The organism is Rhizobium sp. NZLR1, from assembly GCF_017357385.1.
Lineage (GTDB): Bacteria > Pseudomonadota > Alphaproteobacteria > Rhizobiales > Rhizobiaceae > Rhizobium.
The window spans coordinates 629337-685888 of sequence record NZ_CP071632.1 but is presented as its reverse complement, the minus strand read 5'-3'; the positions used below and the strand labels follow the sequence as shown (position 1 = coordinate 685888).

At 60.5% G+C, this 56552-nt stretch carries 55 protein-coding genes and 2 tRNA genes (2 of these 57 cut by a window edge); 17 read left to right on the top strand and 40 right to left on the bottom strand.

The genetic code is table 11. The features are described from left to right. The 12 genes from J3O30_RS03440 to J3O30_RS03385 all read right to left on the bottom strand — a co-directional run. Window positions 1–904: the 5' portion of a zinc-dependent alcohol dehydrogenase family protein gene (locus J3O30_RS03440; RefSeq protein ID WP_207582891.1), read on the bottom strand. Its footprint begins 107 nt before the window's first position; only the first 904 of its 1011 coding nucleotides appear in the window; it begins with the start codon at window positions 902–904; the stop codon falls past the left edge of the window. Between the two features lie 69 nt (window positions 905–973). Then, window positions 974–1762 carry an L-iditol 2-dehydrogenase gene (locus tag J3O30_RS03435; RefSeq protein ID WP_207584252.1) on the bottom strand — a complete coding sequence of 263 codons (789 nt, stop codon included), beginning with the start codon at window positions 1760–1762 and terminating at the stop codon, window positions 974–976. Between the two features lie 137 nt (window positions 1763–1899). After that, window positions 1900–2952, bottom strand: coding sequence for a carbohydrate kinase family protein (locus J3O30_RS03430; RefSeq protein WP_207582890.1), 1053 nt, complete (start codon window positions 2950–2952; stop codon window positions 1900–1902). After that, window positions 2952–3623 carry a D-lyxose/D-mannose family sugar isomerase gene (locus J3O30_RS03425; protein ID WP_207582889.1) on the bottom strand — a complete coding sequence of 224 codons (672 nt, stop codon included), beginning with the start codon at window positions 3621–3623 and terminating at the stop codon, window positions 2952–2954. Before J3O30_RS03425 ends, J3O30_RS03430 begins: the two co-directional genes overlap by 1 nt. Next, window positions 3623–4777, bottom strand: coding sequence for a Gfo/Idh/MocA family oxidoreductase (locus J3O30_RS03420; RefSeq protein WP_207582888.1), 1155 nt, complete (start codon window positions 4775–4777; stop codon window positions 3623–3625). Before J3O30_RS03420 ends, J3O30_RS03425 begins: the two co-directional genes overlap by 1 nt. Before the next feature lie 20 nt (window positions 4778–4797). Next, window positions 4798–5622, bottom strand: a complete 825-nt coding sequence (locus J3O30_RS03415) for an aldolase (RefSeq protein WP_207582887.1) — start codon at window positions 5620–5622, stop codon at window positions 4798–4800. A 157-nt stretch (window positions 5623–5779) separates the two neighbouring features. Then, on the bottom strand, window positions 5780–6553 hold the full coding sequence (locus J3O30_RS03410; RefSeq protein ID WP_207582886.1) for an SDR family oxidoreductase: 774 nt from the start codon (window positions 6551–6553) through the stop codon (window positions 5780–5782). An 11-nt stretch (window positions 6554–6564) separates the two neighbouring features. After that, window positions 6565–7290, bottom strand: coding sequence for an SDR family oxidoreductase (locus J3O30_RS03405; protein ID WP_207582885.1), 726 nt, complete (start codon window positions 7288–7290; stop codon window positions 6565–6567). Between the two features lie 29 nt (window positions 7291–7319). Continuing rightward, window positions 7320–8597: a D-tagatose-bisphosphate aldolase, class II, non-catalytic subunit gene (locus tag J3O30_RS03400; protein WP_207582884.1), complete on the bottom strand. Its 1278-nt coding sequence runs from the start codon at window positions 8595–8597 to the stop codon at window positions 7320–7322. Beyond that, the gene (locus J3O30_RS03395; RefSeq protein WP_207582883.1) at window positions 8597–9574 is read right to left on the bottom strand and encodes a sugar kinase; all 978 of its coding nucleotides are present in this window, start codon (window positions 9572–9574) and stop codon (window positions 8597–8599) included. Before J3O30_RS03395 ends, J3O30_RS03400 begins: the two co-directional genes overlap by 1 nt. Window positions 9575–9604: 30 nt before the next feature. Further along, window positions 9605–10819 (bottom strand): ROK family transcriptional regulator, encoded by a 1215-nt coding sequence (locus J3O30_RS03390; RefSeq protein ID WP_207582882.1) that lies wholly within the window; start codon window positions 10817–10819, stop codon window positions 9605–9607. 62 nt (window positions 10820–10881) lie between these two features. Further along, window positions 10882–11766 carry a sugar phosphate isomerase/epimerase gene (locus J3O30_RS03385; RefSeq protein ID WP_207582881.1) on the bottom strand — a complete coding sequence of 295 codons (885 nt, stop codon included), beginning with the start codon at window positions 11764–11766 and terminating at the stop codon, window positions 10882–10884. A 296-nt stretch (window positions 11767–12062) separates the two neighbouring features. On the opposite strand from J3O30_RS03385, the gene J3O30_RS03380 reads away from it, so the two are divergent. The 6 genes from J3O30_RS03380 to J3O30_RS03355 all read left to right on the top strand — a co-directional run bounded on the left by J3O30_RS03380 (window position 12063) and on the right by J3O30_RS03355 (window position 17373). Then, window positions 12063–13496: an extracellular solute-binding protein gene (locus tag J3O30_RS03380; RefSeq protein WP_207582880.1), complete on the top strand. Its 1434-nt coding sequence runs from the start codon at window positions 12063–12065 to the stop codon at window positions 13494–13496. A 95-nt stretch (window positions 13497–13591) separates the two neighbouring features. Next, window positions 13592–14467 (top strand): sugar ABC transporter permease, encoded by an 876-nt coding sequence (locus J3O30_RS03375; protein ID WP_007633420.1) that lies wholly within the window; start codon window positions 13592–13594, stop codon window positions 14465–14467. A gap of 4 nt (window positions 14468–14471) precedes the next feature. After that, window positions 14472–15308, top strand: a complete 837-nt coding sequence (locus J3O30_RS03370; protein ID WP_207582879.1) for a carbohydrate ABC transporter permease — start codon at window positions 14472–14474, stop codon at window positions 15306–15308. Between the two features lie 4 nt (window positions 15309–15312). After that, window positions 15313–15519: a DUF2160 family membrane protein gene (locus J3O30_RS03365; RefSeq protein WP_207582878.1), complete on the top strand. Its 207-nt coding sequence runs from the start codon at window positions 15313–15315 to the stop codon at window positions 15517–15519. A 55-nt stretch (window positions 15520–15574) separates the two neighbouring features. Next, window positions 15575–16636 carry a sn-glycerol-3-phosphate ABC transporter ATP-binding protein UgpC gene (gene ugpC / locus J3O30_RS03360; protein ID WP_207582877.1) on the top strand — a complete coding sequence of 354 codons (1062 nt, stop codon included), beginning with the start codon at window positions 15575–15577 and terminating at the stop codon, window positions 16634–16636. Between the two features lie 11 nt (window positions 16637–16647). Further along, window positions 16648–17373: an SDR family oxidoreductase gene (locus J3O30_RS03355; RefSeq protein ID WP_207582876.1), complete on the top strand. Its 726-nt coding sequence runs from the start codon at window positions 16648–16650 to the stop codon at window positions 17371–17373. Window positions 17374–17404: 31 nt separating this feature from the next. Here J3O30_RS03355 and J3O30_RS03350 read toward each other — a convergent pair whose 3' ends face one another. From J3O30_RS03350 to J3O30_RS03340, 3 genes are all read right to left on the bottom strand, one after another. After that, window positions 17405–17605: a hypothetical protein gene (locus tag J3O30_RS03350; protein ID WP_207582875.1), complete on the bottom strand. Its 201-nt coding sequence runs from the start codon at window positions 17603–17605 to the stop codon at window positions 17405–17407. Window positions 17606–17780: 175 nt separating this feature from the next. Further along, entirely contained in the window at window positions 17781–18488 is a 708-nt protein-coding gene (locus J3O30_RS03345; protein WP_207584251.1) for a response regulator transcription factor, read from the bottom strand. Between the two features lie 798 nt (window positions 18489–19286). Then, window positions 19287–20375: a hypothetical protein gene (locus tag J3O30_RS03340; RefSeq protein ID WP_207582874.1), complete on the bottom strand. Its 1089-nt coding sequence runs from the start codon at window positions 20373–20375 to the stop codon at window positions 19287–19289. A gap of 605 nt (window positions 20376–20980) precedes the next feature. Between J3O30_RS03340 and J3O30_RS03335 the strand changes: the two genes are divergently transcribed. The 4 genes from J3O30_RS03335 to J3O30_RS03320 all read left to right on the top strand — a co-directional run bounded on the left by J3O30_RS03335 (window position 20981) and on the right by J3O30_RS03320 (window position 25134). Beyond that, complete coding sequence (locus tag J3O30_RS03335) at window positions 20981–21556, top strand: PE-PGRS family protein (RefSeq protein WP_207582873.1); 576 nt, start codon at window positions 20981–20983, stop codon at window positions 21554–21556. A gap of 104 nt (window positions 21557–21660) precedes the next feature. Further along, on the top strand, window positions 21661–23388 hold the full coding sequence (locus J3O30_RS03330; protein ID WP_207584250.1) for a type I secretion system permease/ATPase: 1728 nt from the start codon (window positions 21661–21663) through the stop codon (window positions 23386–23388). A 14-nt stretch (window positions 23389–23402) separates the two neighbouring features. Next, entirely contained in the window at window positions 23403–24848 is a 1446-nt protein-coding gene (locus J3O30_RS03325) for an HlyD family type I secretion periplasmic adaptor subunit (RefSeq protein WP_207582872.1), read from the top strand. A 7-nt stretch (window positions 24849–24855) separates the two neighbouring features. Next, window positions 24856–25134 (top strand): transposase, encoded by a 279-nt coding sequence (locus J3O30_RS03320; protein WP_207582871.1) that lies wholly within the window; start codon window positions 24856–24858, stop codon window positions 25132–25134. A 76-nt stretch (window positions 25135–25210) separates the two neighbouring features. Here the strand turns inward: J3O30_RS03320 and J3O30_RS03315 are convergent. The 10 genes from J3O30_RS03315 to J3O30_RS03270 all read right to left on the bottom strand — a co-directional run bounded on the left by J3O30_RS03315 (window position 25211) and on the right by J3O30_RS03270 (window position 31230). Beyond that, a tRNA-Phe gene (locus J3O30_RS03315) sits at window positions 25211–25286 on the bottom strand. Between the two features lie 239 nt (window positions 25287–25525). Next, the gene (gene yacG, locus J3O30_RS03310; protein WP_049732883.1) at window positions 25526–25738 is read right to left on the bottom strand and encodes a DNA gyrase inhibitor YacG; all 213 of its coding nucleotides are present in this window, start codon (window positions 25736–25738) and stop codon (window positions 25526–25528) included. A 37-nt stretch (window positions 25739–25775) separates the two neighbouring features. Continuing rightward, window positions 25776–26396 (bottom strand): Maf-like protein, encoded by a 621-nt coding sequence (locus J3O30_RS03305; protein ID WP_007633452.1) that lies wholly within the window; start codon window positions 26394–26396, stop codon window positions 25776–25778. Between the two features lie 55 nt (window positions 26397–26451). Further along, on the bottom strand, window positions 26452–26670 hold the full coding sequence (gene infA, locus J3O30_RS03300) for a translation initiation factor IF-1 (protein WP_003545338.1): 219 nt from the start codon (window positions 26668–26670) through the stop codon (window positions 26452–26454). A gap of 123 nt (window positions 26671–26793) precedes the next feature. Beyond that, window positions 26794–27279 carry a low molecular weight phosphatase family protein gene (locus J3O30_RS03295; protein ID WP_207582870.1) on the bottom strand — a complete coding sequence of 162 codons (486 nt, stop codon included), beginning with the start codon at window positions 27277–27279 and terminating at the stop codon, window positions 26794–26796. Beyond that, entirely contained in the window at window positions 27276–27749 is a 474-nt protein-coding gene (locus J3O30_RS03290; RefSeq protein WP_207582869.1) for a UPF0262 family protein, read from the bottom strand. The genes J3O30_RS03295 and J3O30_RS03290 overlap by 4 nt, the downstream gene beginning before the upstream one ends. A 4-nt stretch (window positions 27750–27753) precedes the next feature. Beyond that, window positions 27754–29052, bottom strand: a complete 1299-nt coding sequence (hisD, locus tag J3O30_RS03285; protein ID WP_207582868.1) for a histidinol dehydrogenase — start codon at window positions 29050–29052, stop codon at window positions 27754–27756. Between the two features lie 58 nt (window positions 29053–29110). Beyond that, window positions 29111–29542 carry a DUF2948 family protein gene (locus J3O30_RS03280; protein WP_207582867.1) on the bottom strand — a complete coding sequence of 144 codons (432 nt, stop codon included), beginning with the start codon at window positions 29540–29542 and terminating at the stop codon, window positions 29111–29113. 94 nt (window positions 29543–29636) lie between these two features. Beyond that, a complete protein-coding gene (gene murA, locus J3O30_RS03275; RefSeq protein WP_207582866.1) occupies window positions 29637–30929 on the bottom strand; it encodes a UDP-N-acetylglucosamine 1-carboxyvinyltransferase in 1293 nt (430 codons plus the stop codon). A 106-nt stretch (window positions 30930–31035) separates the two neighbouring features. Further along, window positions 31036–31230: a hypothetical protein gene (locus J3O30_RS03270; protein ID WP_207582865.1), complete on the bottom strand. Its 195-nt coding sequence runs from the start codon at window positions 31228–31230 to the stop codon at window positions 31036–31038. A gap of 155 nt (window positions 31231–31385) precedes the next feature. Here J3O30_RS03270 and J3O30_RS03265 point away from each other — a divergent pair. Beyond that, window positions 31386–31460, top strand: a tRNA-Thr gene (locus J3O30_RS03265). A gap of 498 nt (window positions 31461–31958) precedes the next feature. On the opposite strand, the gene J3O30_RS03260 is transcribed toward J3O30_RS03265, so the two are convergent. Together J3O30_RS03260 and J3O30_RS03255 are read right to left on the bottom strand one after the other, a co-directional pair. Then, complete coding sequence (locus tag J3O30_RS03260) at window positions 31959–32918, bottom strand: DUF2971 domain-containing protein (RefSeq protein ID WP_207582864.1); 960 nt, start codon at window positions 32916–32918, stop codon at window positions 31959–31961. A 181-nt stretch (window positions 32919–33099) separates the two neighbouring features. Continuing rightward, window positions 33100–33291, bottom strand: coding sequence for a hypothetical protein (locus J3O30_RS03255; RefSeq protein WP_207582863.1), 192 nt, complete (start codon window positions 33289–33291; stop codon window positions 33100–33102). Window positions 33292–34274: 983 nt separating this feature from the next. On the opposite strand from J3O30_RS03255, the gene J3O30_RS03250 reads away from it, so the two are divergent. Beyond that, window positions 34275–34517: a DUF982 domain-containing protein gene (locus J3O30_RS03250; RefSeq protein WP_164006462.1), complete on the top strand. Its 243-nt coding sequence runs from the start codon at window positions 34275–34277 to the stop codon at window positions 34515–34517. A 283-nt stretch (window positions 34518–34800) separates the two neighbouring features. Here the strand turns inward: J3O30_RS03250 and J3O30_RS03245 are convergent, their stop codons facing one another. Further along, window positions 34801–35061: a hypothetical protein gene (locus tag J3O30_RS03245; RefSeq protein ID WP_207582862.1), complete on the bottom strand. Its 261-nt coding sequence runs from the start codon at window positions 35059–35061 to the stop codon at window positions 34801–34803. Between the two features lie 117 nt (window positions 35062–35178). Then, window positions 35179–35439 carry a BON domain-containing protein gene (locus J3O30_RS03240; RefSeq protein WP_207582861.1) on the bottom strand — a complete coding sequence of 87 codons (261 nt, stop codon included), beginning with the start codon at window positions 35437–35439 and terminating at the stop codon, window positions 35179–35181. 167 nt (window positions 35440–35606) lie between these two features. Between J3O30_RS03240 and J3O30_RS03235 the strand changes: the two genes are divergently transcribed. After that, window positions 35607–35888, top strand: a complete 282-nt coding sequence (locus J3O30_RS03235; protein ID WP_207584249.1) for a hypothetical protein — start codon at window positions 35607–35609, stop codon at window positions 35886–35888. Window positions 35889–35991: 103 nt separating this feature from the next. After that, complete coding sequence (locus J3O30_RS03230; RefSeq protein ID WP_207582860.1) at window positions 35992–38052, top strand: ATP-dependent helicase; 2061 nt, start codon at window positions 35992–35994, stop codon at window positions 38050–38052. 12 nt (window positions 38053–38064) lie between these two features. Here the strand turns inward: J3O30_RS03230 and J3O30_RS03225 are convergent, their stop codons facing one another. The 5 genes from J3O30_RS03225 to mscL all read right to left on the bottom strand — a co-directional run bounded on the left by J3O30_RS03225 (window position 38065) and on the right by mscL (window position 44394). Continuing rightward, window positions 38065–39117: an enoyl-CoA hydratase/isomerase family protein gene (locus J3O30_RS03225; RefSeq protein ID WP_207582859.1), complete on the bottom strand. Its 1053-nt coding sequence runs from the start codon at window positions 39115–39117 to the stop codon at window positions 38065–38067. Between the two features lie 130 nt (window positions 39118–39247). After that, window positions 39248–41209, bottom strand: a complete 1962-nt coding sequence (locus tag J3O30_RS03220) for an EAL domain-containing protein (protein ID WP_207582858.1) — start codon at window positions 41207–41209, stop codon at window positions 39248–39250. A 21-nt stretch (window positions 41210–41230) separates the two neighbouring features. After that, the gene (gene galE / locus J3O30_RS03215) at window positions 41231–42265 is read right to left on the bottom strand and encodes a UDP-glucose 4-epimerase GalE (protein ID WP_207582857.1); all 1035 of its coding nucleotides are present in this window, start codon (window positions 42263–42265) and stop codon (window positions 41231–41233) included. Window positions 42266–42460: 195 nt separating this feature from the next. After that, a complete protein-coding gene (locus J3O30_RS03210) occupies window positions 42461–43627 on the bottom strand; it encodes a pyridoxal phosphate-dependent aminotransferase (RefSeq protein ID WP_207582856.1) in 1167 nt (388 codons plus the stop codon). Between the two features lie 329 nt (window positions 43628–43956). Continuing rightward, window positions 43957–44394 (bottom strand): large conductance mechanosensitive channel protein MscL, encoded by a 438-nt coding sequence (gene mscL / locus J3O30_RS03205; protein WP_207582855.1) that lies wholly within the window; start codon window positions 44392–44394, stop codon window positions 43957–43959. A 222-nt stretch (window positions 44395–44616) separates the two neighbouring features. Here mscL and J3O30_RS03200 point away from each other — a divergent pair, with 222 nt between their 5' ends. Beyond that, window positions 44617–48120, top strand: a complete 3504-nt coding sequence (locus J3O30_RS03200) for a hybrid sensor histidine kinase/response regulator (protein WP_207582854.1) — start codon at window positions 44617–44619, stop codon at window positions 48118–48120. A 3-nt stretch (window positions 48121–48123) separates the two neighbouring features. Here J3O30_RS03200 and J3O30_RS03195 read toward each other — a convergent pair whose 3' ends face one another. Next, entirely contained in the window at window positions 48124–48681 is a 558-nt protein-coding gene (locus J3O30_RS03195) for a TetR/AcrR family transcriptional regulator (protein WP_207582853.1), read from the bottom strand. A 190-nt stretch (window positions 48682–48871) separates the two neighbouring features. Here J3O30_RS03195 and J3O30_RS03190 point away from each other — a divergent pair, with 190 nt between their 5' ends. Continuing rightward, window positions 48872–50065, top strand: coding sequence for an MFS transporter (locus J3O30_RS03190; protein ID WP_207582852.1), 1194 nt, complete (start codon window positions 48872–48874; stop codon window positions 50063–50065). A 60-nt stretch (window positions 50066–50125) separates the two neighbouring features. Here the strand turns inward: J3O30_RS03190 and J3O30_RS03185 are convergent, their stop codons facing one another. The 3 genes from J3O30_RS03185 to J3O30_RS03175 all read right to left on the bottom strand — a co-directional run bounded on the left by J3O30_RS03185 (window position 50126) and on the right by J3O30_RS03175 (window position 53737). Then, window positions 50126–52483 (bottom strand): methyl-accepting chemotaxis protein, encoded by a 2358-nt coding sequence (locus J3O30_RS03185; RefSeq protein ID WP_207582851.1) that lies wholly within the window; start codon window positions 52481–52483, stop codon window positions 50126–50128. A gap of 263 nt (window positions 52484–52746) precedes the next feature. Continuing rightward, window positions 52747–53211, bottom strand: a complete 465-nt coding sequence (locus J3O30_RS03180) for a nuclear transport factor 2 family protein (protein WP_207582850.1) — start codon at window positions 53209–53211, stop codon at window positions 52747–52749. Between the two features lie 121 nt (window positions 53212–53332). Continuing rightward, the gene (locus J3O30_RS03175) at window positions 53333–53737 is read right to left on the bottom strand and encodes a GFA family protein (protein WP_207582849.1); all 405 of its coding nucleotides are present in this window, start codon (window positions 53735–53737) and stop codon (window positions 53333–53335) included. Window positions 53738–53795: 58 nt separating this feature from the next. Here J3O30_RS03175 and J3O30_RS03170 point away from each other — a divergent pair, with 58 nt between their 5' ends. Next, the gene (locus J3O30_RS03170; protein ID WP_207582848.1) at window positions 53796–54296 is read left to right on the top strand and encodes a MarR family winged helix-turn-helix transcriptional regulator; all 501 of its coding nucleotides are present in this window, start codon (window positions 53796–53798) and stop codon (window positions 54294–54296) included. A gap of 156 nt (window positions 54297–54452) precedes the next feature. Here the strand turns inward: J3O30_RS03170 and J3O30_RS03165 are convergent, their stop codons facing one another. Together J3O30_RS03165 and J3O30_RS03160 are read right to left on the bottom strand one after the other, a co-directional pair. Continuing rightward, window positions 54453–54662: a cold-shock protein gene (locus J3O30_RS03165; RefSeq protein WP_003545273.1), complete on the bottom strand. Its 210-nt coding sequence runs from the start codon at window positions 54660–54662 to the stop codon at window positions 54453–54455. A 461-nt stretch (window positions 54663–55123) separates the two neighbouring features. Beyond that, window positions 55124–56552, bottom strand: partial view of a 3-hydroxyacyl-CoA dehydrogenase NAD-binding domain-containing protein gene (locus J3O30_RS03160; protein WP_207582847.1) — the 3' portion only. It continues 785 nt past the right edge of the window; the window shows 1429 of its 2214 coding nt (coding positions 786–2214); its start codon lies off the right edge, out of view; its stop codon occupies window positions 55124–55126.

Sequence of the window (56552 nt, the reverse complement as noted above, 5' to 3'; positions counted from 1 at the left end):
ATGCCCCGCTTGCCACCAGTGCCGCGGCGCGCGAATGGGTGAAGGGGTTGAGGTAGGCCGGCCTTATGTCGACTTCATTGATCAGAAGATCGAAGGGCAGAACCGGCACCTCGACACCTGTCGGCGTCACCCCGAAAAGCACAAAGGTACCACCGCGCCGCGCCATCCTCAGGCCGCTTTGCAGAGTTTCGCTCACGCCGGCGCACTCGATGACCACGTCTGCGCCGACTTTGGTGATCTCCCGAACACAAGCGATTGTGTCCGAAGAGGTCGGGTCGAAGGCGTGGGTGGCCCCCAGGCGCAGAGCGGTTTGGCGTCTCGTTTGTTGGCGCGTGATCAAAATGACCTTGCCTGACCCAGCCATGCGAGCCAGTTGCACCATCAAGAGGCCAATCACGCCCCCGCCGAGGATAGCGACGCTGTCGCCCGGACGAATCCTTGCCTTGTCGATGGCGTGGATACAGCAGGCCAGCGGTTCGCAGAAGGCGCCGTGAACGGGATCGAGGCCGGCCGGCAACAGGAATGCCTGCGCGTGCGGCACCGCCACGTATTCCGCAAAGCCGCCATCCCGTGTCACGCCGATGGCGGTCAAGCTCTCGCACAGGTTCGGCCGCGCTTGCGCACAAGCCGGACAGGTGCCGCAGGCGATATTCGGGTCGACCGTCACCAACTCGCCGCCAGTAAACCGGGCGACTTCATTGCCAATCTCTTCGACTATGCCGCAAAATTCGTGGCCCATGGTGACGGGGATAGAAGTCGGGTATTCGCCCTTGTACATGTGTCGGTCGGAACCGCATATGCCTGCCGCCGCGACCCGGACCAGCAGCTCGCCAGGTCCGGCAACCGGTTTGTCAACGCTGCGCATGGTCAAAGACCCGATCGACTCCAAGCGTACAGCCCTCATTCCACTCCTCCAGACCTCAACTTCGATTGCTTCGCAGTGACCAAGCCATCCCCGGCACGGCTCAAGCGCTCAGCTCATGACGTTGCCGCCATCGACATTGTAGCATTGCGCCACGATATATGCTGCATCAGGCCCGGCCAGGAAGGCTGCCATGGCAGCCTGTTCCGCAGCGGCGCCAAATCGTCCGGCGGGGACGGCGGCGGCCACGCGAGCCTTCACCTCGCCGGGTTTCAAACCTTCCCGGCTGCCGAGTTTTGCATCGACGACGTCCCACATCGGCGTATCGACGACGCCGGGAGCGATGGCGTTGACGTTGATCCCGTAACGGATCAGCTCCAGAGCGCAGCTTTGCGTGATGCTGATGACGGCCGCCTTGGAAGCGCAGTAAGCCACCGCCGGTCCTTCGCCCCGACGTCCAGCCTGAGACGAGAAGTTGATGATGCGCCCACCTTCTCCTCTCTCCACCATGTGCCGGGCAACGGCCTGTGTCATGAAAATCAGGCCTTCGATATTGACCTGAAACACCTTCGCGGTTCGCTCCCGGGTTATTTCCAGAATAGACTCGACGTCGTAAATGCCTGCGGCGTTGACCAGGATGTCGATCTTGCCGGCGGCGGCGATGGAAAAGCGCAGGGCTTCTTCGATGCTGTCCTGGCTGGTCACATCAAGTGCTAAACCCCAGGCATCAGCGCCGATCGTCTCGGCCACCCGCGCGCAGCGTCCACCGTCGAGATCCGCGACGACAACCTTGGCGCCGTCAGCGGCGAAGCGTTCGCATACCGCTTTGCCAATACCGCTGGCGCCTCCGGTGACCAATGCCACCTTGCCGGAGAGCCGCGCGTTTTCTGTATATGTCATCGCGCTGCCTCCCCGATCGTCGCTAAACCGGCAAAGTCGCCATGCACGGCGGCCATTATGCATCGCTTCATGTTTGCTCCTCCCTTTTTGACTGGACGCTCGTCGGAGCCGCCCTCTGCCGGGGCGACGCCTATCGGCTAGGCCGGGTTAGGCTCCTTCGCCTCCCGCAGCAGAACAGACATGTCGGGGATACCGTCGGTGGCCGTCGCACCCGTCAGGCAACGCGCAGCAGCAGCATGGGCGACGGCGCAGATATGCTCGACAGGCCAGTTCTCATGCAGGCCGTAGAGCACGGCGGCACAGAAGGCGTCTCCCGCGCCGACAGTACTGACGATGTCATTGGGATCGACGGGTCGTGAACGCGTCATGATCGGGGAGGCGCCGGGCGCGAACCAGAGACAGATTTCCGGCGCGTGGATGATCGCTCCCTTCGTGACGCCCGCGGCAAGCAGGCGCTCGCCCGCCTTCAAAAGCCCCGCCTCGATCAAATCTCCGTTCGCATCGCGAACGATAGTGCCGGTTGCCCGACCCGCCTCCATCTCGTTGATGATCAGGAAGTCGCAGAAGGGCAGAGCGACGCCGACCTTGGCTGCAAATTCCGGGTCTTCACTCGAGACGAAATCGACGCAAGTCGTAAGCCCAGCGCGGCGTGCGGCTTCGAGCAGGCGCGAGGCGCCCGAAAGACCGTCGGCCCCTATTCGGTCGAGACCCGGCAACAGCATGAGATAACCGAGGTAGAACAGCCGATAGCCGGCTTCGGCGAAGGTCGCGGGTGAGATGCGCTTGTCCGTGACGGCATCGTTGGCGCCGCCATGATAAAAGAAGGTCCGGTTCTGACCGGGCACATTCATCACATGCGTATGCGCCGTCACCCGGTCGGCAAGCGCTGTGAGACCATCGACATCGACGCCGGCCACTGCAAGCCTGGATTTGACGATCTCTCCGTCCGGATCGGCGCCGATGCATCCCGCCGCCGCCAGTCTTCCGGGAAATCCAAGCGAGGCAAGATCGGTGACGACATTGGCAGCCCCGCCCCCAACGCCCAGATCCTGGTGCAGGATATGCGCAAGATTGCCCTGTTCTGGCCAATAGGACAGGGTGTGGACGCGATCGACAATGAAATTTCCGGCGCAAACGATGCCGCCCTGCTTGCGACTGTCGCGCTGGTGAACCTCCTCCCCGGTTCGCATCAGCAGACCCCTTCGTTCCACAAGGGCCTGAGCGGCGGCTCGTCTTCCTCGATCGCGGCAAAGCGCCCGATCGGCTCCAAAAAGAAATTATCGCTGTTGTCGTCGTTGACCTGGCTGACCTCGCCGACAAGGACAGGTCCGCCGCCTTTCCTGCCGTAAAAGCGGTGGTAAAGCCCGGTGCGGATGGTCACGCTCTGGCCAGGTCGAAGAACCAGCGGCTCCCATGCAGCGAGCCGGCGCGGCAGCCCGTCGACCGGAACCGTCACATCATCCTTCAGCAGATGGCCATCGGTATCGGTGGCGGCGAATTCGATGACGAGATCGCCGCCGGCGCGATTGATGATGTCTTCCATCTTGGCTGCATGACGGTGTGTCGGCGTGAGCTGCCCTTCCTCGACGAAGAGCAGCTTTTCGGCATAGGTCCGTTCACCCTCGACATCAACGATGCCATTGCGCAGGCAAAACAGCACGAGGCCGCATTCGGCAAATCGGTTCGAGCCGAAATCGGTGACATCCCACCCGAGTTGATGGGCGCGCAAATAGGCCGATGCCTCGGGATGAAGGGCAAAATCCGCCGCTGTCCAATAGCCCCATGCCGGCAAGGACCAGTGCCAACGTTTAAGGGTCGCGATTGCTCGCTGCAACGCGGCATTGATCTCGGAGCGCTGCATCAGAGGGACGCCCCCTCATACTCGACCGGCACGACGACGTCCTCACGGCCGGATTTCAGAGCTGCCGTCAGGACCGCATGATGCGCCTGCGCCTCCGCCGGCGTCGCACAGCCGAACCCGTTCGCATTGCCTCCGGCAAGCTCGTCGAGGAAGGCCGCCCACATCTGCTGGATGGCGTCGGCAAAACCGAATTCGAAGATCTTGCCGGTTATGGCTGGAAACAGCGAGCCGTATCCGAGATCCTCGGTGCTCCAAGCCTGCGCGCCGCCGTTGTAATCCATCCACTGCCACTGACGCGGCGACTTGGTGCTGAAGAATGCGCTTTTCTTCATGCCGAGAACGCGGATGTACCAGGTGTTGGATTCGCCGGGCGCGATGCGCCAGGTTTTCAGCACCATCGGGAAATCCTGATTCCCGGCGCTCACGCGGCTGCTGATCGTCGCATTGTCCCAGGTGGTGCAGGGCAGCATGCCGCCCTTGCCGTCCGGACGTTCGGTGACCTTTTTGACCAATTGCGCATGCAGGGTCGTCGGTCGCCAGCCGAGACGCAGCGGCACGTGCAGCACATGCATGCCGAGATCACCCATGCAACCATAGTCGCCGTTGATCTCGGCCATGCGCTTCCAGTTGATCGGCTTTTGCCGGTCGATATCCGAAGAGTGCAGGAAACCTGCCTCGACTTCGATTATGTCCCCCATCTCGCCGCTCTTTGCGAGGGCGATGACCTTCTGTGCGCCGGGAAAGAACGGCATTTCCGACGAACAGCGGACCAGGAGTTCGGGGTGCTCGGCGAGAACCGCCATGATCTCCCGGTTCTGAGCCGCGTCCATGCCGAAGGGCTTTTCGCCGAGAAGATGCTTTCCGGCCTTCAGCACGTCGACATAGAATTGCTGGTGCAGCACATGCGGCAGAGCACAATAGACTGCATCGACCTCGGGATTGGCCAGAAGCTCCTTATAGTCGGCGGTGACCTGGCGAACGGTCGGCACATGATCCCTGAACCAGTCGAGCAGCGTCGCATTGGTATCGCAGACGGCGACAATTTCCGGTCGCGCCTTCACATCGGCCAGATGCAGCCAGCGCGCCGCGGCACTCGCGAACTCGCGCCCCATCAGACCGCAGCCGATGACGCCGAAGCGGAATATTTTCGTCATGACATGTCCTCCCAGACGCGTCAGCCAAGATGCAGCGAGGCTTGCTCGAAGGAAGCCTTGTCATGGACGATCGCCATCAAGGCCTGCGTCATGCCGCCGGGATTCTTGTGTTGAATGACGTTGCGGCCATAGACGATGCCACGGGCGCCCTGCTCCATCAACTGCTTGGTGCGGGTCAGGATTTCCTGATCCGTAACGCGGCCGCCGCCGCGCACCAGCACCGGCAGGCCCTGGGCGATCTCGACCACACGGTGATATTCCTCGACATTGTCGCATGGGTCGGCCTTGATGATATCAGCGCCGAGTTCGGCCGCCTGGCGCACAAGCGGCAGGATCTTGTCGATCGCACCATCGACCATATAGGCGCCCTTGGAATTGTCCTGCATGACGAGCGGCTCGACCATCAGCGGCATGCCGTAGATCTCACATTGGCGCTTCAAGCTGTTCACATTGCGCACACAGGCACGATAGACTTCCGGCTGGTCCGGCAGCATCAAAAGATTGACGACGACACAGGCAGCATCCAAGGCAACGCCCTGTTCCACCGGCCTGTCGATCATTTCGGAAAACAATTGAGATGGCAGGGGATTGCCATAGATATTTGCGATGTCGGTGCGCAGCACCAGCGCCGGGCGATGCTTGCCGGGAATGGCCTGCAGAATGGGTGCGGTCCCCGGCGGAAGCTGAATGGCATCCGGCGCCGCCTGCGCGATCACCTCGATGGCTGTCTTCATATTCTCGATGCCGGCAAGGAATGTTCGTTCATTGAACATGCCGTGATCGATAGCGACGTCAAAACAATTTCCGGACACGCCGAAAAGTCGGTTCAACCGTGCGGACTTCATCAAGCTCCTCCCTGATATGGCAACGTTTCCACATTCAAATAAATCGGGCAGGAATGCGAGTCAACAAGATGTGGTAACGTTTCCATACCCGCTGATTATCGCGCCAGGCAGTTTTCCAATTCGGACGAGGCGCTGCTCGCGCCTCGTCCCGAAAGCGCTACCAGCAGGTGAACCCAGCATCGACGTTGACGATGGCGCCGGTCATCAGGCTGGCAGCGCCTGAGGCGAGGAAGAGGACCGCGCTTGCGACCTCCTCCGGCGTTCCCATCCTGCCCATCGGCGTGTCGGCGAGCCAGATTGGAATCCGCTCGCGATTGGCTTCGACGGCCACCACCATCGGTGTCTCGATGTAGGTGGGCGCGACGGCGTTTACCCTGATGCCATGCTGCGCCCATTCGGCGGCCAACGAGCGCGTGAGGTGATGGACTGCCGCCTTGGAGACGTTGTAGGCCGTCTGCGGCTGCGGCCGGTTGCAGATGTGCCCCGACATCGAGCCGAGGTTGACGATGGCGCCCCGCTTCATCGAGATCATGTGACGACCGAAGGCGCGCGAGCACCAGAAGACGCCGTTCAGATTGACGTCCATCATGCGCAGCCAATCGGCATCGGTGAGATCCTCCGCCGCGATGCCGTTCTGACCGATCCCGGCATTGTTGACGAGGATCGTCGCCGGCCGGGCTCCGCCGGCAAGCTCATTGGCGATTACATCCATTCGGCCGGCGTCGGTGACGTCGCCCACCCGGACTTCGATATCGTACCCCTTATCGCGCAACGCAAGCGCTTGCTGGGCGTCGGCCTCGCTGCGTTCGATGACGACGACAGCGGCGCCTGCCTCCGCCAGCGCCTCGGTGCAGCACAGCCCGATCGCACGCCCTCCCCCCGTGACCACCGCACGTTCACCGTCGAGGCGAAATTTCTCCTGGTAGCTCATATCAGGCTCCTTCAGATGTCGAATGCGCTTGGAAGTACCACGATATCGCGGATGGTGACGTTGCGCGGCCGGGTCAGCATGAAGATGATCGCGTCGGCGACCTCCTTGGGTTCGATCAAAGCTCCGGCCTCCTTGGCCTTGCGAAGATTTTCCTCCGGCCAATCCGCGAGCAAAGCGCTGATCACCGGCCCGGGAGACACCGACCCCACGCGAATGCCATTTTTCAGAAGCTGGCGTCGCATCGTCTGGACGAAGCAGGTCATCGCCCACTTCGATGACGAATATACCGGTTCCCATGGGATAGCCGAATGTCCAGCGACGGAGCTGGTGATGACAATGTCGCCAGTGCCCCGTTCGATCATGTGAGGAATGACATTGTGAACGTTCTTGATGACGACATTCACATTGAGATTGAGCATCCGATCTATGGTGTCGAGGTCAGTTTCGGTCAGGTCTCCGCCGATATAGGTCCCTGCATTGGCATGCAGAATATCGAGTTTGCCCGTCTTCGACAGGACACCCTCGAGCAGTCCCGCACACTCGTTCGGATTCAGCAGATTGATCACGAGCGGAATAGCGCGCTCGCCAAGCCGGCTGCAAACCGTCTCAAGGGCCTTCTCATCCCGGTCCACCAACACGACCGTCGCGCCTGCGGCGAGCATCGCCTCCGTCGAGGCCAATCCTATGCCGGACGCTGCGCCCGTGACCGCCGCGATCTTCCCGTTCAATTCCTGCATCGATTTCTCCTCCTGCTTGATCCTGATTGCTAATTCTTCCCGACGCCGCAGGCGGCGTGATAGTCGGCGAGACTGTTCATCACTCTCCAGATCAGAACCTCATCCGGATCGAGCGGCGCGTCTGCAAAATCCTGCGCGGCCGGCATATACTGCCAAAACAATGGCAGCGGGACGGATTGCCCTCGAAGGGCCCTGCACAGGCGCCGGACGGCATCTTGCGCTTCAGCCGACGCCCAATAATAGCGGATGCGGTCAGACAGCGAGTAATGCCGCAACCAACACATCTCGGCTTTTGTCCCGTGGTAATGGCGGCTCCAATTGCCCGGCTGATCGAGCATCAGCGCTTCCATCGCCGCATAGAGCGGACGCTGGCCGTAGTCGGGCAAGAGGTCCGAAGCGATCGCGTCGAGCGCGTAGAGCGCTTCACGCAGGACGAAGGTCAACTCGGGACCGACCTTCAGAATGGGGAACCCGTCCTTCACCAGCGCGGTCAACGGCCTAGTCCGCTGATAATCCGTCGAGTGGGCCTCGAACACAAATTGCGGCTCGTCGATGAGCACCGATTTCAGGCCGTCTATCTTGCTGCGGTCGTAGAAGATGACATTCTGATTGCCGAACTCGACGCCCGGCTGAACGACCAGCCCGATCGCCCGTCCAAACGCTTGCCCGAGGCCAGCCTCGGCAAAGATCCGGCGGTGGACTTCGATCGTCTTCAGCGCCGCCGCGGCGGCCGTCGGCTCGATCGTCGTCAGGGCATGGTCGGCCCCGCCTGGCGGCGGCACTTCGGTGCCGATGACGTAAACCGGCATTGCGCCGCCGGTGTTTTTGGCCGAAGCCTCGGCGACCGCGGCAAGCCGGGCGGCGCGATGGGCGGTGGTTTCGTCGTCAAGCGCCGTCGGCTCGCCCTTGCAGCCCATCGAGGCGTCGAGGTGAATTTTGCGGAATCCGGCGTCGACATAGGCGGCAACCATCTTCTCCGCCTCGGCCATGGCCTCTTCCGCCGGGCGGTCGCGCCAGGGATTGGGGCCGAGGTGATCGCCACCGAGAACGATCAGTTTTTCGGGGCAACCCTCCTCCGCCGCGATCGTCATGACGAGGGACGCGAAGTCGCTTGGCGTCATCCCGGTATAGCCGCCGAGATGATTGACCTGGTTGCAGGTCGCTTCGATCAGCACGGTGCTCTCCTGTTGCCGCCCGTGTCGGAGCGCAGCTCGAAGCACGATCGGATGGGCGGAGCACACGGAGGTCACGCCTCTCGGGTGGCCTTCGATCCTCTGCCTGGCCAGTTCGTTGAGATGCACCTGCATTACCGCCGCCTTTCCGTTGAAGCGATAAACGCATCGAGTTCTGAGCGGCTGCCGGCGCCTTCCATCGGACCCAGCACCATGACGTTGCGGGCGCCGGCGGCCGAGGCATAGGTCAGAGCCTGCTGCGGAGACATTCCGAGCCGCCGGCAGGTGAGATAGGCACCGCCGAAGCAGTCGCCGGCGCCCGTAGGGTCGACCTCCCGAACGACAAAGGCCGGAGCATCGACGCGGTCTCCCTGGCTGCCGAAGTAGGTCGCGCCGTCGGCTCCGCGCTTCAGCACGATCTCCTTGACGCCAATCTCGAACAGGCGCCCGATCGCTTCTGCCTCGCCTTCGACACCTGCGGCACGCTCGAGCTCCTCTCCGGAAGGCAGAAGCAGATCGGCGGCGGCGACAAGCTTGGAAAACCGGCGCTCGGTGTCCTCGTCCAGCTTCAGCTCTTTGCGAAGGTTCGGATCCACCGACAGCGTTCCCCCGCGCGCCTTGACGATGTCGACCGCCTTGTCGATCACCGCGCGCGCACTCGGAACCGACAGGGCGGAGCCCATCACGTGAAGATGTCCGCTCCGGTCAATGAGATTGCCGACCAATTCAGACCAGCCGAAGCGCGCGGCGGCCGAGGTGGCGATGTTGTAGACGAAATCTCTGGAGCCATCCTTCCGGTAACGAACGAAGGCGCTTCCCGTCGGATAGTCCGGATCAATCGAGATCGCCGAAACATCGACGCCGTCGCGTTTGAGGCGATCGGTATTGACGCAGCCGAAATCGTCATCGCCGACGGCGCCCACCATTGCCGCCTTACCGCCGAGGCGGCCGCACTGCGAAATGAAGATCGCCGGCGCTCCGCTCGCAAACGGACCGACGAGCGGCTGGGCTTCGAGGAACCCGTCTCCAACCGTCGTGGCGACGATCTCCACGAGGATCTCCCCCACGCAAACCGTGGGACCAAGCGCGTCCGGAGCCAGTATTGAAGCCATTTGCAATCCTGCTTTCGATCCCTGTTGTCGTTAACTCATCGCCGATGGGACCGGCACACCGTCCTCGCTGCCGAACTCCTCGCTTTCCAGCGACAGAAAGCGCCGGTGCAACATGCATGCCGCCCCGAAGGCCGAACGAAACTCCGCATCATCGTCCACGACGATCTCCGGCGTGGGGAAAGCGATGTTCTGGCCTTCCGACATATGGACCGCTACGCGGGCAGCCACCATCGGGTAGAGGGATGCAACGGAGCCGCCGAGTACGATCCTGTCCGGGTCGAGCAGACGACAGGCCTGCAGCAATGCATATGCGAGATGGCGCGACCAGGTTTCGGCGATATTGACCGCGGCCGGGACGCGATCACGAACGCCGCCAAGGAAATCCTGCAGATCCGCGTCGTCGCGTCCAATAGCCTCGCGATACTGCTTGATGAGCACCTCGCGACCGATCAGTTGTTCAAGCTTCTGACCGCCGCTTCCCGGCACCAGGGTGTGGCCGATTTCTCCCGCCAGACCGTGGCCGCCACGAAACAGCTTGCCATCGATCATGATGCCGCCGCCGACGCCCGTTTCCATCAGCAGAAACAGGGTCACCCCTGCGACGCCGTGACGATAGCTGTCGCCGATCGCAAACGCATTGGCATCGTTTTCGACCGCGATCGGCACGGCGGCCGGGAAGGCTGACCGGGCAATCTCTTTCAACGGCACGTCTCGCCAGCCGATGATCGGCGCCAGCGTGACAAACCCATCCGGACGGACGTGGGACGGCGTCGATAGGCCCAAGCCTTTGCACCTGTCGATCATCCTCTTAGCCATTGCGCCGATAATCAGTTCGATACCCTGCGCCACGGCCTCCTCCACCGTCGAAGACGGTGTGTCGAACGCCATTTTCCGACATGCCCGAACCTCGGCGGAGAGGTCGACAACCACAGCCGATATATGTTCGACGCCGATCTCGATCCCGACGAAGAATGCAGCATCCGGAACCAGTTCGAGCATGATACCGGGACGACCGGCACGGGAATGCTCCAGGCGCTGCTTGCCGCTCTCCTCCGACTCCTGAACGAATCCGCCCTCCGTCAGTTCGGCGACGATCTCTCCCGAGGATGAGCGGTTCATGCCGAGCTTGCGGGCGAGGTCGGCCCGGCTGAGGCTTCGGTGGGCGTAAATCGTCTGCAAGGCGGCGACGATATTGTTCTGCCGGATCCTGCGCGGCGAACTTCCGATGGAGACGGTGTCGTTCATATTTCAGTTCCCTCCAAGTCGCCCAACCCTTACACGACTGGAACAGGCTGTCAGAAGGATATTCAGGGCCGCGCGCTTGTGGCGCGGCGACGCTTGGCCTCGTCATATTTCAGCTCGATGTAGCGCTTCGCGTGCGCCGCAAGCAAATCATTATCCTCCCAGGTATCGCGCCAGATCGCGCAGGCGAGCGACAGGCCTTCATCGACAACCGTCGTCGAGAAGCTCTCGAACACGACGTCGCCGTTGTAACCGATGTCGAGCAGCGCGTCGAAGATCAGATCGAAGTTGATGACGCCGTCTCCGAGATAGCCGCGATTGCTTTCGCCGATGTGGAAGTAACCGATCTTATCGCCGGCAAGACGGATCGCGGCGGCCGGATTGGCTTCTTCGATGTTCATGTGGAACGTGTCGAGATGGAGACGGACATGCTGCGATCCTGTCTCGGAGATGAACTTGAGCCCTTGCGCCGTGGTATTCAGCAGGTTCGTCTCGAACCGGTTGACTACCTCCAGCACCAGGTCGACGTTCGCCTGCCTGGCGACTTCGCCGGTCGCGGCGATCGCGGCGACGCTGTTGTCCCAGCCCTTCTTCGTCGGCTGGCGATTGTACTTGGTGTGCGCGGAATAAAGAATCCCGCCGAGCTTGTTGCCGCCGATATCGCGGACCGCACGAACGGCGTCGGCCAGCGTCTGCTTGCCGGCGGACACCGCAGAAGCATCCTCGCTCGATACGTCTTTGTCGAGCGGCAGGCCCATGGTCACGCCAATCTCCAGATCGAGAGATTGTGCAAGCTTTGCCAGTCGATCGAGATTGAATTTCTCGGGGCGCAGATAGGCAAGTTCGATGGTGCGATATCCGTGTTCCGCCGTCTTGTTGAGGGCCATTTCCAGGCCTTCCTGCGTTTGGCCGCCTGTCCATACAAATGAATGGATACCCAATCGACGCATAGGTTTTTCCTCCACGATATGCCAGTGATTTCGCCCAGTGCTATGCCATTTAGTTTGGCAAGACAACAAATAAATTTCGACACGCTCCTTTTATTGCCTCGCAAAATTACTTTGCAATGCAGCATTTTATGCCCATTGCCATCGCCTCACATTCGCTGGGGAAATTTGTTCCTGCGAAAATCAATGGGATAGACCATCTATTTGCATGGTTAGACAACAAATGTTGCGCTGTCAGTTTTTTTGGCCTACACAAAGCACCGGCGAAATGATCTCGCTGCTATCTGGGAGGATTGGAAATGCACTATGCTTTGAAGGCTAGCGCGCTTGCGCTGACGCTCGGCCTCGCGACGACCGCTTCGCCGGCCTGGGCTGACTTCTGGTCCGACGCCGGCGCAAAATTCAAGGGTGTGACACTGCACGGCGTCACCGAAAGCACCCCGCCATCGAACTACATCAAGAACGTGCTCGCTCCGGAATTCGAAAAGAAGACCGGCATCAAGGTCGAAATCGAGACGACGTCCTGGGATCAGATGTACGACAAGGCCATCAAGGACATGGAAGCCAAGACCGGCATCTATGACATGGTCTATATCGAGCAGGACATCATCTACTCCTATCTGGCCAGGAATTTCCTCGTCGACATCACCAAGACGCTGAAGGATCAGCCGGATCTGAAGGCGCCGACCTACGACGACTCGAATTTCACCAGCTTCTCCGACTACTTCAAGGATGCGAGTGGCGATCTCTTCGGCACTCCGATGGAAGCTTTTCTGAAGACATATCTCTATCGCAAGGACCTTTTCGACGATCCGAAGATCAAGGAGGCCTTCAAGAAGGAAACCGGCAAGGACCTGAAGCCGGCGACCACACACGAGGAATACACTCAGATCGCCGAATTCTTCACGAAGTACGGCAAGGACAATGGCATGGAGCTCTGGGGCACGACCGCTCAAGCCCATACGGGCCATCCGGCGTCGTGGTATGAATTCTTCGAGTCCATCGTACCGACGTTCGGCGTCTACAATTGGGGCATCGACGCCAAGAACAACTATGCGGCGACGGTCGAACACGGCGGCACGATGAACGGCGACAAGGCGAAGGCCGCGTTGAAGTATTGGCTGCACCTGCGCGACATCGCTCCGCCTGAATCGACGCAGTCGACCTGGACGGAAACCGCAACGACCTTCGCCGCCGGCCGTGTCGCCCAGGGGCTCATCTACGGTGAGAATGCTGCGTGGATTGCAAGCGATCCCGCGCAGTCGAAGGTTGTGGGACAGGTCGGATTCGCTCTGCCGCCGCTCGAGCCAGGCGTGTTGGACGATGCGAAAGCCGGAAAGGGCTACATCGGCTACTACGATGGCGGCGCCTTCGGCGTGCCGATCACGTCGAAGAACAAGGAAGCATCGCTGCTGTTCCTCGAATTCATCGGCCAGAACGAAGTGCAGCCCGACTGGGCCATCGCCGCACCACGCATCACCAACAAGGCGACGTTCGACGATCCGAAGGTGAAGGAGATGGATATCAAGCTCGGCGGCTTCTACACGATGCTGAAGGACGAGGGCAAACTCTTCGCCGGCGCTCCTCCCTACCCCTTCCATGCGCAGGTGCGTGAAGCGACCGCTCCGATCTTCTACGACATCCTGACCGGCAAGATCGCTCCCGATGAAGGCCTCGACCAGATGGCGGCCAAGGCCGAAGAGGAACTGACATCGCTCGGCTATCGCAAATAAACATCCTCCCCAACTGACGGGTCGTGTCCTACGACCCGTCATCTTTCGCTCCGGGATGGGGCGGACGTCGACACAACGTTCATGGGGGATAGGCGATGCATTCACAGAAGCTCGGGTGGCTGTTGCTGTCACCGACCATCGTGATCCTGGGGCTGTTCGGGATCTTTCCGTTCATCTACGTCCTCTGGGTCTCGTTCCATGCATGGAACCCGTTCGCAGCCAACCCGGGCATGGTCTTCAACTGGGCTGACAACTATCGGCGGCTCGTCTTCGATCCCCAATTCCTGGCCTCGCTCGGCATCACCCTCACATTCGTCTTCTTCGCGGTCGTGTCGGAGCTGGTCCTTGGCTACATCCTCGCCCAGGCGCTGCTGAAGGACTTTCCCGGGAAAGCGGTGTTTCGCACGATCCACACCCTGCCGCTGATCATGGCGCCGATCATCGTCGGTTCCGTCTGGAAGCTGATGACCACACCGTCCATCGGCATCATTCCCTATCTTCTCAGGAGTTGGTTCGGCTACGATCTGAACATCGGCCAGAGTGCTGCCGCGGCCTTCACCGTCACGGTGATCATGGACATCTGGCACTGGACGCCGCTCGTCACCCTCTCGCTGATCGCCGCACTGGTCTCGCTTCCGTCAGACCCGTTCGAGCAGGCGCAGATTGACGGCGCGGGCAAGAGCCAGATCTTCTGGCACATAACGCTCCCCTTGATCCGCCCGGCCCTGCTCGCCACGGTGTTCATCAGGCTGATGGACGCGCTACGCACCGTCGACGAAGTGCTGATGCTGACCGGAGGCGGCCCGGGTTCATCGACACGCTACATCGGTGTCCATATCTTCAAGGAAGTCTTCCCCAAGACGAATTACGGCTACGGTTCGGCGATCTCCGTCATCGTCCTATACCTGACGATCGTCGTCTGCTGGCTGCTCTACGTCGGCTTGATTGCGCCCCGCGTGAAGAGAGGTTGACGCGATGAAGACCCAGAACCCCTGGCTTCCGGTCGTACTTTGGACCTTGATAAGCCTAGCGACCCTTTTCCCGATCTACTGGCTGTTCGTGATATCGGTGAAACAGCCCTTCGATCTGTTCTCGACGCCCGATGTTATTCTCCGCAGCTTCTTCTGGAAGAACTACCAGGACGTGCTCACAAATCCGACCTTGCGCGGATACATGCTGAACTCGATGATCATTTCGTCAGGCAACGCGCTGCTCGTCACGACGCTCGGCTTTTTTGCCTGCTACGCGCTGACACGCTTCGACCTCGCCGGCAAGGAGAGCATCTTCTTCTGGACGATCACCAATCGCATGGCGCCTCCGGCGGTCTTCCTCCTGCCACTTTTCCTGCTGTTGACGCAGGTCTACAGGATCGGCGACTTCTCGCTCGCCGATTCCCGGCTGGGCATGATCCTGGTCTACTGCTCCTTCAACCTTCCCTTCGCCATCTGGACGCTACGCCCGACCGTAGAGGGAATTCCGAAGGAGTTGGACGAGGCGGCCTATATGGATGGCGCCAGCCCATGGACCGTCCTCTACGACATCGTCTTTCCTTTGGCGCGGCCCGGACTTGCAGTGACGCTGATCCTGACCTGGGTATTTGCGTGGAACGAATACCTGCTCGCCGCGACGCTCACCAACTTCAATGCGCGGACACTGACCACCGGCCTGTCGGAATACGTGACGACCACGGGGACGGCCTGGGGCATCATGGCCGCGATCTCAATGCTGACACTGGTTCCGGCGCTCATCGTCTTTTCGGTGGTGCAACGTCACATCGTTGCCGGCCTGACCTTCGGCGCAGTGAAAGGATGAAGCAATGACGTCTCAATCAGGAAATAACGAACGCAAGCCGGGATTTCTGCCGATCGAAACGAACTGGTTCGACCGGCTCTTCATCTCGGTGGTGATCTGGGTCGCGCTCTCGCTGTTCTGGATGAGGTTCATCGAGCCGTTCGGGCCTTCGGTATGGTTCGCGGCGGCAATCTCGGCAGTCCTCGGCATTTACGTCGTCTGGAAGGGATGAGCCGATGAGTAACACCACAGAGACACAAGCCGCGCTGCTTTAGGGAGGAATGACATTGGCAAACGTACAGGTTAGCGACGTCACCAAAAAGTATGGCGCGCTTCAGGTCATGCACGGCGTCAGCGTCGACATCGAGGACGGCGAATTCGTCGTGCTGGTCGGGCCCTCCGGATGCGGCAAGTCTACCCTGCTGCGGATGATCGCCGGTCTCGAGACCGTCAGCAGCGGCGACATCCGGATCGGCGGCCGTGTCGTCACCAACGCTCCTCCGAAGGAGCGCGACATCGCGATGGTCTTCCAGAGCTACGCGCTCTATCCCCACAAGACGGTCGCCGAGAACATGGGTTTTCCGCTGAAGATGGCCAAGCGCCCCAAGGCGGAGATCGACGAGAAGGTCGGCAGGGCGGCCGAGATTCTCGACCTGACGCGCTATCTCGACCGCTATCCGAAGCAATTGTCGGGTGGGCAGCGTCAACGCGTGGCGATGGGCCGTGCTATCGTCCGCGATCCGAAGGTCTTCCTGTTCGACGAGCCGTTGTCGAACCTCGACGCCAAACTTCGCGTCACCATGCGCGTCGAGATCAAGGAGCTTCACCAGCGGCTGAAGACCACCACCGTCTACGTCACCCACGATCAGATCGAGGCGATGACGATGGCCAACAAGATCGTCGTGATGCGCGACGGCAGGGTCGAGCAGATCGGCAAGCCGCTCGATCTTTACGACTTCCCGGTCAACCTCTTCGTCGCCGGCTTCATCGGCAGCCCATCGATGAATCTTCTTCAGGGCCGCGTCGCCACCCGCGACGGCAGGAAGTTTGTCGTCACCGACCAAGGTGTCGCCCTTCCCATGGAAAACACCAAGGTGGATGAAGGAAGGGCCGTGACCTACGGCATCCGACCGGAGCATATCACCATCGGCGACGACGGCGTTCCGGTAGAGGTATCGGTGTTCGAGCCCACGGGTTCGGAGACATTGATCTTCGGCCGCGTCGGAGGCGTGCCCATCGACGCGTTGATCCGCGAGCGCATCGAGGTAGATCCCGGACGGACGATGTACTTCCACATCGATCCCCGACGTGCACATATCTTCGATCGGGAAACGGGCCAGAGACTGTGAGGGAGACCACCATGGACTTCAAAGGAAAAACCGTCATCGTTACCGGTGCCGGAAAAGGCATCGGACGCGAAATTGCGAGGATGCTCATCGAGCGTGGTGCTGAGGTCGTCGCTCTGACCCGCAGTGCGAGCGACGTCGACCTGCTGCGAGAGGAACCCGGCTGCCGCGCCATACAGGTCGATCTCGCGGACGCCGATGCGACCAGGGAGGCGGCGATCGCGGCCCTTCCGGCAGATTTCCTCGTCAACTGCGCCGGCACAACCGAACTGCAGCCTTTCCTGGATACGACAGTCGAAGCATTCGACCGTCTTGTTGCGGTCAACACGCGTGCTCCGATGATCGTGGCGCAGGAATATGCTCGTTCGCTGATTAAGGAGGGCCGCAAGGGCGCCATCGTCAATGTCTCATCGGTCGCGTCGTTTATCGGCATCCCCGACCACGCTGCATATTGTGCGTCGAAGGGTGGATTGGACGGCTTGACGCGTGTCATGGCAAAGGAACTTGGGCCGCACGGCATACGCGCGAACGGCGTCCACCCAACGGTGACGCTGACGCCAATGGCGGTGAAGGCATGGAGCGATCCCGACAAGGCCGCCGGGATGAAGCAGCGAATTCCCGTCGGCCGCTTCGCCGAGCCGAGCGATATTGCCGACGTCGTTCTTTTCCTGCTCTCAGATCAGGCTGCGATGGTGAACGGGATATCGATGCCGGTGGACGGCGGCTTCATGATTGCGTGACGTCGACGGCGCCGCTCGTCTTTTCAGGGATCTACTGCACCAATCGGCGCAACTGGTCCTGATCAACAAAATGATCCGTCACGCCGGCCTCTTTATCCGGATGACTGAAAACAAGACCGTCGGAATCCTCAAGCTCCAGGGCTTGCTCCGTATTCATAATCCCGAGCGGCTGGCGCTCATACTCGGACTCGAGCGCCGCCTCGACGATGGCTTTCTTCTTGCGCATATTCATGTCCTCCGTTGCTCAATGGATAACGGATGGCCGGACTCGCAGTTCCCATTAGGGATTCACGATATAAGACCGGGTGAAACGAACGCTCGCATACACCACGGCCGCCGCGCGGGCGGTGGTGTTTCCCTGGTGTAGACGCTTTCGTTGAGACAGCTCCCGGTACTGGCGACACTGCCTAATTCGGCAAGGCGTCACGCCCGTCGGCGGCTCTTTGAACCAAACGGGCAACCACTTCAGTGCGGTTCTGCGCCTGCAGCTTGCGCATGATGTGTTGCACATGCATCTTTACCGTATGCCCCGACAAATTGAGTTTTCCTGCAATTACCTTATTTGAGCATCCGCATTGCAACTCTGCGAGGACATCCGCTTCGCGAGGAGTGAAATCGGCAATCGCCAAGTACTGCGTCCGATCATCCAATCTTTTTTCAGCCTCGTTTCTGGCCGGACTATGCTCGTTTGAGCCGTTTGTGACCGCTCCCAAAAGCTGCGGGAAAAAGGTTCCTCCTGCCAGAACGAGACCAAGACCGGCAAGGGCAATGTCAACGGGAAGTGAAGTCGAGAAAAAGCCGCGGATGCCCACCTTGAGCGCTTGACGCGCTATGATGGCGTCATCCGTACCTGAGAGCAACGTGATAGGAGCCTCAGGAAAACGTGCCGTAATCGCCGCGAGGTCATCACGCAGGCTGGAGCTCTCAACACCTCTGCCGGCCAGATCCAATGCAATCAAACGCACCTCGGCTCCAAGTGCTCGATCGAGACTCTCGGTCGAGATCAAATCGATAAAGTTCCAGCCGGCGAATTCACGCTCAAGAAGCTTCACTACGGTCGTGCGCGCCAGTGTAGAATGCCCAACGATGATCACAGTTGGTGCATTGCGCCCCATACGGCGCTTAATTCCAGCACTGTCGGACACTTGCGTGCTCCCCAGAATATTTGCAACCAACAGGCATTCATACTATGCCTGTTCTCACTACATGTCATGATAAAAAGAGAGTCTATTGTCGATATCGACAGTCAGATCTCTCATGATAATTCTTATAGCTAAGATTTCATCGAGAGATGACTGGGGCCTGCAGAGCACATTGAAGAGCTTGTTCATGATGACATGCAGGTTCGACTTGTCGCTTCAGACTTACCAGTCTTCTCCGAGTTCACGTACGGCAAGCAGGTCAACAGAGCTTTCAAAGGCGCTGAAAAGGCAACGTATCTAATGAAGATCCATTCAGAAAAGATCTACTTGATATAACTAGATTCCGATCAGCTTGGCTTTGTTACCATATCTCAATTCAAAATTGTCGCAGACCCGAAAGCAAAACAGCAAACGCGAAAAGCAACAGACGGCCAAGATCACCGACTACCCATTATGATTACTAAATGATTCGGCTCTATCGATGCATTATTACCCAGTTGGGCATCGTTTTCACTTAGGCAGCATCGCGCCGGCACCGGCCAGATGCCGGACAGAGGTCACGGCCTCTGACGGCCGAATCGGCGACAATGCGGATGCGATCATGGTGGATTGTTCGGCATCCCAGTGAGCCGGCCGTTCGGGGGTCATGTCGGATGCAGGTGGGGAGCTATCCGCTAGCGAGCATGTCGCGCAAAAAGTTTTGCGATAACGACATGCGTAAAACCAACGACCTCAAGCGCGAGGAGCGAAACTGAAAGATCGCGGCGCGCTCTAGCTATGCATGAAGCTCAGAATGTCGTCCACGAGAGCGGAATGGGCGTCGGTGAGGTTACCGTCTCCGCCGTGGCCTGCGATGCCGGCCAATTGAAGCGCATGCTGATCATAGAGAACATGATCGATCTGTTGGGCGTCCGCCGTCCCACCGGCGGGAACGGCAATGTTGATGGGATGGAAATAGCCGACATTGACGTCGACCATGCTGCCGGTTGACGATCCGTCGCCGCCACCGCCACCCGCATGGTTGCCGGTGAAGATCGTGTCCGACGACAGGTTGAAGCCACCGCCGTTGCCGCCGATGCCGGCGATCTGCACAGTGCCCTGATCGAAAATGACATTGTTTGTCTGATGAGCCTCCGCCGAGCCGCCTGCGGCGCCGATGGCGATGTTGATCGGCGAGAAGATGGCTATACTTATGTCGACCATGCTGCCGACGAAATATCCATCGCCGCCGTGGCCCGCATAAAAGTCGCCGGTCAATGTCAGCGCCGTTCCCGGGCTCATCGACGAGCCATGGCTCGCGACGTTATGGTCTCCGCCCGAGCCGCCCATGCCGCCGATCTGGGTTGCGCCCTGCAGAAACAAAGCATTGTTCGATTGCTCGGCGTGCGCCTCCGCGCCAGGGCCCGCAGCCACAGCGGTATTCACGGGGGCAAACAGCGCGACTTCGGTGCTTACGAGTCCACCGTAGAAGACGCCATCTCCCCCAGTGCCGGCATGATTGGCGCCATCGCCGCTGCCCACGGCAACATTGCCGCTTCCGCCATTCCCGCCTATCCCGGCCATTTCGGTGGGATGCTGATTGATGAGCGCATCGTTGCCCTGGAAAGCGTCGGCGCTCGAATGAGGTCCCGCAATAGCGGCATTGGACGGCATGAAGACGGCCAACGCGTTGCTGCTGATCACGCCTTCGCTTATCCCGTCACCGCCGCTGCCGGCTGAATTGGAGCTCGAACCGGAAGCAACATCCAATGGAAGCCAGGTCGGCACCAGCGCCAGATGCCCCGCGGCCAGACTGGAGGCGAGGTTTTGATCGGTGCCCGCTTTGGGCGAATCTTCCAAGAAGGGACGAATTTCCGTCATTGCCGTCTCCATCCGCGGTCAACCGCACGTCCGCCAAGCGTGTCGCGCATGTAGCCTGAATTATTCAGCCATTGTGCCTCTGAAGTTAAGAAAAGCAGAGCCTGCAATTCGTCTACATCCCGTCGGCTAGGTCTATAGCCATTTGGCTATCATGGCCGTAACGCCCCGTTGTGCAGGTTTGACAGCACTCAACCCGCCTTCGGGCTAGAGTCCTGCATTGGCCTCCGTTTTCGTGGCGGGTTGATTTTTCTCGCCCCAAACAGAATCTCCTCCGCCAAGCGCAGCCTGGTCAGGACCTCGGAATACGGCCGGTTCGCTTCGGCGGCCGTTTGGGAAAAACGACGTCGCTTCGACGAGGCCGCAGACATGATCATGCTCATCCCATCCGGCGCAAGATCACCAAATACCAATCCAAAATAACGCTCCGCCACCTCCAAGCATACGCCCGAAGGAATGTCGCCGAATATCTAGATAGTACGCAGATTGAATCGCGGGCAATATTCGCCTGCGGCTGTATTGTCTGGCGGTGACATACTAATACCCACGCCGTAGGGGGAACGCCGTAGAATTAAAACGGACGAACCAAAGTAGAAGGAGTGACTGAAATGCCTATCCCACAAATATCTGACACGATTCACCTTAATCACCCAGATGCAGGTGACGCGAATGCCGGCAACGGCGGTGATGGCCACAATAATGGGAATATTGACTACAACCCGGTTGCATATGTAGACCCCGTGCAAACGGTCGACGGGGCATCTACCCATCTGCACAACGGCGATCACGTTTGGCAGACGGCAGATTGGGACGCCGGCAATGGCGGACCCGGTGGCTTTACCCAGGCCCAGAACGGCTTCCTGGCGGCAATCTCAAACAGCGGCGCCGGCGGCGCGGGGGGAGATTCCGACTCCAACGGCAGTCAAGGAAACTCAAGCGGCCACGACACGGCTGCGGTGGCTGCGGCTACGACCGCGACACAATATACGCAGCTCGTGGCCGATCAGCATGCCACCATTCTCGCAGGCGTCGGCGGTAACGGCGGCAACGGGAACTACGCTCTGGGCGGCGACATCTCGTCAGCATTGGTTCACACCAATCCAGAAACGACGACGGTGCACAATGATCTCGATCATTTCATAAACGCCTTCGGCCATATCGATGTCAGCCATCTTGGCTCATGAACTCATCTCCCTTGAGGGTCGCTCGTTTCGACTGGCGACCCTCAGGCTTACTGAACCAGCCCGCAGCCTCTTCTTGTCAGTATCCAGTGCAGCGAGATCTGACGATGACAACGATTTCGATAAAGCCATCGATAAAGCCATCGCGGCCGCAGACACACCTCGTTGCGGCGCTCCGGGCTTGTGCCGGAGCCTTCGGGTTGGTCTTCCTCTATAGCTGCGGCTATAACCTCTTTCTTCTGACGCCTTCCATCTATCTCCTGCAGATCTATGACAGGGTCCTGTCGAGCCGAAGTGCCGACACGCTGCTGATGCTGACGATGATCATCGCCATCGCCGTGTTGGTCGGGTCCATGCTGGACATCGTGCGCAGGGCAGCTCTTTCGCGCATCGGTAGCTGGCTGGACCACAGGCTCCGGCCCATGGTGCTGACCGCATCATTCGAATATGCCGCGCTCGCCGATGCGGGAGCCGCCACGGAGTGTTACAGGGACCTGGCCGCACTACGCCAATTCCTCGATTCACCGGCTAGCGCCCTTTTTTTTGACGTTCCCTGGGCGCCAGTATTCCTGCTCCTGCTGTTTCTTGTTCACCCGCTGCTTGGGACCATCGGTCTTCTATGCGCATTTGCACTTCTGCTGTTCGCGTTCCTGACGGAACTGGCGACGCGAGAGCCGCTTGCCCACGCCAACCTTGCCCTTTCGAGGAGCTATTTCCGATTTGCGACCGCCCTCAAAAACATCGAGGTGATCCGGGCAATGGGCATGCAGGATGGCGCAGCGATGATGGTCTATCGCGAGGCGGAAATGGCGAGAAGAACGCAGGACATCGCGATGCATCGCACGGAGATCATTCTTGGATTCTCCAAATCGATCCGCACACTCGCGCAGATCCTCATGATGGGATCTGCTACATGGCTGGTGCTCGTAAACAACGGCAGTCCCGGAATCATCTTCGTTGCGAGCTTGCTGCTCGGGCGCGGGCTTGCACCGATCGAGGGCGCAATAGGTGCATGGCGCTCCTTTACCTTTGCACGCAATGCTTTCAATCGCTTGAACAGAATGCTGATCGCCGTTGCATCGAACCAGGATGCCCGAATGGTGCCGGTACCGGAACGTAACGGCCTCGTTCTCGATGACGTCAGCTACATCCAGCCATTCGCCGATCGGCCGATATTGACAGGCGTCACGTTGCGCCTCGCGCCCGGCGACTGCATAGCGCTCATCGGTCCGTCGGGATCGGGGAAATCGACTCTCGGTCGCGTCATGGCAGGCGTTGTGCAAGCAACGAGCGGCTGTGCTCTTCTCGGCGGGGTCGATATCACGGCTCTGCGCCTTTGCGGGGGGACCCGCCACGTCGGATACCTGCCGCAAGACATCGAACTTTTCGGAGGAGCGATCAAGGATGTGATCGGCCGGCTGGACGGAGGAGATCCCGGCAAAGCAATCGACGCCGCGAAGCTGGTTGGATTGCACGACGCGATCATGCGGCTGCCCCAGGGCTACGAGACCGATATCGGTGAGGGTGGGAACCTGCTCCTTCGAGCTCAGCGTCAACAGCTGGGACTGGCACGCGCGGCTTATGGAAATCCATCTCTGATCGTTCTCGACGATCCGAACTCGAGCCTGGATTATGACGGCGAACGGATGCTGTTCACTGCAATCGAGCGCATGAAATCCAGGGGGATGACCGTCGTTATCATAACGCACCGGATGGGGATCCTGCCAGTCACCAACAAGATTGCCATCATGCGTAACGGGACTGTGGCTGCCATCGGCGACAGTGAGCGGATTTATGAAACCTATCTTCAACCACCGTCTCGAACAGGAACGTAGGGAGGGACGCCGCCATGACCCTTGTTCAACTGGACGCAACGCCGGCGAGAGTTTCAAATTCGCCAAGGACGGACCAGCGGTTCGCTCAACGATCGACAGCGACAGCCAGGCAACAGACGGTCTATTCGCCGGTGATCGAACAGAAACAGCGCGGACCGGCCCCGTCTTCGCCCATGCCGGGGCTGAGAGGCGTTGTTTGGACGGGTAACCTGTTGATCCTGGTTTTCATCGTCGGATTGGGAATCTGGTCGGTTCTGGCGCCGCTGAAAAGCGCTGCGATCGCATCGGGCGTTATCGAACCGGAGTCCAGCCGCAAGACCATTCAGCATCTGGAAGGCGGAATTGTGCGACGGATCCTCGTCAGAAACGGCGATGCGGTCATGGCCGGGCAAATCGTGATAGAACTCGACGACACGAAGTCTCGCTCGGAGCGCGACAGCATCCAAGGGCAACTTTGGGACGCCGAAGGAAGCCGCGCCCGCCTGCTTGCGGAGCAGACCGGCGACGACCATGTCGCCTATCCTGAGGATCTCAGGGCAGCAATCGACAAATATCCTTCGGTCAGCGCGATTCTGATCGGTCAACAGAAAATCTTCGAAGCCCGTCGCCGGGTCATGCAGGCGGAAATTCAGATCGCCAATGAAAAAATCGCGCAGGTGCGGCAGGAAATCGTCGGACTTGGCGCGCAAAAGGCAGCATTGGCCGACAGAGCTGCAATCTCGAGCCAAGAACTGGATCAGGTTACGGCCCTCAACGCCAAGGGACTGGAAACAAGGAGCAGGCTTCTCAACCTCCAGCGGGAAAAAGCAGACCTTGACGGCCAGCAGGGTCAAGTAGAGGCACAGATCTCTCGCGCCTACCAGGTGATCAGCGAGTCACAGGCCGATCTCGCAAAGCTTGAGAGCGACCGGTTGAGCGAAGTCGCCCAGGGCATGCGCGCTACGGAAAGCCAGATCATGCAATTGCGCGAGCGCTTGCGGGCGATCGACGACCAGCTTTCAAGGACCGATATCCGTGCGCCCGAAGATGGAACAATCATGAACCTGCGCATCCACACAGCCGGTGGGGTAGTCGGCGCGGGCGAACCGCTCGTCGATCTTCTGCCGCGCTCCGATCGCCTTGTCGTGTCTGTCCACGTCAGGCCGGAAGATATCAATGTCGTCCGTGCGGGGCTCGAGGCACAGATTCACCTCCTTCCATACAATCAGCGGCGCGTTCCACTCCTGAAAGGTCGGGTCGAGTATGTATCGGCAGACCGTCTCACCGATACGGCAAGCGGCCAACCCTACTATGCCGCGACAATCCGCGTAACGGACGAGCGGTTGGCGAAAATGAAGGATGTCGAAATGGTCGCCGGCATGCCCGCACAGACTCTGATCGAGACCGGCAAAAGCAGCGTGGCAATCTATGCACTCAGACCTCTTCTCGACAGTTTCAACAGAGCATTTCGTGAGGACTAAAGCGGTGATGGGTAAGAGAAAATTCGACGACGACCAGATTACGGGCATTCTGAAGGAGCACCAAGCCGGGGTGACGGTGGCAGATGTTTGCCACAGGTACGGCATCAGCGAGCCGACCTTCTATCGGTGGCAATCCCTGCAGTTCGGAAATGTCGGTCTTCATGTCAGAAGGGTGAGAGCCCTGGAGGAAGAAAACCAGAAGCTCAAGAAGCTTTTGGCCGAGTCCATGCTCTCGGCGGCAACGCTGAGCGAGATGCTGGCGAAGACATCGAAAGGGCGAAACTAACCTCAGAGAGGTATGTTGGCCGCCTTCTGGCTCAGGCTATCCCATACTATTCACATGATTAGTTTAGGGGATTGTGTGGTGCCCAGGACCGGAATCGAACCAGTGACACGCGGATTTTCAATCCGCTGCTCTACCAACTGAGCTACCTGGGCTAACCAGCTTCCGATGGACCTTTTTCAGAAAAAGAACCGCGGGGCCTTGGTGCGCCCCGGAAGCGAGCGGGGTTATAGCATCTTGCTCGGCCATGGCAAGCGGTCAAATGACTCTTTTTTGACGGTCTTGCCGATTTTGCGGATTCATGAGGAAAAATAAGAGCTTCGCGGGCGCTTTAGCTCGTTGTTTTATGCATGTCGTACTCCCGGAACCGCTGCACACTCCCTGATGACATGCTTCAGTTTTCCTCATCCGGATATTCGGCCTTGGTCTCGTCGTCGGCAACGGGAATCGCATAGGCGCCGGTCAGCCAGCGGGAGAGATCGACCTCGCGGCAGCGGTTGGAGCAGAAGGGGTAATGTTCGCGGTGAGAGGGCTTGCCGCATTCGGGGCAAGGGCGCGCCTTGCGCAGCGGTTCGACCTTGGCGGCGGCTTTTTTGTCTTCAGGCATAATCGGTCCGTCCTAATTCAGGAATTGGCCGCGGGCTTCAACCCTCGGGCCACCGGCTATGCACATCGAAGCCTTCGCCGGTCAGAAGCACAATGGTTTCATAAAGCGGCAGGCCGACGACATTGGTGTAGGAGCCCACCATCTTCTGCACGAAGGTGCCGGCAAGGCCCTGGATGCCGTAGGCGCCTGCCTTACCGCGCCACTGGCCGGAGGCCAGGTAGTTCTCGATCTCGAAACCGGAGAGGCGCTTGAAGCGCACCTTGGTCTCGACGATCTTCTGGCGGATCTTGCGATCCGGCGTCACCAGACAAACGCCGGTGTAGACGAGATGGTTGCGTCCCGACAGCAGATGCAGCGAACTCAACGCCTCGTCGGCAAATTCGGCCTTGCCGAGAATGCGCCGGCCGACGGCGACCACCGTATCGGCGGCGAGGATATAGCTGCCCTTCCAGGTGATATCGCCCTTAATGGCGGCGAGCGCTGCCTCGGCCTTCTCGGCCGAAAGCCTGCGGGCGAGCGAACGCGGATGCTCCGACTTCTTCGGCGCCTCGTCGATATCCATCGGCATCAGGCGTGCAGGCTCGATGCCGGCCTGGTTGAGCAGGTCGACGCGACGGGGCGAGCCCGAGGCCAGAATGAGCTTGTATTTCAGCGCCATGGAACCTCGACCATCGGCAGGCGGGGGAACACCCCTTGCAAGACCTTTGTCAAATTTACTTGAAACGGTAGGTGATGCGGCCCTTGGTCAGATCGTAGGGCGTCATTTCCACAAGCACCTTGTCGCCGGCGAGAACGCGGATGCGGTTCTTGCGCATGCGGCCGGCGGTGTGGGCGATGATCTCGTGTTCGTTTTCGAGCTTCACGCGGAACGTCGCATTCGGCAGAAGTTCGGTGACGATACCGGGGAATTCGAGGACTTCTTCTTTCGGCATATAAGTGTTTTCTTCCTGTGGGTTGAATAGGCAGCGCAGCGCGCGCCTTTAAAATTTGCGCGGAAACTACACAATCAACGCAGGTTTGTGAACCTTGTTGAACGGCCTTTCCTTTATTTGTTTTCATGCCGTTTGCGCGGCAATGCCATTTCGTTTGAGTAGCCGGCTTTCGATGAGGCCAGCCAGGTGATCGCGGACCTCGCGATAACTCTCCAGAATCTGCTCGCGTGTTCCGCTGACAACCGTCGGATCCATGGTCGGCCAGTAGATGACGTCGATTGCATTCGATCGCGTCAGCTCGAGTGCGGCATGATGGGCCGGCGGCGACAGCGTGATGATCAGATCGAAATAATCGTCTTCGAGCTCTTCCAGCGTCTGCGGCAGGCGGCGCCCGAGGGAAAGCCCGATCTCATCGAGCACGACATCGACGAAAGGATCGCGCTCGCCGGCGCGTACGCCGGCCGACCTGATATAGGTATTACCAGGCAGAATACTACGGGCGATCGCTTCGGCCATTGGCGAGCGGATAGAATTCATCCCGCACATGAAGAGGATGGCGCCCGGCCTCCTTCCCTCCTCGATGTCGGCGGCGCGATCCATTGCCGTCATCCGCGCCAGTAGAGCACACAGACAAGGGTGAACAGGCGCCGGGCGGTGTCGAAATCGACCTCTATCTTGCCGGTCAGCCTATCCTTCAGCGTCTGCGAACCTTCATTGTGGATGCCGCGCCGGCCCATGTCGATCGCCTCGATGCGGCTCGGCGTCGACGAACGGATCGCCTCGTAATAGCTCTCGCAGATCATGAAGTAATCCTTGACGATCCGCCGGAAGGGCGTGAGCGACAGGATATGGGTGGCGACGTCGCCACCCTCTTCGGTGGTGACGGCGAAAACCAGTTTCGAATCGACCAGCGAGATGTTCAGCCGATAGGGCCCACCGGAATGGCCGAGCGGCGCAAAGCTGTTCTCCTCGATCAGGTCGAAGATGGCAACGGCGCGTTCATGCTCGACATCGGGCGTCGAACGGCCGATCGTATCGTCAAGGACGACGTCGCAAAGCCGGAAATCGCCCTTCGCCATGCCCTCACCTTTCGAGGTTCAGGCGGATCGCGACCGATCGCGCATGGGCATCGAGGCCTTCGGAGACGGCAAGGGCGATCGCCGCCGGGCCGAGGGTGCGCAGCTGCTGCGGACCGAGGCGCAGGATCGAGGTGCGCTTGACGAAATCGAGCACCGAAAGACCGGATGAGAAGCGCGCCGAGCGCGCCGTCGGCAGCACATGGTTAGAACCGCCGACATAATCGCCGATCACCTCGGGCGTATGGGCGCCGATGAAGATCGCGCCGGCATTGCGGATGCCGTCGAGCAGCCGGTCCGGATCGGCGACGGCGAGTTCGAGATGCTCGGCCGCGATGCGGTTCGCCAAGGGAATAGCCAGTTTCAGATCGGCAACGAGGATGACCGCGCCGAAATCGCGCCAGCTTGCCGCCGCCGTCTCGGCGCGGTTCAGCGTCATTAGCTGGCGTTCGACCGCCTGCTCCACCGCCTTGCCGAAGTCGGCATTGTCGGTGATCAGGATCGCCTGGGCGCTGACATCGTGCTCGGCCTGCGCCAGGAGGTCGGCGGCGATCCAATCCGGATTATTGTCCTTGTCGGCAATCACCAGCACCTCGGAGGGGCCGGCAATCATATCGATCCCGACGGTGCCGAAGACATGGCGCTTGGCGGCAGCGACATAGGCATTGCCGGGGCCGGTGATCTTGGCGACCGGGGCAATGGTCTCAGTGCCATAGGCCAGAGCCGCGATCGCCTGGGCGCCGCCGACACGATAAACCTCGGTCACACCGACAAGCTTGGCGGCGGCAAGCACCGCCGGATTGACCGTGCCGCCGGTGGCCGGAACGGCGATCACGATGCGATCGACGCCGGCGACCTTGGCCGGCACGGCATTCATCAGCACCGAGCTCGGATAACTCGCGGTGCCGCCCGGAACATAGAGCCCGACCGCTTCGATCGCCGTCCAGCGCGAGCCGAGACCGACGCCGAGGTCGTCCTCGTAGATATCGTCCTTCGGCAGCTGCCGGCGATGATGGCTCTCGATGCGCAGTGCCGCGAGCTTCAGCGCACCCAGCACTTCCGACGGCACCGCCTCAACGGCGGCGTCGAACTCTTCCGGCGTGACACGCATCGGTACGGTGGCGAAATCGATGCCGTCGAACTTCAGCGAATATTCGGCAAGCGCCACATCGCCGCGGGCCCTGACATCATCGATGATGGCGCGAACGACGGTGTTCACATCCTCGGAAACTTCACGCTTCGTCGTCAGAAAGGCGGCAAAATGCTGCTCGAAACCTTCCGATGCCTGATCCAGCCAGATTGCCAAGGCCGATTTTCCTTCTCAACTCGAAACTGCGATGTTCAAACGTCAAGCGTCAGCGGCGTCAGCGATGGCGAGGCTTGGAGGAGGCCTCCCAGGCACCGCCGATATCGGCGAGCTGCACCTCGATGCATTCGACATCGAGCGCAATCGAGGCGGTGCCGGACAGCGACAGCTCGATCGTACCTTCCGGTCCGTCGCCCTTCTTATCGAATCGCAGCGCCAGCAATGACAGCACCTCGTCCCGTTTGCCACGATCGATGCCGAGCGACCGCACGGCCAGCACGCGCTTGAAGACCAGGGCGGCCCGGCGGCGCTCGAAACCCTTGCGCTTGCGTTCGGCGCCTTCCCAAACGAAACGATTGACGGCCAGGGCGAACTGCGCGTCGCGCGGCGACCAGTCGATGTCGCCGACCTTGAAGACGCTGTCCTGCATATGCGCGGAGATGATCGCGAGGTCCTCGTCATCGAGCGCAACAAGCTTCAGATCGGTCATTCAGTCTTACCCCAGCAGGCACCGCCGGAATGGCAATGCGTAGACAAGGGAAATAAGATGCTGCGGCCAATTACGCAACCGGGATGAGCGCAGCTTACTCGCTGATGCGCTCGACGACGGCGCCGCAGCGGGTCAGCTTCTCCTCGAGCCGCTCGAAACCGCGGTCGAGGTGATAAACGCGGGAGACCGTGGTTTCGCCCTCGGCCGCAAGGCCGGCGATGACCAGCGAAACGGAGGCGCGCAGATCGGTCGCCATGACGGGCGCACCGCGCAGGCGTTGGACACCCTCGATCTTCGCCGTCTGCCCAGACAGCGTGATCCTGGCGCCGAGGCGGGCAAGCTCCTGCACATGCATGAAGCGGTTTTCGAAGATGGTCTCGGTGACGTGCGAGATGCCGGACGAGCGGGTCATCAGCGCCATGAACTGCGCCTGCAGATCGGTCGGGAAACCCGGGAACGGATCGGTGACGATATCGACCGGCCTGATGCCGGCGCCGTTGCGCTTGATGCGCATGCCGTTGTTGGTTTCAGAGATGTCCGCGCCGGCGCGGCGCAGCGTTTCCAGCGCGGTTTCGAGCAGCGCCATATCGGTATTCTCGAGCACGACATCACCGCCGGCCATGGCGACGGCCATGGCATAGGTGCCGGTCTCGATACGATCCGGCAGCACCCGGTGGCGGGCGCCGGAGAGCGAGGTGACGCCTTCGATGGTGATCGTCGCAGTCCCCGCGCCCGAGATCTTGGCGCCCATGGCGTTCAGGCAGTTGGCGAGATCGACGACCTCAGGCTCGCGGGCGGCATTGCCGATCACCGTGGTGCCGCGGGCAAGCGTTGCCGCCATCATCATCACATGGGTGGCGCCGACGGAGACCTTCGGGAAGGTGTAGCGCGCGCCGATCAAGCCGCCATTCGGCGCCTTGGCGTTGATATAACCGGCTTCGATCTCCATGGTGGCGCCGAGCGCCGTCAGGCCGTCGATGAAAAGATCGACGGGGCGCGTGCCGATGGCACAGCCGCCCGGCAGCGATACGCGGCAATGGCCTTCGCGCGCCAGCAGCGGGCCGATGACCCAGAAGGAGGCGCGCATCTTCGAGACCAGCTCATAGGAGGCTGTGGTATCGACGATGGTGCGGCAGGTGAAATGGATGGTGCGCGAGTAGGAATCTTCCTGGCGCTCGCGGCGGCCGTTGACGGCGACATCGACGCCGTGATTGCCGAGGATGCGCATCAGCAATTCGACATCGGCCAGATGCGGCACGTTTTCGAGCGTCAGCGTATCGCTGGTCAGAAGCGAGGCGATCATCAGCGGCAGTGCGGCATTCTTGGCGCCGGAAATCGGAATGATGCCATTCAGCTCATTACCGCCGACGATTCTGATACGATCCATGTGCGCTTACGGGCCGCGCCCGCCTTTCCTGAAAGTACTGCCTTGGAATAGGAGTGGGGTGTTTAAGGGATTTTTCGCGACGCTTCAATTCGCCGCGGACGGAACATTACGATTCGTCCATTTTTGCGGCAGGCAGTCCACTTGTTTCGTCAGCTTGCCCGGAACGGCGGGCGCGCACCTGCTGTTTGCGTTTTGAAAGATTTTCCCGGAGTTTTTCGGCGGCGCGCTCGCGGCGCAGTTTCGCCTGTGCCTCGATCGCCTCTTTGCGGCTCTGCTGGCCGGTTTCGGTCTTTTCATTCATGTGACAGGATTAGCCGAATTCGCACCGATCCAAAAGGCCCTTGCATCCCAATCCACGCAAAGTTGGAATTTGCTGCTTGCACTGGCCGCCAAGCTGTGGCAATAGCCGCCCCGTTCCCGCGATTGAGCCACACGGCTCGCACGGGTCCTGGTCCTGCTGCCGTAGCTCAGTGGTAGAGCACACCCTTGGTAAGGGTGAGGTCGGTGGTTCAATCCCACTCGGCAGCACCAGTCAACCAGTTGAAAACCTCCACTTTCTCAATTGAACGCGCCCTTCCGCTCGGAAGGAACGAACAGAGCAAAGAAGGATTTCCCGAGCAAATCCGGGCGTCGCTCCGCGAATGTTTGACGCAAATTAGTTGTCAGCTATTGGTTGACGCTGCTCAAATGGTTGGCTGAGCAGCTTAATGGGCGAGAAATATCATCCGTCGATTTCAGCGATCGCTTCGATTTGACATCCTCCGAAGCAATCGAGGCCATAATTCTCGCGAGACGCTATCGGATCGGCCGAAAGGCATTTGGATGCCCGAGGAGTCCGCCGACGGGCGAAGACATCATATCATGGCTGCAGCATTGGGATCGCGTGCTTGAGGCTGCTGGCGTCGCTATCCCTCGTGATCTGATTTTGAAGCCCACTCGGCCAAGGGTCGAGCGGCCACCGAGATCGCGCGACCGCAATACTCACCGATTTGTTTTGCGCCGGTGGGAGATATCTAGTTTTCGTTCCACCTAACGTCGGATCGGAATTTTCGAATAGTAAGTTGGGACATCATATCCTTGGTCAGCAAGAAACTGCTTTAATGCAAGATCGGAGACGGTCGCATATGGCGACGGACCGACGGTTACACTCAAGACCGGCAGCGGCAGTGGCCCGCCCTTGCCAACCCACTCGTAGTAGGGCACGACGCCCAGAGAACTGGCTCGATACTTTCGCGACACGGTTCCCTCAATGTCAGGGCGATAGCAAACTGCGCGATACTCCTCCTCTGCCTCAAAAGCCGCGTTTTTGAACCGCGTTATGAGTTTTGCAATCTCCATCGCCGCGCCAATTGCCAAACGCTTCGCTTCCTCATCATCGAACTCTTCACGTTCGCCCTTTACGGCGATGGCTCTGTCGTAGATGTCTTTAACCAAGCTGATCGTCAGTTCCTTTTGAAAGTGTCCGTCGTAGACAACCTTCGTCAGAAAGTGCGGGAAGTTTCGAGACTGCCAGTTTTCGAGTTCAGCCGCGTTGAACTCTATGCAGTATGGAACGACATCCTTCCCATAATCGCGCCACTGGTTGAGAAGGTTGTTGCGCGCACTCATGCAAAAGATGATGGGCTGATAGTGTCGCATCGCGTCGGCGATTTGATCGATCAGGTAAGAGCCTGCATTCTTTTCCGCCTCCGTTTTGTCTTCGACGAATTCACGGATAGCGTATGCGGCAACTTCAACGCCATACACGACCTCTGATCCGTCATTCATGAACGTGGAGTCGGAAAACCAAAGCTTATGTTCGCCCAAAATGCCAATGAGCCCTTGAGCGCTCGTGTAGTGAAATAGAGATGTCGGGATGACGACATTCTCGTAGATTTTCTTAATCTGGATCTCGGCCAATCCATTAAACACGTTGACGAACGGCGGCAGCTCCGCCGGCTGCTGCTCTAATCCTTCGGCCTCGATCTCACTTTGTCCAGCGTCCGTCATCTTCTTAGCTGCCCCTACCTCTCCCGACTACATTTACTCGATCATCGCATAGCTGAAGTGCTAATTGCCTGCGCAACGGGCGCGGGCATCTTCAAAGAAATTGGTCGGGTTGTCCCGTCGGAACCATAGTTTCGGCGGGTGATGTCCGACTTCAAAGGGTGCGGGTTGCACCCACATCCTCTTAGTGGATATTCCGCTTTTCGCGAGCGATCTGCTCGCTGCCAGCGTGGCGTTTGCCCTTCAGGACCTCGTTTACACGCCCCTGGTTGACGCCAAAGCGGGCAGCAATCTCGTGCTGATATTCGCCGGTCCAACTGTGAAGCCAGACCTGTACGGCGTCATCGAGAGTGAGGCGGTGGTTCGTACGATTCATTTTCGAGTTTCCTTTTTGGTTAGGAAACCTCGATCAGCTTGACAGGCCATCCTCCCCAAGTATCCTTGGGGTCGTTAAGGGGTGATCCGTTTTGCCGATCGAGGCATTCGGTTTATTCGACACGAGGCCGGGGCTGTAACCCCGGCCTTTTTCGTGCCCTGCTCTTCCGATAGGCGAACAGTAGGGAAATTAAAGTTTCATTCGCACGATTCCGTCAAGGGGTTGAAAATTAACTCCTGTGGAACAGGCGCAAGCGATAAGCACTTGCGCCAACTATGTTTTTCCTCATCCACAGATAAAAGCTGTTTAAAATCAACGTGTTTCACCTGAAACACTAACGTCATGAAATACTTGTGAAAACTCGCGATGAGACTGCCCCTTCCGCCTAATTCACAGTTTGCACTTGTAGAAATATGCATTTGCTGGAGTGAGATTGCGATTCGTCACCGCCGTTTTCGTCAAAGCCTCAATCGACGCGGGAAGGGGAAGCAATTCGCCGAAAGCGTTTTCTCGCATTTGGGGTCTTGGTATTTCCGATCTCTCTTTGCAGCAAATTGCCGAGATGGCTGGGGGTCTGTTTGTCGCGCAGGCTAGATTGTACGTATTACCATCGTTGGCGAGACCCAGCCCCTAATCCGCCTGCCTGCACTTCTCTCCGTAAACGGGGCGAAGGGGATATGTCGCGACCTCTCCGTTCCCCGTCAACGTTTCGCGTGGCACGTCCCGTCTTCCCGTTTTTTTGCGGGAAGAGGGTAAGGGGCCTGCGCCATACAACTCATTTGCGACTGCGAAAAATTTCGTTTGGCGCGCGCACCCGCGATCCCTCCTGCGCAGGCTGACATTTGAGCCTCAGCAGCAAGAAACGATTCACCATTGTTGGCCGTGAAAATCACGCTAGAATAGCGATCATGGCCGGCGTCTCCGCGGAGGAATACGGAGACGCTGCATCCTTTGTTTCTGTCGACAATCGTGGAGGAGCATTGATGGCAACTGAAAGATGGAACAGCCCGGTCAAGGTCGGTTTCGAAGATGCCGATGCGCGAACGGTCAACGGGCCGTTCGACGCGCTGAAATGCCTGGCGGATTTCTGGCCGAACTTGCGCGGTCTCCGTTACATCAAGGCGCGCAGCACCTGCCGGGCAGCACTCGACGGGCGCAAGAGCGTGGAAGAGGCGAGAGCTGAATTCCTGGCGGCGGCCGAAGAGGCGAAGCTGAAGCTGCATTAACTCGCGCGTTCGACAGGAAGCGCACAGGCGCTTGATCACATTGAACTGGTATTTCGGTCAGCATTGCCGACCCTATTGGCTTTTCCGTAAATAAAGCGTGCCGGAACGGCATAAGGCTTTAATTTACTTAACCCTGCAGCGAACTTGTGCCGGGTTTTGGTGCAATGGGCGTTGCGCCTGGTACCGGTGTCTTCATAGAAGACGCGCAGCCATCATGATGATGGTCAGAGGCTCGTCACCTCTGCGGAAACGCAGGCGAGCCTCGTTTGAGCAGGACGCTATTTCAGCAGTCCGCGGCGCCCTCATTCCCGACCTCGATATAACCGACGCCGATGATCGTGCCATCGCCGGCGCGGATGAAGGAGGGGAGATAATGCGGCTCTGCCGGCGTGCAGGCGACAGCGCCGGTATATTCGTTGAGTGCGATCTGGTCCTTCGGCAGAGCGGAATAATTGGTGCCGGTTTCCAGCGAGGCATAGGCGGAACCGGCAAAGACACCGGTTGACATCAAGGTGATTGCCGAGAGGCGAGGAAGGGACTGCATGAGGGTCTCCAGCGTTTCGATCCGGCATTTCAACACGCGGGAGAGCACTTGGTTCCCGTCATGTGTGGTCAGGGCACGTGAGCACAGGAGTCGCGCAGCTTCTCATTTGCAGGCGTTTCAGCGTCGGAGCAGCCGGCTGCGGACGTAGCCCCGGCCGACAATGCTCTCGGCGATCTCGACTGCCCGCTCGACATCGCCCCGCCGGTGCACGAAACCTTCCAGAACGACATAGGAGCCGGATATGCCGACGATGATTTCACCGGCTTCGATATCGCCGGCCGCATGAAGGGCGCTCTCTACCGAGGCGCGGGTCGCCGCATCGCTGTGGCCCTGCCGGCCGGGCTCCTCATGGGCCGTGAATGCTGGAAAGCCAGGCACCGTTACCGCTCCTGATGTTGGTAGATGTGGGGTAACGCTGCAGCGAGGCATTTCGTTGCGGTCGTGGGGCTATCAAGAGCGTTTCCTGCGGGTCGTGGCGTCGGTGCCCTTGGCGAAAGGTGATGCGGTTTCCATATTTGCTTGTAGTCGAAAGAGAGATGACGACGATGAAAGTGCTGCTGCCCGCCTTATTCCCTGGGGCATTGTTTGCCGGGGTATTGCTTGCCGGCTGCTCGTCGGCCGATACGCCGGCGCTCGACCCCATTCCCGGCAGCATCACCTATGGCGGGCAGCCGCGAACGAAGCTCACCAAGTCGCCGGTCGGCAGCGCCGTCTATAACCAGTTCTACAATGGGACCGGCCAGCGCGTGGAGGAAACCTATATTCTTCAGCCGGACCGCAGCCTGAAGCTGGTGCGGCGCGTGATCGGACCGGATTTCCCCGATTGACGTTGCGTTGGAGCGGCAGGCTTGACAGCGGCTGAAATCGCGAACATTCAAGGAACATCTAATTTTCCGCAGTGATTCTGCGAGAGCCCGACCGGACGGCTGGATGTATCTCGAAAAGCTCAATCCCCAGCAGCGCATGGCCGTCGAGCACGGCACGCTCATCGACGGCAGTCATATTGCCGGGCCGCTGCTGGTCATTGCCGGCGCCGGCTCCGGCAAGACGAATACGCTGGCGCATCGGGTCGCCCATCTCATCGTCAAGGGCGCCGATCCGCGCCGCATCCTGCTGATGACTTTCTCCCGCCGGGCCGCCGCCGAGATGATGCGGCGTGTCGAGCGCATCTGCCGCGACGTGCTGGGCTCGAATGCCGGGGTCATGGCCGATGCGCTGTCCTGGTCCGGCACCTTCCACGGCATCGGCGCGCGGCTGTTGCGCGATTATGCCCAACAGATCGGCCTCGATGCCGACTTCACCATCCATGACCGCGAAGACAGCGCCGATCTGATGAACCTGATCCGGCACGATCTCGGTTTCTCAAAAACCGAAAGCCGGTTTCCGACCAAGGGCACCTGCCTTGCCATCTATTCCCGGGCGGTGAATTCGGAAACCGCGCTCGATCAGGTGCTGCGCGACGCCTTTCCCTGGTGCGCGGCCTGGGAGAAACAGCTCCGTGAGCTTTTCGCCTGTTATGTCGAGGCGAAGCAGAGCCAGAACGTGCTCGACTACGACGATCTGCTGCTCTACTGGGCGCAAATGGTCGGCGAGAGCGTGATCGCCGAGGATATCGGCAGCCGCTTCGACCATGTGCTCGTCGACGAATATCAGGACACCAACCGGCTGCAGGCGTCGATCCTGCTGGCGCTGAAGCCCGGCGGCCAGGGGCTGACCGTCGTCGGCGACGATGCCCAGTCGATCTATTCCTTCCGCGCCGCGACGGTGCGCAACATCCTCGATTTTCCCGCCGCCTTCAGCCCGGCCGCCAATATCGTCACCCTCGACCGCAATTACCGCTCGACGCAGCCGATTCTGGCGGCGGCCAACGCCGTCATCGATCTCGCCTCGGAGCGCTTCACCAAGAACCTGTGGACCGAGCGGCAATCATCCGAGCGGCCGCGTCTGGTTTCGGTGCGCGACGAGGCCGACCAGGCGCGTTATGTCGCCGACATGGTGCTCGACAACCGCGAGGAAGGCCTGACGCTGAAACAGCAGGCCGTGCTGTTCCGCGCCTCGCATCACAGCGGGCCGCTGGAGGTCGAGTTGACCCGGCGCAACATTCCCTTCGTCAAGTTCGGCGGGCTGAAGTTTCTCGACAGCGCCCATGTCAAGGACATGCTGGCCGCCCTTCGTTTCGCGCAGAACCCGCGCGACCGGGTGGCGGGCTTTCGGCTGATGCAGATCCTGCCGGGCGTCGGGCCGTCGACGGCGCAGAAGGCGCTCGACCTGATGGCCGAGGATGCGAGCCCGATATCGGCGCTTGCCGCCATGCCGGCGCCGCCGCGCTCCGGCGAGGACTGGACGTCCTTCGTGTCGACGCTGCAGGAGCTGAAATCCGGCAAGGCCGGGTGGCCGGCGGAAATCGGCCTGGCGCGGCAATGGTACGCGCCGCATCTGGAACGGCTGCACGAGGACGCAGCGACCCGGCAGGCCGATCTGCTGCAACTCGAGCAGATCGCCGGCGGTTATGCCTCGCGCGAGCGTTTTCTCACCGAGCTCACTCTCGATCCGCCGGATGCGACCAGCGACCAGGCAGGCGTGCCGCTGCTCGACGAGGACTATCTCATCCTGTCGACCATCCATTCCGCCAAAGGCCAGGAATGGACGAAAGTCTTCATGCTGAATGTCGTCGACGGCTGCATTCCGAGCGATCTCGCCGTCGGCGCCACTGCGGAAATCGAGGAGGAGCGCCGGCTGCTCTATGTGGCAATGACCCGCGCCCGGGATGGTCTCGACCTCGTCGTGCCGCAACGCTTCTTTACCTATGGGCAGAATTCGCAGGGCGACCGGCACGTCTACGCCTCCCGCAGCCGCTTCATTCCGGCAACTCTGCTGCAGTTCTTCGAGGCCTGCAGCTGGCCGCAGGCAAAGTCCGGAGCTGCCGCGCAAGCGCAGGCGCGGCAGGTTCGCATCGATGTCGGCGCCCGCATGCGCGGCATGTGGCGATAACCAGATAATCCATCAAAGCGAAAGCGGCGGCTCGGCCGGTTTCAGGAAGCGCTCGACCGTTGCAGCCCCGACAGCCTCGATACTTGCCGGCGACCATTTCGGATTGCGGTCCTTGTCGATGACGGCGGCGCGGATGCCTTCGAAGAAATCGGGATTATCCAGCATCTGCAGGCAGGCGCCGAGTTCACGGCCGAGGCATTCGGCAAGTGAAGCGCTGCGGCGGCCGGCTCTCAGCAGCGCCAAGGCGAGTTTCAGGCTGGTCGGCGAGCGGGTCATCAGCACCCGGCGGGTCTCGGCGGCGAAGTCGCCCTCCTCCCCGGCAAGTGCTGCCAGGATCTCCTCGACGCTGTCGAAACAGAAGACGCGATCAATCACCGATGCGTTCTGCCTGAGCCGGCTTTCACCTGCAGGCTCCGAAAGCGCCTGCAGCACCGCATCGACATCGCTGGGGGAGCCGGCGCGCGGCAGGACAGACAGCGCATCGATCACCGCGCCGAGCCGCGACGACGCAATCTGAAGGTCGGCAAGGCTGGCGTGGATTGCGTCGGCAGCACCGATATCGAGCCCGGTCAGGCCGAGCCATGTTCCGGCTTCGCCGGGGGCGCGCGGCAGCAGCCAGGTGGCGCCGACATCCGGGACATAGCCAATGCCGGTTTCGGGCATGGCAAGCCGCGTGCGCTCTGTGACGATGCGGTGGCGGCCGTGCGACGATAGGCCGACGCCGCCGCCCATGGTGATGCCGTCCATCAGCGCCACATAGGGTTTGGGGTAGGCGGCGATCTGATGGTTGAGGCGGAATTCCTCGCGCCAGAAGGCGCCCGCGAGACCATCGCCGGCGCGGGCGCTTTCATGCAGGGCGCGGATATCACCGCCGGCGCAGAGGCCGCGTTCACCCTCCCCGCTCATGACGACGCTCGCCACGTCGGCATCCCCGGCAAAACCATCAAGAGCGTCAGTGATCGTCCGGATCATCGGCAGCGTCAGGCTATTTAGCGCCCGCGGCCGGTTGAGCCGGATGATGCCGGCAGTGCCCTGCTGTTCAATGATGACTTCGCCGTCTTGCATGGTTCACCTCCGCTGTCGAAGTCTTTCCTGGTCAGATTGAAGCATTCTGCCCGGGAAAGGCTCGAGACCATGAATAGACGACGATGCAACGTCGCTCCAGTCGATTTAAGATCGGCCGGGGATCGACCGGTCAGGCAGAGAGCGAATTGCGGGCGGAGGCTGCGGCTTCGCACCGGGCGGCATAGTCGATTGCAAGTTCCAGCGGCAGCGGCCGCGAGAAATGATAGCCCTGCGCCAGACGAACGCCCGCCGCCTTCAAGCCCTCGGCGATCGCCTCGCTTTCGACGCCTTCGGCGACGGAGGCAATGCCGAGATTCTGGCAGAGATTGGCGACCGAGCGGGTGATGTTCATGCAACGGGCGTCGCGATCGAAATTCATCACGAAGGCCTTGTCGATCTTCAGCTTGTCGAAGCCGAGACGGTGGATATGGCTGAGGCTGGAATAACCGGTGCCGAAATCATCGAGCGCGATCGAGATGCCGGCAGCCCGCAGCATTGAGATGACCTGGTCGGCGGTGTCGAAATCGGAAAGCAGCGCCGTCTCGGTGATCTCGAATTCGATGCGCCTGGGATCGATGCCGGAGCGGGTGACCATGCCAAGCAGCGCCATCGATGTCTCATGGTCGCAGATATCGCGCGCAGAGAGATTGAAGGAGAGCCGGAGATGGCGTGGAATGATCGCCAGCGCTTCGAGCGCCCTGGCAAAAAGGATGCGTGTTATCCGGCCGATGACCGCCGTGCGCTCGGCAGCGGGAATGAAGGCGTCGGGACTGATGCGGCCGAAGCGGGCGCTGTCCCAGCGGGCAAGCGCCTCGTAGCCGACGACGCGGCCGCTCTTCAGTTCGACGATCGGCTGATATTCGAGTTTCAATTCGCTGGCGAAATCATTCGCCTGCAGCTCGAGCTCGATCAGGTGGCGCTGCGTCAGGATCTTCTCGTGCTCCGCCGAGAAGAATTCGACGCCGCTGCTGCGCTTGCTCTTGACCTGGTAGAGGGCAAAATCGGCTTTCTCGTAGAGATCCTCGGCGGTGTATTTGCCGATCTCGGGATAGACGATACCGCAGGAGCCGAAAACGCGAACTGAGCCATCAGGGATTTCGTAGGGATCGCGAACGGCGGCGCAGAGCGCCTGGCCGAGATCGGCGATCGCCTGGCGTGTCATCGAACAGGGGAAGATGATGCCGAACTCGTCGCCGCCGAGACGGGAGACGATACCCTCTTCGCCGACCAGCGCGGTGAAGCGGCGGGCGGTCTCCTTGAGCACGAGATCGCCGGCGGCATGGCCGAAAACATCGTTGACCGGCTTGAAACCGTCGAGATCGAGAATGCCGAGGACGGGCGGCGCGGACGGATCCTTCTGCAGCCGCTTTTCCAGCGAGAGAAAGAAGCTGCGGCGGTTGGCGAGGCCCGTCAGCTGGTCATGCAGGGCGTTGCGGCTGTTGACGAGGTTCAGCTCCTCGGCTTCCGCCCGCTTCTGCTTCAATTCCTCGGTCAATTGCACTAGGCCGACGAAATTCTGGAAATAGCTGTTGATCACCCTGAGGAAGGGCAGGATCAGGAAGAGGCCGCTGACGGCGGTCGCCACGAAAACCGGATTGCCCGAGAACATGAAGGTCGCCACCATGGCCGAGAAGGTGATGACCGTGGTGAGCGCTGCCGCCATCGGCAGATGCATCAGGCAGAAGATGCAGGAAATGCCGGTGACGACGAGGAAGTAGGCGATCTGGCCCTGTTGGGAAGCATCGCCGTATTGGTAAAGCGCGATCGCCCAGCTGCCGAAAGCGATCGTGAGGATACCGGCGCCCGATATGGTGATCTTCATCAGCCTGTAAGCCCGCTCGGCTGTGACGTTTTCCTTGCCCCTGATCTCCCACCAGCAGAGACGGAAGACACAGACGATGCTCAAGGCGACAGGAATATAGAGCGAGAGCCAGAGCGGCGCGGATTTGAGGTGGGTGATCGCCACCGCAAGGGCGTTGATGACCAGCAGGATATAGAGAATGGGGATCTGAGACGACAGGGCCCGGAACTGCGCCGTCAGAAGCGTCGGATTGTCTTTTTGCAGCTGCAGTGAGGCCAGAAAGTTCTTCATCTTCCCTTTTCCAAGCACCACTCAGAACGAAGCGGCTGCCAGTGCCCGGTGGATGCTGTGCAGGTCGTCGACGTTTCTGTTCGACAGGAAGATTTCCCAGTCGAGCGAACTCTGGACGATGGTTTCGAGCGAATCGTGCCGGGGCCTCCAGTCGAGCACCTGCCGGGCGAGCGAAGCATCGGCGACGACGCTGGCCGAATCGCCGGCGCGCCGCGGCGCCATGTGGATCTTGAAGGAATGTCCGTGCAGGCGCGTGATCATGTTCAGCACGTCGAGCACGGAATAGCCGCTGCCATAACCGCAATTGGCAACGAGCGAGCCCTTGCCCCTGCGCAGATGCTGCAGCGCCTTCAGATGCGCATCGACAAGATCGGTGACATGGATGTAGTCGCGCACGCCGGTGCCGTCATGGGTGGGATAATCGATACCATAGACGCTGACGCTGTCGCGCCTGCCGAGCGCCGCCTCGCAGGCAACCTTGATGAGGTGGGTGGCGCCTGAGGTCGACTGGCCGGCCCGGTGATCAGGATCGGCGCCGGCGACGTTGAAATAACGCAGCGCGACGTAGTTGAAATCATAGGCGGCGGCGGCATCGCGCAGCATGAACTCGGTCATCAGCTTCGATTGGCCGTAAGGATTTTCCGGATTGAGGGAGGCCGTCTCCTTCACCGGAAGGTCGGTCTTTTGCTGACCGTAAACGGCCGCCGTCGAGGAGAAGACGAAGTTTCGGATCCCGGCCTCGACCGAGGCCGAAAGCAGCGCCCGGGTCTTGCCTGAGTTGTTGTCATAATAGGAGAGCGGATCGGCAACCGAGACCGGGACAACGGCGGAACCGGCGAAATGGATGATCGCCTCGATATCGTTTTCGATGAAGATCTTCTTCAATATGTCGGCATCAGCGACGTCGCCGAGATAGAAGCGCGCCGCCGGCGCCACGGCCCAGCGAAAGCCCGTGGAGAGGCGGTCGAGCACGACCACATCTTCACCTGCATCGAGCAGCGCCCAAACCATGTGACTGCCGATATATCCGGCGCCGCCCGTCACCAAAACCGCCATGACCCGCATCCCTGCTTTCGTTTGATAAGCAGGGGCATCAGGCCCGGTTTTTCTTTCCAATTTTCTTATCGAATGGCCGTTCGAGGCCCTTTGAACCGGTATGTTTGGACTTGTGGTTAGAGGCCGATTTCGGGCTTTGTTCAAGTTTTATCGATCGGGCGATTCCGGCACGAAATCGCCCGATCGAGCCGCTTCTCAACGCTTGAGGATATAGTCGCAGAGACGCTCGGCCGCGACCGCCACCTGCGCAGGGTCGCGCAGGAAACAGGCGCGCAGGAAGAGTTCGCCGCCAGCGCCGAACGCGGTGCCGGGGGCAAGGCCGACGCCTGTCTTGTCGACGATATCGATGGCGGCGCTGCGGCTGTCGGCGACGCCGTCGATCTTGAGGAAGGCGTAAAGCGCGCCGTCCGGTTTCAGCGTCTCGACGCGGTTGGTGGCGACAAGCGCGTCGCAGAGAATATCGCGGGAGCGGGCCGCCTTGGCGATATTGGCAGCGACGAAATCGTCGCCTTCATTCAGAGCTGCGACGGCGCCCTTCTGCATGAACTGCGCCACGCCCGATGTCGAATACTGGATGAGGTTTTCGAGCACCTGGCCCATCTCGGGCGGGGCGACGATCCAACCGACGCGCCAGCCGGTCATCGACCAGTTCTTCGAGAAGGAATTGACGAAGAGGATCTTGTCGTCCGGCTCCATCACATCGAGGAAAGAAGGCGCCCGACCGCCGGCAAAATAATAGAGAGCGTAGATTTCATCCGCCATGATCCAGAGATCGTGCCGGCGGGCGAGCGCCAGGATGTCGGCAAGATCCTTCTTCGTCGCCGTCCAGCCCGTGGGGTTCGACGGCGTGTTGACGAAGATGCCCCTGGTCTTCGGCGTGATGGCAGCTTCGACGCGGTTCAGATCGACCGCCCATTTGCCGCCTTCGAACTGCAGCTCGACGCCGACGGAGCGCGCGCCCGAGATTTCGAGGGCGGCAGCGATATTCGGCCAGGCGGGGGTGAAGTAAACCAGTTCGTCATCCGGCGAGGTCAGCGTCTGCACGGCGATCTGGATCGCCTGCATGCCGGAACCGGTGACATAGAAATGCTCGACCGGAAGCCGGATTCCGAAATGTCTGAAGTAATAATCCGAAAGCGCCTGGCGAAGCTCCGGAATGCCGCGCTGCCATGTGTAGAAGGTCTCGCCTGAAGCAAGCGCGGCCATCGCCGCTCTGCTGATGAAATCAGGCGTCGGCAGGTCGCCTTCACCCACCCAGAGCGGCAGCAGGCCTTCGCGGCCACGGGCATAGTTGACGACTTCGACGATCCCGCTTTCGGGCGCCGCTATGGCGCGCGGGCTGAGGCTCTTCACGATCGACATGCATATCTCCGGTTTCCGCCTTCATAGTGGATTTGCGTCGGCAAATCCCATGATATCCAGTGATGGAATATCGATTTTCGTGATGAATGGTCGGGCCGCGCCGGCGTGGTGAAGCACGCCAGGAGATCCACGCTCGCCCTTCATCCGCCTGCCGGCCCCTGCTCCCTGTAAACGGAGCGAAGGGGGTGTGCCGCGACCTCTCCGTTCCTCGGTAAGCTCTCGCAGGGCACGTCCCCTCTCCCCGTTTTTTACGGGGGTCCGAAGGACGGGTCGAGACCAGCGGCTCGACCCCCGGTTGGGCTAGGGTGAGGGGCAGCCTTCAGCCACGATCAGGCCGTCGGGCGCTTGGCGAGGAGATCGCGGATTTCGGTCAGCAGCTGGACGTCGGCGGGCGGCGGGGGCAGCTCTTCCGGTGCGGCCTTTTCCTGGCGCTCGACCTGCAGGCGCAGATAATTCACGCCCCTGACCATCAGGAAGATGATCCAGGCGAGAATGAGGAAGTTGATCAGAACGGTGAGGAAGCTGCCATAGGCAAAGACCGCCCCTTGCGCGCGGGCGGCGGCAAGCGTCGGCGCGTTGACGGCCGACGCAAGTGGCAGAAAGTAATTCGAGAAATCGAAGCCGCCGAAAATGGCGCCGACAATCGGCATGATCAGGTCGTCGACCAAGGATTTGACGATGCCGCCGAAGGCGCCGCCGATGATGACGCCGACTGCAAGATCCATGACATTGCCGCGGGCGATAAAGGCCTTGAAGTCGTTGAGCATCGGATCCGTCCCCCTTCGATCCATTTCAGAGAGTATACGATGGATTTTATTAGCTACATCTTCACTGCAATTAATCAATCGGCAATCGCAATTATTTGGCGATACCTCTGGCGGTCTTTGACTTAAGGCCTAGACGGGCAGGAATTTTCAAAGCACCTGAAATGACTTAAGCTGCTCCAAGTTGCGGGAGGTCCCGGCGGGCTTTCCGCCGGCGGAGGGTCAATGCTTCCAGGCTGGGTCATATTCGCGTCTGCCTTCGGCTATCTGCTCCTGCTTTTCGCCGTGGCAAGCTATGGCGACCGCAAGAAGCGCGGCCAGGGCGGGCTCGAAGGCGGATGGCCGGTGGTCTATGCGCTGAGCCTGGCGATCTACTGCACCTCCTGGACCTATTTCGGCAGCGTCGGGCTTGCGGCGCAGCGCGGCCTGGAATTTGCCGGCATCTATATCGGCCCGATCCTGGTCTTCACGCTCGCCATGCCGCTGCTTCGCCGGATCATCGAGCTCGCCAAGGCCGAGAAGCTCACCTCGGTTGCCGATTTCGTCGCCGCGCGCTACGGCAAAAACCCGACGGTCGCAACGATCGTCGCGCTGATCTCGCTGATCGGCACCATTCCTTATATCGCGCTACAGCTCAAGGCGATCTCCAGCACCGTTAGCGCCATGGTCAACCCGTCCGATTACGGCATCGGCAGCGGCAATCTCTACTTCCTGGACCTGCCGCTCATCGCGACGCTGGTGCTTGCCTGCTTCGCCATCATGTTCGGCACGCGGCATACGGATGCGACGGAACACCAGGACGGCCTGATCCTCGCAGTCTCGATGGAATCCGTGGTCAAGCTCGTCGCCTTCCTGACCGCCGGCGTCTGCGTCATCTGGTTTCTCTTCGATGGCCCGACCGATCTCTGGCAGAAGACTGTCGACAACGAGCTGGTCATGTCGGCGCTCAACTACCATACGCCGATCAGCCGCTGGATCACGCTGATCCTCCTCTCGGCCTTCGCGATCATCCTGCTGCCGCGGCAATTCCACGTGACGGTCGTCGAAAACCGAACGCCGAAACAGCTGAAACTCGCCGGCTTCCTGTTTCCCACCTACCTCATCGCCATCAATCTCTTCGTGTTGCCGGTGGCGATCGGCGGACTGCTGACCTTCGGCGGCGCGGGCAACGCCGATTTCTACATGCTGTCGCTGCCGCTTGCCGGTGAGATGCCTGTGGTGTCGCTGATCACCTTCATCGGCGGCTTCTCCGCCGCAACGGCGATGGTCATCGTCGATTCCGTGGCGCTGTCGATCATGGTGTCGAACGATATCATCATGCCGATCTTCCTGAGGCGCAAACTCGCCGGCCGCGCCAGCCAGCGCGACAATTTCGCCAAGACGCTGCTCAACATCCGCCGCAGCGCGATTTTCGCCGTGCTGCTGTTCGGCTACGCCTATTACCGCTCGACCGACAGCACCGCCGGCCTGGCCTCGATCGGCCTTCTTTCCTTTGCCGCGATCGCGCAAATCGCCCCTGCCCTCATCGGCGGGCTGATCTGGCGGCGGGCGAATGCGCGCGGCGCGATCCTCGGGCTTTCCTCCGGCTTCATCATCTGGATCTACCTGCTGTTCCTGCCATCGCTCGGCGGTCCCGATTATTCCTATGTGGCGAGCGCCGTGCTCGGCTTTATCTTTCCCGGGACGACATTGTTCAGCGCAGCCGACGCCGATCCGCTGGTCAATGCAACGGCGATGAGCCTGCTCGTCAACACCGCCTTCTTCGTCGTCGGCTCGCTCACCCGCAATGCCCGGCCGCTAGAACGCATCCAGGCCGGCATCTTCGTCAAGCGGCATTCGCGCTCGCAATTTGCCACGCGCGGCTGGAAGACCCGCATCAGCGTCGGCGATCTCAAAGCGGCGATCTCGCGCTATCTCGGCGAAGAGCGCATGCAGCGCTCATTGACGACTTACGAACAAAGCTCCGGCCGCAAGCTAGGGGACGAACAGCCGGCCGACATGGCGCTCATCCATTTCAGCGAGCAGCTGCTCGGCAGCGCCATCGGCTCGTCCTCGGCCCGGCTGGTGCTGTCGTTGATCCTGCAGAAGATCGAGGATGCCTCTTCCGACACCGCCTGGCTGCTCGACCAGGCAAGCGAGGCGCTGCAATATAACCAGGATATGCTGCAGACCGCCCTTTCGCAGATGGATCAAGGCATTGCGGTGTTCGACAGTTCCAACCGGCTGACGATCTGGAACCGGCGCTTCCGGCAATTGCTGGACCTGCCGGAAAGTGCCGGCCAGGTCGGTTTTCCCCTCGCCGACATTGTCACCACGCTGAGTGAGCGCGGCGACATCGCGCCCGGCGATCTCAATCAGACGGTACGGCATTTCCTGACACTGGACAAACCCTTCGCACTGGTGCTCAGCGGCGGCGAGCGGATCATCGAGGTCCGCTCCAACGCCATGCCCGACAAGGGCATTGTCGCGACCTTCACCGACATCACCCAGCGCGTCAGCGCTGACCAGGCGCTGAAACAGGCGAATGAGACGCTGGAGCAGCGCGTCGCCGAACGCACCGCCGAGTTGACCCGCGTCAACCACGAACTCGCCGAGGCGCGCGCCGCCGCCGACGAGGCGAATATCGGCAAGACCCGTTTTTTCGCCGCTGCCGGCCACGATATTCTGCAGCCGCTGAACGCCGCCAGGCTTTATTCCTCGGCGCTGGTCGAGCGCATGGCGCAATCAGACAACAGCCCGATCGTGCGCAACATCGATTCCGCGCTGGAATCGGTCGAAACCATTCTTGGCGCCGTGCTCGATATATCCAGGCTCGATACCGGCGCCATGCGGCCGCGGCTTGCCGCCGTGGCACTTTCCGACCTGTTGGAGCGGATCGAGACCGATTTCGCGCCGATTGCCCGCGAGAAACAGCTGAAGCTGGTGGTCATGCCGACATCGCTTCGGGTGCGCTCCGACCCCAATCTTCTGCGCCGGCTGGTGCAGAACCTCGTTTCCAATGCCATCAAATACACGAACACGGGCAAGGTGCTGGTCGGAGCGCGGCGGCGCGGCAACCACGTGATCATTCAGGTAATCGATTCCGGAATCGGCATTCCGCCGTCGAAATTCCGCACGGTGTTCAAGGAATTCGCCCGGCTGGACGAAGGCGCCAAAACCGCCTCCGGCCTCGGGCTCGGTCTTTCGATCGTCGACCGCATCGCCCGCGTGCTCAACCATCCGGTCGAACTGCACTCGACGCATGGCAAGGGCACGGAATTCCGCATCTCCATGCCGCTCGACATTTCGCGCCCCGCGGAGGCTACAGCGGCAACCACTGCTGCCGACCGTCCGGGACAGCCGCTCAAGGGGCTGAAGATCCTCTGCATCGATAACGAACCAAAGATTCTCGAAGGTATGCGGCTGCTGCTCAACGGCTGGGGCTGCGAGGTGGAGGCGCTGGATAGTCTCGCCGAGGTGATATCGAGCGACGGCCATGGCGGGCCGCCGGATCTCGTCATCGCCGATTATCATCTCGACGACGGCACCGGGATTGCCGCAATCCTGCATCTTCGCCGGCAGTTCGGCGCCGACATTCCTGCGCTGATGATTACGGCCGACCGCACGCCGGAGGTGCGCAGCGAGGCCGAGAAATACGACATCGCCGTTCAGCACAAACCGGTGCGGCCGGCAGCACTGCGCGCCTATATTACCCAGATTTCCGGCTTGAAGCGCGCGGCCGCGGAGTAAGAGTCAGTCCGCAGCGTCCATGACGCGCGCGATGAGATCACGGACCCGCGCCGCATCCGGCACGTCTCCGAACAGGATGCGGTACATGATCGGCGCCACGACCTGATCCATGACGCGGTCGAGATCCGGAAAGACCTCACCACGAGCCTTCGCCCTTTCGGCGATGACGACGATCTGCTGGCGGGTATATTCGCAGCATTTGCAGGCATTTGCGCCCGTTTGCGCCGCCAGCACGTCGCGGATCATCTCGCGGCCCGGCCCGGACGACATTTCCTCGGCATATTGCTCGGCCCAGGCTTCGAGGTCCGCCTTACCGCTGCCGGCATCGACCGGCTGCATATCCGGCCGCAGCCGCTCGACGGCAACGTCGGCAAGAAGCGCCTGCAGGTCACCCCAACGGCGATAGATGGTCGACGGCGTCACACCCGCCTTGGCAGCGATCAGCGGGATCGTCACCTCAGCGCGGATCATCTCGGCCAACAGCTCATGGACCGCCTTGTGAACCGATGCCTGAACCCGCGCGCTTCTGCCGCCCGGACGGAGATTCTCTTTTACCGCCATGCCTGCAATCCAACTTTCGTTTCTTTGTTTTATGCATGTCGTTATTCCGGAACCGCTGCACACTTCCGGGCGACAGGCATACCATGGTTCAAAATCTTTGACAGAACCATGAACGCAAAGAATTTGCCTTTACCATGCATTCGCCCTACATGGAGCTAACGCAACGGCTTAGCTTTAAGAGGGCTTATATATGGTCGCCGCAGCCAAATCCACCGGGAATGCGCAGAGGCCCTCGATCGGTTTTCATGCGCTGACACTCGCCACCTTCTTCGGCGCCTCCGCGGCGCCGACGCCGCTCTATCGGATCTATCAGCAGAATTTCTCGCTCTCGCCTGTGCTGATCACGGTGGTCTTCGCGATCTACGCATTCGCGCTGCTGGCGGCGCTTTTGACCGCCGGTTCGATCTCCGACCATCTCGGCCGCAAGCCGGTGATCTTTTTCGCCCTCGTGCTCGAAATCATCGCCATGGCGCTCTTCGTCGTCGCCAACGGGCCCGGCTGGCTGATCGCGGCGCGGATCGTCCAGGGTATTGCAACCGGGATCGCCGGCGCCTCGATCGGCGCGGCGCTCGTCGATGTCGACCGGGCAAAGGGGCAAATCGTCAATTCGATCGCGCCGCTTTGCGGCATGGCGGTGGGGGCGGTCGGCACCAGCGCCTTGATCCAATACGGCCCCTTCCCGATGCATCTCACCTATGCGCTGTTGCTCCTTGCCTTCACGCTGCTGGCAGCGGGCATCTGGTTGACGCACGAGACCGGCGGCACGCGGCCGGGCGCGCTCGGTTCGCTGATCCCCAGGGTCGCCATTCCCCAGCAGGTGAAACGGCCACTGTCGCTGGTGACGCCGATCAACATCGCCAACTGGACGCTCGCCGGCTTCTATCTCTCGCTGGTCCCGTCGCTGGTCGCCAGCACCACCGGTAGCGGCGCGCCGCTGACCGGCGGGGCCGTCGTGACTGCGCTGATGGCGAGCGGGGCGAGCGCCGTCTATCTCAGACGCAGCAAGTCGGCCTCGGCCAATCTCGGTTTCGGCGTGTCGGCCAAAACGCTCGGTATTTTGACGGTCGTTGCCGGCGTGCATCTCGCCAATGTGCCGCTGCTTCTCATCGGCACGGTCTTCACCGGCGCCGGTTTCGGAACCAATTTCCTCGGTTCGATCGGCACCATCATGCCGCTCGCCAAGGCGGATGAGCGGGCCGGGCTTTTGTCTGCCTTCTATATCCAGAGCTATCTCGCCTTCAGCCTGCCGGCGATCCTTGCCGGGTTCCTGGCGAAATCGGCCGGATATGCGCTGACGACGGATATCTATGCGACGGCCATCCTGTTGCTGATGGGCGTCGGACTACTGGGGCTTCGCGCCGGCCGTCGGAAGGCGGCCGCGTGAGGGCATGACGGCGACCAGCCGTGGCGAGGGAACCGTCTCCGTTCCGCTGAACCGAACGGATCAGAAGTCCTCCCAGCCGTGGTCGGCCGGAGCGGTTGCCTTTGAGCCGCCACCGAGAGCGGTCGCCAGCGTCTTCTTCAACGCACGGGCCGGAGAGGGAACAGGGATGGACGTGTGCGATGATACGATTTTCGGAGCGGCGATCGAACGCGGCGCATTCGAACGCGATATTGCCGACGTCATGCCCATGCCGGTATCGAGGCGAAACTGGCCCAACCGTCCGGACAGGGCAGAGACTTCGGTCGCGAGCGTGTGGGCTGCCGCATTCGACTCCTCCACCATGGCCGCATTCTTCTGCGTCGCCTGATCCATCTGATTGACGGCGGTATTGATTTCCTGAAGGCCGGTCGACTGCTCGCGTGCGGATTGAACGATCGCGTGGACATTGCGGTCGATCTGCTGCACCTCTTGAACAATCCCGTCCAAGGCATCGCCGGTCTCGCGCACCAGGGCAACACCATGTCGCACCTGGCCGCCCGAAGCGCCGATCAGCGCCTTGATCTCCTTGGCTGCGCCAGCCGAGCGCTGCGCCAGCTCACGGACTTCCTGGGCGACGACGGCGAAGCCCTTGCCGGCTTCACCGGCGCGCGCGGCCTCGACGCCGGCATTCAGCGCAAGCAGGTTTGTCTGGAAGGCGATCTCGTCGATGACGCCGATGATATTCGAGATCGACTTGGACGACTGTTCGATGTCGTTCATCGCTTCGACAGCCCGCTGCACGATCTGGCCGGACCGTTCGGCATTTTCCTTCGTGCGAACAACCATCGATCCTGCTTCTTCGGCACGCGCCGTGGAATCCTTGACGGATGTGGTGATCTGCTCGAGCGCCGCGGCAGTTTCTTCAACGGAGGCAGCCTGCTGTTCCGTACGCCGCGCAAGATCGTCGGCCGCAGAACGGATCTCCTCGGTGCCGCTTTGGATGACCTCGGCATTTTGCGAGAATGACACCAGCGCCGAACGCAATTTGACGACCGACTCGTTGAAATTGATGCGGGTCTCGTCAAGCGTCGCAGCGAAAGGATGCTCGAGTGCGCTCGTCATGTCGCCTTCGGCAAGCTTCGCCAGGCCAAGCGCCAATTCACCGACGGCGAATTTGACGTCGGCTTCCTGGGCCTGGTCGATCCGAGCGCGCTCTGCACGCTCCTTTTCCTGCAGCGCGCGGTTTTCTTCTGCCGCGGCCTCCAGCCGCGCCTTTTCGCGATTGCCCTCCAGCAGCGCCTTCAGCGAGCGCGACAGGTCGCCGATTTCGTCCTTCGCGTCGCTGTCCTTCAGGTTCACATCGAGTTTACCTGCGGCAATCTCGGCAGTCTCGCCGATGACGCTGGAAATCCGACCGACGAACCGACGTGCGATCAGCCAACCGGCGACGCCGAGCAGCAAGGCCGCCAAGCCTGTTGCGAGAATGGCATCCCGCACCACCGCATACAGAGGCCCGAAGAGTGTTGCCTTCGGGACCGAAACGATCGCATACCAATCCGAGCTCTCGGCAAGCTTGACCGCGACCGCAATCGCCAGCGATACGCTGCCGTCCTCATTGGTCACCTCACGCTCAACACCGGGATTGGCGATAAGACGATCCCACTCCGCAGTCTTTGCTCCCGTCTCGGAAAGGCTCTTGCCGATGAGGCCTGCATCCGGATGGCTGACGATCTTGCCGGCACTGGTCACCAGGCCAAGGAAGCCCGCTCCCATCGGTCGAACGGCTGACAGCGCCTTGTTGGTGTCCTGAAGCGAAAGGTCAAGGCCTGCAACGCCCACCGCCTTGCCGTCGATGACAATCGGCTTGGTGACAGAGGTCATCAAGACGTCTTTTCCATCGATCGCATAAGAATACGGCTCGATGAAAACGGTTTTGCGCTGCGTGAACGGCAGCTGATAGTAGTCGCCCGCTCCAGCCACGGTATAATCGGTCAACGCGGTATGGGTAATCTGCCCCCCGCTCCGCACCCAATAGGGCACATAGCGGCCCGTCGCGTCGTGTCCTTCCTTGCCGACATAATCCTTGTCCTTGCCGTCGAAAGCATTCGGCTCCCATCCGGTCCAAGTCCCAAGGACGGGGGGGTTGGCTTGCAGCAGGTTGAGCAAGACCTTGTCCGCCCTGGCACGATCGGTGTCGCCCATCTGCTTCATCGTGGTCAGCACGACATCAAGTCCGTCGACGATATGCACGGTACCGCCGATATTCTTTTCGACTTTCAGCGCTTCGGCCGTCGCGATCTGGCGCATCTGTTCGATGCTGCCGCCGCGAATTTCGGTATAGGACCGATAGAAAATGACGCTGGAAGCGACAATAACGGCGATGACGCCACAGGCCGCCACAGAAAAAAGATTGCGACTTGTCGTAGACTTGAAAAGCATGTTCTCCGCCCGCCTTCGCTGCTGTACTGACGCACGCCTTAAGTCCAATTCGCCGGCACGTATAAACAACCGTCATCCAGCAGAAACTGAAGGCCTCCCAATCTCCATGCTTGCAAAATTTGATTAAAACAAAGTTCTTATTCTCTAAAGCGCGTCGCGATCTTTCAGATTCGCTCCTCGCGCTTTAGGTCTTTGTTTTTTGCGTATGTCTTTGCCGTAAAACCGCTGCGCGGTCTGTGCGACATGCTTGACCGGCAACGGAATTATTCAACAGGGTCTGCACTTTGCGGTTTCAGATCGAGCAGCGCGCGGCCGCTGCCATCCATGGCGAAGGGCACCGAGGCGTGCTGATGGGCAACCAGCCAGCGGCCATCCCGCTTGACGAGGCCGAGGGTCTGGCGGAACCAGAGATCGACCTCGGCCCCATCGGTCTTGGTCCCGGTCATGCGCAGGAGACCACTCCAGAAGGCGACATCCCCGCCGACCGTCAATCTGGCATCGCGCACTTCGCCGCCGATCGGGCCTTCCCAGGTATCGAACCAGGCCTGTAGGCCGGCCGCGTCCTTGCCATTGCTGACGAGCGGCGGCGCCAGCGAGAACTCGACGGAATCCTCGACCTCATAGGACAGCGCCTCCTCGGCGTTCTTTTCGCTGAGCGCCTTGGCCCGCATCATCAGCATGGCGATGATCGCCTCTTCTTCGTGCCTGACATTGGCTTCGTCTTTCACAACCGTTCTCCTTTTCCGTTATAGACAGAGGACGAACGGCAAGAGGACGATCCGACAAGGATGCATTTCCGTTTTCGTAATTCCGGACGCAAAACCGCCGCGCAGTCTTGCCGGAATCGCCTCAGAGATAACTCGTCACCGCCGGTTCGTTCCACCAGGCATCATGCCTGCCGTCGTAATAACGGACCGGCAGTGCTGCCAGTTCCTCAGGGGTGATATCGTCGAGGCAGGCGATGTTGATCGAGACATAGGCGCCGCCGATCGCCTCGACATAACCGTCGCCAAAGGCGGGCACGCCGCAGGTGCGACAGAAGCGGTGGTGACCGCTCATCGTGTTGAACTGGTAGTCAGCCGTTTCCGCCTCGTCGCACGTCAGACGAAAATCCTCGGGCTTGACGTTGGCGCCCCAATAGCGCCGCTTGGCGCAGATCGAACAATTGCAGCGGCCGGTGCCCTCCTCGAGGTCGATATCCACCTCGTAGTGCACTCTGCCGCAGTGGCAGCTTCCCTTGTAGGTTTTCTTCATGGCGCGCTCCTCCTTCAATATTGCGTTCAGTGCCTCGATATGACAATATGTTGTCACTATGAATGAGATACAAAATAGACAACATGTTGTCAAACAGAATCGACCGGAGCGGACGATGGAAGGGAATGCCTTTTCCGCTTTCGCAATCACCGCCCTTCGCCTGGCCGGCCATCTGACGGCGGCGGGCGACCAGCTGGCAAAGCCTGCAGGACAGACAAGCGCCCGCTGGCAGGTGCTGGCCGCGGCAAGGCGCGGCGACATGTCGGTGGCGCAGATCGCCCGCGCGCTCGGCCTCGCTCGCCAGGGCGTGCAACGGCTTGCCGATGTGCTGGAGGGTGAAGGGCTGATCGCCTATGCGGAGAACCCGCAGCACCAGCGGGCCAAGCTGGTGCGGCTGACGGCGGAAGGGACCGCACGGCTGGGGGTAATCGAGGTGGCGCAGGCCGGATGGGCGGACGGGCTGGGTGCTGCGTTTACGTCAGCCGAGCTCGATGCGGCGCGGGCGGTGATGCTGCGGGTCATGGAGATGCTGGAGGCTGACGGGGCGCCCGGAGGCTGATTGGCCTTGCGGTGATACGGCCGAGGCTGACGCAAATAAAAAAGGCCGGGCTAACCCGACCTTCCCTGCCATCTCAACGAACCGTGCCAGTACATCCGTGGTCACGATCCGGAGATGATATTCAAAGCTCCACGCGTCCGAGAGGACGCGCCAAACTTAAGCCGCCTGGAGGCGGTCTGCCGACATTTTGCCGGACTTGTTGTCGCGGACGAGCTCGTAAGACAGCTTCTGGCCATCCTTGAGGTCACGCATGCCGGCGCGTTCAACGGCCGAGATGTGGACGAAAACGTCGGCAGCGCCGTCATCCGGCTGAATGAAGCCGAAGCCCTTGGTTGCGTTGAACCACTTAACGGTACCTGTGCTCATGACGATATCCTTTTCGAATCGTTCATAGAAGATTGCCGCCCGGGCAAATGCCGAGCGGCGATGAAAACCGATTTTGGAGGAAGTTCGCCAGGAACGACGCGAGCGTCGTTTCAAAGTTCATCTAGCAAGATCGATGCGTGAACGTTTAATCGGAAATTGTGTCCGTGACAAGGCCGCAACACGGAAAAGTCGAGTTCGTGCTCTTGGGGCGAAAGGGTCTTTGCCGTCGTGCCGCGGCGGCGCCCTCTGCCCTGCCGGGCATCTCCCTCACAGGTGGGGAGATCGGCAAGTAGCACGCCCACCGGACCTCTCCTGCGACTAGCCGTGACGGACAAGATTCGGGGAGATCCTCGCGCCCAGCCAATCTCCCCACTTGTGGGGGAGATGCCCGGCAGGGCAGAGGGGGCGGCCACGGTATGACGGTAAAGATTGCCCCCTCAAAACCCACACCGCGAAACGGCTTACGCCGCTGCCTTCGCCCCTGCATAGGGATCGAACCGTCCGTAAAAAGTCTCACCATTGGCGGCCAAGTCTTTCAACAATGACGTCGGCTTGAAATGGTCTCCGTAAGCCTCAGCTAACTTCTCCGCCAGTTCCACGAAGGCCTTCGCGCCCATCCCGTCGATATAACTCAGCGCCCCGCCGGTATAGGGCGCGAAGCCGAAGCCGAGGATCGAGCCGACGTCGGCCTCGCGCGGATCGGTGACGATGCCTTCCTCGACGGTGCGGGCGGCTTCGAGCGCGATGGTGACAAGGAAGCGTTGCTTGAGAACGGCGATGTCGACGTCATCCGCTTTCTTCTGCGGGTAGAGGCTCTTCAACTCGGGCCAAAGCGATTTCTTGGCCGGTTTCGGCGGATAATCGTAGAAGCCCTTGGAATTCTTGCGGCCTAAGCGGCCCTCCTTTTCCACCATGCGGGAGATCAGTTCCATATGCCTGAGGTCGATCGCCTTCTCGCCGAGATCGGCGGCCGTGGCCTTGAGGATTTTCAGCGAGAGATCGATGGCGACCTCGTCGTTGAGTGCCAACGGACCCACCGGCATGCCGGCCATCTTGGCGGCATTCTCGATCATCGCGGGCGGCACGCCTTCGATCAGCATGTCGTAGCTTTCCGACATGTAACGCAGCACGCAGCGATTGACGAAGAAGCCGCGGGTGTCGTTGACGACGATCGGCGTCTTCTTGATCGCCGCGACATAGTCGAGAGCGACGGCCAGCGCTTTGTCGCCGGTCTCCTTACCGAGGATGACCTCGGTCAGCATCATCTTTTCCACCGGCGAGAAGAAATGGATGCCGATGAAATCGGCCGGGCGCTTGGAATTCTTCGCCAGCCCGGTAATCGGCAGGGTCGAGGTATTGGAGGCTAAGATCGCTCCTTGCGGCAGCACGGCTTCCACAGCCTCGATCACCGCTTTCTTCACCTGGCGATCCTCGAACACCGCCTCGATGACCAGATCGGCATTGGTGAGGTCGGCGTAATCGGCCGAGGGCGTGATGCGAGAGAGCAGGGCTGCGGCCTCGTCCTGCGTAAATCGCCCCTTACCGACGGAATCCTTGACGAGACCTTCGCAGACGGCCTTTCCCTTGGCAGCAGCCTCCAAGTCACGGTCGATCAGCGTCACCGGAATGCCGGCGGCGGCCGTAACATAGGCGATCGAAGCGCCCATGAAGCCGGCGCCGACGACGCCGACATGTTTCAGCTCGGTCTTCGGGTGACCGGCCGGACGGCGCGCACCCTTGCCGAGTTCCTGCATGGAGATGAACAGCGAACGGATCATCGAGAAGGCTTCGCGGGTCTGCACCACCTCGGTGAAATAACGCTGCTCGATCTTCAGGCCGGTGTCGAACGGCACCTGAAGGCCTTCATAGACACATTTCAGGATGGCAAGC

Bases quoted from the DNA above. Each gene is read 5' to 3' on its own strand.
- mscL (WP_207582855.1), bottom strand. From the start codon at position 44,394: ATGCTCAACGACTTCAAGGCCTTTATCGCCCGCGGCAATGTCATGGAT.
- J3O30_RS03430 (WP_207582890.1), bottom strand. From the start codon at position 2,952: ATGCGAACCGGGGAGGAGGTTCACCAGCGCGACAGTCGCAAGCAGGGC.
- J3O30_RS03400 (WP_207582884.1), bottom strand. From the start codon at position 8,597: ATGCAGGTGCATCTCAACGAACTGGCCAGGCAGAGGATCGAAGGCCAC.
- galE (WP_207582857.1), bottom strand. From the start codon at position 42,265: ATGGCGGTTTTGGTGACGGGCGGCGCCGGATATATCGGCAGTCACATG.
- J3O30_RS03325 (WP_207582872.1), top strand. From the start codon at position 23,403: ATGACCCTTGTTCAACTGGACGCAACGCCGGCGAGAGTTTCAAATTCG.
- J3O30_RS03320 (WP_207582871.1), top strand. From the start codon at position 24,856: ATGGGTAAGAGAAAATTCGACGACGACCAGATTACGGGCATTCTGAAG.
- J3O30_RS03350 (WP_207582875.1), bottom strand. From the start codon at position 17,605: ATGAATATGCGCAAGAAGAAAGCCATCGTCGAGGCGGCGCTCGAGTCC.
- J3O30_RS03210 (WP_207582856.1), bottom strand. From the start codon at position 43,627: ATGTCGATCGTGAAGAGCCTCAGCCCGCGCGCCATAGCGGCGCCCGAA.
- J3O30_RS03200 (WP_207582854.1), top strand. From the start codon at position 44,617: ATGCTTCCAGGCTGGGTCATATTCGCGTCTGCCTTCGGCTATCTGCTC.
- J3O30_RS03185 (WP_207582851.1), bottom strand. From the start codon at position 52,483: ATGCTTTTCAAGTCTACGACAAGTCGCAATCTTTTTTCTGTGGCGGCC.
- J3O30_RS03420 (WP_207582888.1), bottom strand. From the start codon at position 4,777: ATGACGAAAATATTCCGCTTCGGCGTCATCGGCTGCGGTCTGATGGGG.
- J3O30_RS03255 (WP_207582863.1), bottom strand. From the start codon at position 33,291: ATGAATCGTACGAACCACCGCCTCACTCTCGATGACGCCGTACAGGTC.
- J3O30_RS03415 (WP_207582887.1), bottom strand. From the start codon at position 5,622: ATGAAGTCCGCACGGTTGAACCGACTTTTCGGCGTGTCCGGAAATTGT.
- J3O30_RS03340 (WP_207582874.1), bottom strand. From the start codon at position 20,375: ATGACGGAAATTCGTCCCTTCTTGGAAGATTCGCCCAAAGCGGGCACC.
- murA (WP_207582866.1), bottom strand. From the start codon at position 30,929: ATGGATCGTATCAGAATCGTCGGCGGTAATGAGCTGAATGGCATCATT.
- J3O30_RS03195 (WP_207582853.1), bottom strand. From the start codon at position 48,681: ATGGCGGTAAAAGAGAATCTCCGTCCGGGCGGCAGAAGCGCGCGGGTT.
- J3O30_RS03190 (WP_207582852.1), top strand. From the start codon at position 48,872: ATGGTCGCCGCAGCCAAATCCACCGGGAATGCGCAGAGGCCCTCGATC.
- J3O30_RS03330 (WP_207584250.1), top strand. From the start codon at position 21,661: ATGACAACGATTTCGATAAAGCCATCGATAAAGCCATCGCGGCCGCAG.
- yacG (WP_049732883.1), bottom strand. From the start codon at position 25,738: ATGCCTGAAGACAAAAAAGCCGCCGCCAAGGTCGAACCGCTGCGCAAG.
- J3O30_RS03295 (WP_207582870.1), bottom strand. From the start codon at position 27,279: ATGACGGCAATGGATCGCGCCGCCGACATCGAGGAGGGAAGGAGGCCG.
- J3O30_RS03410 (WP_207582886.1), bottom strand. From the start codon at position 6,553: ATGAGCTACCAGGAGAAATTTCGCCTCGACGGTGAACGTGCGGTGGTC.
- J3O30_RS03345 (WP_207584251.1), bottom strand. From the start codon at position 18,488: ATGGGGCGCAATGCACCAACTGTGATCATCGTTGGGCATTCTACACTG.
- J3O30_RS03220 (WP_207582858.1), bottom strand. From the start codon at position 41,209: ATGAAGAACTTTCTGGCCTCACTGCAGCTGCAAAAAGACAATCCGACG.
- J3O30_RS03290 (WP_207582869.1), bottom strand. From the start codon at position 27,749: ATGGCGAAGGGCGATTTCCGGCTTTGCGACGTCGTCCTTGACGATACG.
- J3O30_RS03280 (WP_207582867.1), bottom strand. From the start codon at position 29,542: ATGACCGATCTGAAGCTTGTTGCGCTCGATGACGAGGACCTCGCGATC.
- J3O30_RS03435 (WP_207584252.1), bottom strand. From the start codon at position 1,762: ATGACATATACAGAAAACGCGCGGCTCTCCGGCAAGGTGGCATTGGTC.
- J3O30_RS03270 (WP_207582865.1), bottom strand. From the start codon at position 31,230: ATGAATGAAAAGACCGAAACCGGCCAGCAGAGCCGCAAAGAGGCGATC.
- J3O30_RS03250 (WP_164006462.1), top strand. From the start codon at position 34,275: ATGGCAACTGAAAGATGGAACAGCCCGGTCAAGGTCGGTTTCGAAGAT.
- J3O30_RS03405 (WP_207582885.1), bottom strand. From the start codon at position 7,290: ATGCAGGAATTGAACGGGAAGATCGCGGCGGTCACGGGCGCAGCGTCC.
- J3O30_RS03260 (WP_207582864.1), bottom strand. From the start codon at position 32,918: ATGACGGACGCTGGACAAAGTGAGATCGAGGCCGAAGGATTAGAGCAG.
- J3O30_RS03380 (WP_207582880.1), top strand. From the start codon at position 12,063: ATGCACTATGCTTTGAAGGCTAGCGCGCTTGCGCTGACGCTCGGCCTC.
- J3O30_RS03390 (WP_207582882.1), bottom strand. From the start codon at position 10,819: ATGAACGACACCGTCTCCATCGGAAGTTCGCCGCGCAGGATCCGGCAG.
- J3O30_RS03175 (WP_207582849.1), bottom strand. From the start codon at position 53,737: ATGAAGAAAACCTACAAGGGAAGCTGCCACTGCGGCAGAGTGCACTAC.
- J3O30_RS03165 (WP_003545273.1), bottom strand. From the start codon at position 54,662: ATGAGCACAGGTACCGTTAAGTGGTTCAACGCAACCAAGGGCTTCGGC.
- J3O30_RS03305 (WP_007633452.1), bottom strand. From the start codon at position 26,396: ATGGCGCTGAAATACAAGCTCATTCTGGCCTCGGGCTCGCCCCGTCGC.
- J3O30_RS03395 (WP_207582883.1), bottom strand. From the start codon at position 9,574: ATGGCTTCAATACTGGCTCCGGACGCGCTTGGTCCCACGGTTTGCGTG.
- J3O30_RS03230 (WP_207582860.1), top strand. From the start codon at position 35,992: ATGTATCTCGAAAAGCTCAATCCCCAGCAGCGCATGGCCGTCGAGCAC.
- J3O30_RS03385 (WP_207582881.1), bottom strand. From the start codon at position 11,766: ATGCGTCGATTGGGTATCCATTCATTTGTATGGACAGGCGGCCAAACG.
- J3O30_RS03335 (WP_207582873.1), top strand. From the start codon at position 20,981: ATGCCTATCCCACAAATATCTGACACGATTCACCTTAATCACCCAGAT.
- J3O30_RS03245 (WP_207582862.1), bottom strand. From the start codon at position 35,061: ATGCAGTCCCTTCCTCGCCTCTCGGCAATCACCTTGATGTCAACCGGT.
- J3O30_RS03225 (WP_207582859.1), bottom strand. From the start codon at position 39,117: ATGCAAGACGGCGAAGTCATCATTGAACAGCAGGGCACTGCCGGCATC.
- J3O30_RS03355 (WP_207582876.1), top strand. From the start codon at position 16,648: ATGGACTTCAAAGGAAAAACCGTCATCGTTACCGGTGCCGGAAAAGGC.
- J3O30_RS03170 (WP_207582848.1), top strand. From the start codon at position 53,796: ATGAATGAGATACAAAATAGACAACATGTTGTCAAACAGAATCGACCG.
- J3O30_RS03375 (WP_007633420.1), top strand. From the start codon at position 13,592: ATGCATTCACAGAAGCTCGGGTGGCTGTTGCTGTCACCGACCATCGTG.
- infA (WP_003545338.1), bottom strand. From the start codon at position 26,670: ATGCCGAAAGAAGAAGTCCTCGAATTCCCCGGTATCGTCACCGAACTT.
- J3O30_RS03425 (WP_207582889.1), bottom strand. From the start codon at position 3,623: ATGCAGCGCTCCGAGATCAATGCCGCGTTGCAGCGAGCAATCGCGACC.
- J3O30_RS03365 (WP_207582878.1), top strand. From the start codon at position 15,313: ATGACGTCTCAATCAGGAAATAACGAACGCAAGCCGGGATTTCTGCCG.
- J3O30_RS03370 (WP_207582879.1), top strand. From the start codon at position 14,472: ATGAAGACCCAGAACCCCTGGCTTCCGGTCGTACTTTGGACCTTGATA.
- J3O30_RS03235 (WP_207584249.1), top strand. From the start codon at position 35,607: ATGAAAGTGCTGCTGCCCGCCTTATTCCCTGGGGCATTGTTTGCCGGG.